We start from the raw sequence: 57,671 nt of genomic DNA, 5'->3' as shown, positions 1-57,671 counted from the left end.
ATTTGAATCATACAGTGTCAAATCTCCCATCTTCATACCGAATCGAGTATCAACCGTATAATGAGGAGCTTGTGACATGCTTTCAACACCACCCGCTAAAACTACGTCCGCTTGACCAGTTAAAATGGACATTGCCCCGTTAATGACGGCCTGCAAACCCGAACCGCACTGACGATGGACTGTATAAGCAGGAATCGTTTCTGGAAAATGAGCTTGTAATGCCGCGACTCTTGCTATATTCGGAGCATGCGCACTCTGTTTTGTTTGGCCGACGATGACTTCATCGACAATATTGGAACCGTAACCAGAAGCCGAAAGGTTATTTTTCATAATAAGAGATACGAGCTCTTCCGGGCGCGTATCCGCCAGTGATCCACCGAGGTTTCCGAGAGGAGTTCGAAAGGCATTTACAATTACAGCCACGGTGCAGTCACCTCTTTGCCATGATAGAAAGATTGAGCAATACGGAATGGGGCATCCGTTTTTTGTTGAATTTCTTCAAGGGAAACTTCAGGTGAAAGCTCCAAAAGATAAAGTCCATCTGCCTTTACTTCGAACACCGCCAAATCGGTAATGATTAAATCTACTTTTCGTTCCGATGTGATTGGATAGGTTAATTCCTTTACAATTTTTGCCTCTCCTTTATTAGACGTATGCAGCGTTGTTACGATAATCTTTTTGGAGCCTTCCAATAAATCCATCGCTCCGCCTACACCAAGAACATTTTTTCCTGGTACGGCCCAATTGGCGATCCGCCCCATCGCATCAATTTGCAGCACACCAAGAATCGAAACACTTACATGTCCTCCACGAATCATTGCAAAAGATGATGCGCTATCAAAAAAGGATGACCCTTCCAAAACTGTGACAGGTAGTTTCCCTGCATTAACAAGATTTTCGTCAATATCCTCTGGATCAGGGCTAGGACCTACTCCAAGGATGCCGTTTTCCGAGTGTAAAAAAACTTGAACATCTGATGGAATGTAATCAGCCACCAGCGTTGGGATCCCTATACCTAAATTGACGATATCGCCATGCTTTAATTCCTTCGCCGCTCTTGCAGCAATGTATTGTTTCACGTTCAAGCTATTTCCCGCCCTTCACAACGATAAAATCAACGTATAAATGAGGGGTGACAATTTCTTCAGGAGAAATTTCACCTACCTCCACCATCTCGTCTACCTCTGCAATCACCACATCGGCAGCTGTTGCCATCATCGGATTGAAGTTTCTTGCCGATTGGTTGTATATGAGATTTCCTAATGGATCCGCTTTTTTCGCTTTAATGAAAGCAACATTCGCTTTAAGAGGCTCTTGGAACACATATTTTTTACCGTTAAGGGTACGCTCTTCTTTGTTTTCGGCGATTTTTGTTCCTACGCCGACCGGTGTATAAAATCCTCCTAGTCCCGCACCACCCGCTCGAATAGCTTCAGACATCGTTCCTTGAGGGAGAAGATCCACTTCCATTTCCTTATCCTGGTAGGCTTTAACCACCTCCGGGTTGCTTGTAAAATAAGAACCTATCGCTTTTTTTACTTGTTTTTGCCGTACTAAAACTCCAAGACCTTTACCTGGTTCACCAAGATTATTACTTATAATCTCTAAGTCTTTCACTTCCGACTGAGCCAAAGCGGCAATTAAACAAAGTGGACTTCCTACAAGTCCAAATCCACCTACCATAATTCGTGAGCCGCTTTTAACCTTTTTTACAGCTTCTTCGCATGTAATCAGCTTGCTCATCATTTTCCCTTCCTCTCTTCGACTTTTGTGGGGTTAACATTTGGAAAAATAAAAAACCGAGCCAAACATAAATCCTCGATCAAGAATGTCGTTACAACGAACATTCCTTACAAAGAGTTCATGTCAGCCCGGTTTTAATAAGACCATGGGAAGAGGTCATCTTCCCACTTTATTATAACCAAACGTTATGTATTCATTTGCTTCACGTTATCCCAATAACGTTGAACTGCAGCTTGAAGAGCCACAATGATCGCTTGCTGGGATGGAGCAAAATAAAAGCCTTGAATTCGTTTAATCAGGTGCTCAACACCGTCTTGAAGACAGTAGCCTATAAGCAGTTTTTGAAAATAATTTTTCGTTAGTTCTGTTACGAATGTGAATTCAGCTCCGACAATCTTATGATCTTTCAGATCGACTTCTAGTACAATTCCTGCATGCTTATACATTTCATACATGGAAGTTCCCTGTGGAGCTTTTGCATATCCTGTAACAATCACTGTTTCCAGTGTTTGCATGCCCTAAACCACCTTTCAAAACCAACGGATCATTTTCTTTTTCTAACACGAGTATATAGGTCAGAAAAATGAATGTCAATGCAAATATTCTAAATTTTCTAAAATGTAAAAGCGTTTTCATTAACAAGTAATCGGCGCATTGTTTGTCATGTGAGTATCAACCTAAGGCATATATAATTCCCTTACCAACCACGATCTTGCATACGTGCTCCAGGGGATAGAGATGAAATTTCAATACCTTTCATTGCGATTCCAAGATTTTTTGAAATCTCTGCAATTAGTTTATAATCCTGGTAGTGGGTAGTTGCTTCAACGATTGCTCTAGCGAATTTTGCTGGGTTATCAGATTTGAAGATTCCTGAACCAACAAATACTCCATCAGCACCTAATTGCATCATAAGTGCAGCATCAGCAGGCGTTGCTACTCCACCAGCTGCGAAGTTTACTACAGGTAGACGTCCAAGACGCTTAATCTCTAGAAGAAGTTCATATGGAGCTCCAAGTAGCTTTGCCTCTGTCATTAATTCATCTTCACTCATTGTAGCGACTTTACGAACTTGTCCATTTACCTTACGTATATGACGAACAGCTTCTACAATATTACCAGTTCCCGGCTCTCCTTTTGTACGAAGCATGGATGCACCCTCACCTATACGACGTGCTGCTTCACCAAGATCACGGCAACCACAAACAAAAGGAACCGTGTAAGCATTTTTATTTAGATGATATTCTTCATCTGCTGGTGTTAACACTTCACTCTCATCAATATAATCAACGCCCATTGCTTCAAGAACTCGAGCTTCTACGATGTGTCCGATACGTGCTTTTGCCATAACAGGAATGGAAACCGCATTCATAACTTCCTCAACAATACGTGGATCTGCCATTCTTGCTACTCCGCCAGCTGCACGAATATCAGAAGGAACGCGCTCTAATGCCATTACGGCTACCGCCCCTGCTTCCTCAGCTATTTTTGCTTGTTCAGCATTCACAACATCCATAATGACGCCGCCCTTTTGCATTTCAGCCATCCCTCTTTTTACACGATCCGTACCTGTTTTCATTGTAAAGCCCCTCCTTAAAAGTATACGCTTTCATTTTACCTCGAAAATAGTATAAAATTTACAGAACAAAAGCCTTCACATTTGGAAGATAATTAAAGACATTTTGAAATTTTTACTATTTTAACATATAGACTTGCAATTTCTGTGCCAATAATAAAAACGCTTATTTGTGAACATTTTGCGAACACTTTATGCCAAATTTCTTGGCACTAACCCTATTTTTATTTGCACCTTAACTGCAAAAAAATCTTTCCGATTTGGTGGACACATTTGCTAGCAGAAGATTGATATGGACATTCACAAAGATAGATTTATCAAAAAAAGCGAACACCCTTATAAAGGTGTTCGCTTCAAACTTATCTCCAAATCTCTTTAGAAATATCTACAATGTATTTCAACTTCGCCCATTGCTCTTCTTCTGTTAAAATATTTCCGTGATGCGTGGAAGCAAAGCCGCATTGAGGACTGATACATATTTGCTCAAGTGGCACATATTTGGTTGCCTCTTCCACACGCGCTATAATATTTTCCTTATCTTCTAATTCCCCATGTTTCGATGTGAATACCCCTAGCACGACTAGTGGTCCCCCGTTTGGTATGTATTCCAATGGACCGAAGTCACCAGAACGATCGTCATCATATTCTAAGAAGAATCCATTCACTTTTTCTTTTGCAAATAAGGTTGGGGCAATTTTCGCGTAACTACCTTCAAATGCCCATTTCGAACGGTAGTTCCCACGGCAAAGGTGTGTGGTTACAATCAGATCTTCCGGTTTATCTTCTAATACCCCATTCACCACTCGAAGAGCTAAATCGATTAATTCTTCACGAGAGTACCCGCTATCATTAAATGGAATGTTCGGTGCATTAAGACCAGCAATGTATACATCATCTAGTTGTAAGTAACGGCAACCAGCCTCATAAAACGCTTTGATGGCATCACGGTAGGTTTGAATAATGTCATTTGTGTACTCTTCAAGGTCTGGATAAATGTCTATGTTTCGTATACCTGCATTGAATAATTGGTTCGGACTTGGGATCGTTTGTTTGGCAACGGCACGGTCCCCAACAATTTCTTTGAACTCGATAAATTCTTTTATATGAGGGTGATCTTGGTTAAACGAGATTTTCCCAGTCACACGCACATCGTATCTTTCCGTTTCCTCCCCTTTAAATGCAAAACCATGATCTGGAACGTAGCCTTCTACCCCATGTAAATGTTCAAGAAAATCAGTATGCCAAAATCTACGACGAAATTCTCCATCGGTCACAGCTTGTAGCCCAACCTCGATTTGCTTGTCTACGATGTTTTTAATTTCTTCCGTTTCAATAGAATGTAGCTCTTGTGCGGTAAGATTACCTGCTTGGAAATCCCTTCTGGCCTGATGAATTCTCTCTGATCGTAATAAACTTCCGACATGATCGGCTCGAAATGGTGCTTTAACTAGTGTTTTTGTCATCAATAATCTCCCACTTTCTTTTTAAATACTCTTAATCTTCTGATCTAAAGTAAGTGTAGCACAGGAAAATGATTATAACGTAACACTAGATTTCTATCTCTTGCTATAGCTTTTAGCTATAACCGAAGGGGTTTTTTAGTGTGGTTTGTGGTAAATGGTCAATTAGTTCATTGATTCTACTAGTTTTTGGAAAATATATGTTCTAAATGAGGATATAGTTAACCAGATCCACTAAATACTGGAAATAATATGTTCTATGTGAGGATTTAGTTCACCGATTTCACTAATTACTGGAAATTACATATTCTAAACGAGGGTTTAGTTCAACATTTCCACTAAATACTGGAAATCACATGTTCTAAATGAGGGTTTAGTTCACCGATCCCACTAAATACTGGAAAACTCACGTTCTAAATTTCCATTAGACTCTATCACATCGTTAAAAAAGATAAAGAGCATCCCTTATTAAAAGGAACTGCTCTTTAATTCTAAATCATGTAATCCTCCGGAATAAATACCTTGAGTTGCTTTGGTTTAACGAAAACTTTTTCGCCGACTTTTAGATTTAGCTTTGTGTAATGTTCTTTAGGAAGTTCTGCTTCCAAATACTCCTTTGTGTCTTCTCGTATTAGTTCAATTTGTACGGATGGTCCTACGATATGCAAGTGGGCTATGGATACTTTGACCTCTTCTTCATCTGATTTTACTCGACTAATATTTATATCATGTGGTCTGGCATATCCAATGGCTTCTCGAGTTTCTGAAGGGTCCCCATCTGGAACATTGGTTACTGTGTTTCCATGTAGAAGCTTTCCATTATTTAGTCTTCCTTTAAAGAGATTTACATTTCCTAAGAAGTCATATACAAATGGGGTCTGAGGATTTTCGTACACTTCATTCGGCGTTCCGATTTGTTCAATTTTCCCCTGATTCATCACGACAATTTTATCAGCAACATCTAATGCCTCTTCCTGATCGTGTGTCACAAATATACTGGAAATATGGAACTCATCATGAAGTCTTCTTAGCCAGCGGCGGAGCTCTTTTCTCACCTTTGCATCTAGTGCTCCAAAGGGTTCATCTAGTAACAGGACCTTCGGCTCAACGGCTAGTGCTCTTGCCAAAGCGACACGTTGCCTTTGTCCCCCTGATAGTTGAGAGGGGTACCGCTTCGCAAGATCTTTTAGTTTGACGAGTTCTAACAACTCATAAACTTTAGCTTCTATATCCTTTTTCTTAGGTCTCTCATTCCTAGGTCTGACCTTTAGCCCATAGGCAATATTCTCAAACACCGTCATATGTCGAAACAACGCGTAGTGCTGAAAGACAAATCCTACCTTTCTTTCCTTAGCTGTAATCGTAGTGATATTTTCTTTATCAAAATATATAAAACCTTGATTAGCAGATTCTAAGCCAGCAATAATCCGTAAGAGGGATGTTTTACCTGAGCCTGAGGGACCTAATAAGGCAACCAGTTCTCCTGTTTGAATTTCTAGGTTAATATCTTTCAATGCCTGAAAGGAGCCAAAAGATTTTGAAACATTTTCAATAACAATACTCATGTATGATCTCCTCTAGTTCAATTAAATTTCAGTACTTATCTGTTTTTTTGCCTTCCACTCTAGGAAACTCTTAATAATAAGCGTAAAGATAGCCATTAATGACATCAATGAGGCTACTGCAAAGGCCGCAGCAAATTGATACTCTCCGTACAAAATCTCAATATGAAGAGGCATCGTATTTGTCAGTCCTCTTATATGTCCAGAAACGACAGATACGGCTCCAAACTCGCCAATGGCACGTGCATTACAAAGAATCATTCCATATAATAATGCCCATTTAATATTAGGTAAGGTGACATACCAAAATGTTTTCCAACCACTCGCCCCAAGAGTAATAGAAGCTTCTTCTTCCGCTGTTCCTTGCGCTTGCATGAGTGGAATGAGTTCCCTTGACACGAACGGAAAGGTGACGAAAATCGTGGCTAACACAATCCCTGGGACTGCAAATACAATTTTAATGTCGTTATCAAAGAGCCACTCCCCAAATAACCCCCTTGAACCAAATAAAAGAATAAATACTAGTCCGGCAATCACAGGGGAAACAGCGAATGGCAGATCAATGAGAGTAATTAAGATATTTTTCCCCCTAAATTGAAACTTGGTAATCGCCCAAGCTGATGCAATACCAAAGATCGCATTAAGTGGGATAGCAATGAGTGCCACTAAAATCGTTAACTTAATAGCAGATAATGCTTCCGGATTGGTGATTGCTTCTATATATACATTGACTCCTTTAGCAAAGGCTTGGATAAAAACAGTAATTAAAGGCAGAAATAGAAATAGTCCTAAAAAGGCTAAAGCAATGGTAATCAGTAACCATTGTACCCACTTGGGATCTGATGTTCCTGCAGGCTGTTTTTGTGGAACAGTAGAAAATTGAATAGGTACGTTACCAGCCATAGAAACCCCACTTTCTTTCTAGTGAATGAACTTCCTGTTCGTCCACCATTGAATAAGATTAATAAGAAACAATAAAATAAAGGACGTGACAAGCATAACCGTTGCAATGGCTGTTGCTCCCGTGTAATCGTATTGCTCGAGCTTCGTCATAATCAGCAAAGGAGTGATTTCTGTTTTCATTGGCATGTTTCCTGCGATAAAAACGACGGAACCGTACTCTCCCAGAGACCGAGCAAACGCCAGGGTAAAACCACTTAAAGCGGCCGGTAACAATTCCGGAAAAATAATTTTCCGGAATGTTTGGAACCGACTAGCACCTAAGGAGGAGGACGCTTCTTCTACTTCCTTTTCGAGATTTTGCAACACTGGCTGAACCATTCGTACCACAAAAGGCAGTCCGATAAAAGTTAAGGCAATGACCACTCCAATGGGTGTAAAGGCAACCTTAAAATCAAGTAATCTCCCGATCCATCCATTAGGTGCATAAACTGTGGTTAATGCTATTCCGGCAACAGCGGTGGGAAGAGCAAAGGGCAAATCTACTAAACCATCAATTATTTTCTTCCCTGGAAATGAATACCTCACTAGCACCCATGCTAACAAGACACCAAATATCGCATTAATGAGACCTGCTGCCAAGGATGCCCCAAAGCTTAATTTATAGGATGCAACTACCCGTGGGTCTAGGACCGTATCCCAAAAATCTTCCCATCCCATTTGTGCTGTATAGAGAAGAATCATGGATAACGGCAATAATACTAAAATACTAAGATAGAGTGTCGTGTATCCCATCGTTAACCCAAATCCGGGTAACACTTGATTCTTCTTAAAGATTGCTTTCCTCATACAATCACCTAAAACCTTTCTCTATGGAAGATAAATCTCGTCAAAGGTCCCCCCATCGTTAAAATGAGTTTCTTGTGCTTTTTGCCATCCTCCAAAATCTTCATCTACCGTTACAAATTCAATTTCTGGGAACTGATCGGCATATTTTTTTAACACTTCTTGATTACGTGGACGGTAATAGTTCTTTGCCGCAATTTCCTGACCTTTTTCAGTATATAAGTACTTCAAGTATGCTTCAGCCACTTCCGTAGTCCCTTTTTTCTCCGCATTTTTATCAACCACAGCCACTGGTGGTTCTGCAAGAATACTAATGGAAGGATTTACTATTTCGAATTTGTCTTCTCCTAGCTCATTAATAGAAAGAAATGCTTCATTTTCCCAAGCAATTAGTACATCTCCGATTTCTCTTTGAACAAATGTATTAGTCGAATCACGTGCACCAGAATCTAATACTTCTACGTTTTTGTATAAACTTTTCATAAAGTCTTTAATTTTGTCTTCTTCACCATTAAATTGCTTGCTTGCGTAAGCCCATGCCGCTAAATAATTCCATCTAGCTCCTCCCGATGTTTTCGGGTTTGGTGTAATGACCGATACATCTTCTCTAATTAAGTCATCCCAATCTTGAATATTCTTCGGATTTCCTTTTCTCACTAAAAATACAATCGTAGATGTATAAGGAGTTGAGTTATCCTCTAATCTCTTTTGCCAATCCGTTGAGAGGATACCAGCTTTATTAGCAATTTCATCGATATCGTAAGCTAATGCTAAGGTAACAACGTCGGCTTCTAGTCCGTCAATTACGGCTCTTCCTTGTTTTCCTGATCCACCATGAGATTGTTGAATCGTTACTTCCTGTCCGGTTTCCTCTTTCCAATACGAAGCAAATTCCTTATTGAACTCTTGATATAATTCACGTGTTGGGTCGTAGGATACATTCAATAACTCTACAGGTTCTTTAGATGATGCTGCATTTTCTTTGTTTTCTTTCTCATCCTTACTTGAACTTTCTTGTTGGGAGCATCCTACTACTGCAAATAAAACCATAAAAATAGCAATAAATAGACCAACAACTTTCTTTGTTTTCATGTAAATTTCCCCTTTATATTTGTTTTTACTATTAATCCCAATTGTAATTATCTAAATATTCCGATTTATATTTCAAAATAAAAAGCTCCTATAAGCAACCCCAAATTTAAAGAATAAGAGGTTACTAACAGGAGCCTTCGGTGGTCCGATCGGCAATATTATTTTGAAGTAATAGGAATATTTTTAAATCCGACAATTTACATAGGATTACATAGATTTATAATAATATGAAATTTTTATAAAAGCAATCATTATTTTTAATAGTTAGCAAAATAAAAAAGATCTCGTTGTTGAGATCTTTTTAAGGACTAATAGGACTACTCGACAGAAGTTGCTCAATGAAACCTATTCCACTTGATACAATAACATCCTTATCGTAGTCCATAGAAGCTACGTGGTAGGAGTTCTGTAACACGACTCTTTCCTTAATAGATGAACCTATATTACGAAGAATATAGTCTGTATTGGCTGGTGGGACGACATGGTCCACCGCTGAATGAATTCCTAAAACAGGAGACTGAATATCTGGTAAAATAGATGGAGTTTTCTCCATTAACTTTTGCAATTCATGAATGGCTTTGATCGGTACTTTCGGATAAGCAATTTCAACAACATCCTTTGCATGTAGATCCGGAGCCGATTCATTTAGAAATCGTGGTTCGATTTTTCCTTTTAGATACTCATAGGACGGAACTTCCAAAGCAGCATTTACAGTAATAATTCCCTTAATATCCGGATAACGCTTAGCCAGCCAAAGTGTTAATGTCCCACCCATAGACTGACCAATAACAAATATACTATGGCAGTGTAGTCTTAATTGCTGATATCCTTTTTCTAAAGATTGGAACCAATCATGATTCGTGCATTCCTCTAGATCCTTATAATGCGTTCCATGACCATGTAATCTTGGACCTAAAACAGTAAATCCTTGTTTGGCAAACCCTTCTCCGAGGTAACGTACACTTTGAGGGGTACCAATAAACCCGTGTGAAATTAGGATTCCAATGTCATTTCCTTTGAAAAAAAACGCTTCTGCACCGTCTAAAACAGGGTATTTTTCAGCCATTCATCTCACCTCTATTATTCATTACAATTTGGATGAACTAATATTATACTAACGATTAATTTTTCTTCGGATTATGATTTATCCGTATCGATCCTAGATCCGAATGCGGGTGGTTTTCGATAATAAATCGTCTATATTCATATTCTAGTTCGGTTAATGACAGCTCAAAAAGGTGCTTATCTTCTTTTTTATAAACATCGAAGGCTATTAATTTATCTATTAATTTCTTTCGTCTTTTTTCTAAACTGTTTCGAAAAATCTCACCCATCTCTGTTCACTCCAATACTTGATATTATCCCCAAAATTGGATGGTCACTAACTGGCAGTTTTTTTAATTGCTCCCCATTTGTCATAGGGAGCAATTAACAATCCTTATAATTCTCATCAACTTAGTAAGAATTAACTCGAAAAAAAATGGTTAATTACCAGCTTTTATAATATGTTTCTCTTTCTGGCTGGCCTTTAAGGCAGAGTCTAGATCCTCAAGAATATCTTCAATGGCCTCTGTTCCAATAGATAGGCGAATTAATTCCGGTGTCACACCAGCTTCTCTTTGTTCTTCATCGGTTAATTGTTGATGTGTGGTGCTAGCTGGATGGATAATAAGTGACTTGGAATCGCCTATATTGGCCAAGTGTGAGAACAGCTCTACGGAATCTATTAATCTCTTGGCAGCCGCCTTTCCACCTTTGACTCCGAATGTTAATATAGCCCCTTGCCCATTAGGTAAATATTTTTGCGCTCTCAGATAAGACGGATGGCTCTTTAAACCTGGGTAACTCACCCATTCGACTAATTCATGTTTCTCTAAAAACTCCGCTGTTTTCAGTGCATTTTCACTATGTCGTTGTAATCGAAGATGCAACGTCTCTAACCCTTGTAGTAACAGAAAAGAATTAAACGGGGAAAGCGCAGAGCCTAAATCTCTTAATAATTGAACCCTCGCTTTCGTAATATACGCAGCCTCCCCTGCAGCATCAGTGTACACTAGCCCATGATAACTTGGATCTGGTTTGCTTAACTCAGGGAACTTCCCACTCTTCTTCCAATCGAATTTCCCACTATCAACAATCACGCCTCCGATAGTCGTACCATGCCCTCCAATAAATTTGGTTGCAGAATGAACGACGATGTCTGCACCAAATTCAATGGGTCTTAGTAAATAAGGACTAGGAACGGTATTATCAACGATGAGAGGAATTTGATTATCATGAGCAATCTTAGCTACTGATTCAATATCGAGTACATCACCTTTTGGATTACCTACGGATTCTGCATATATGGCTTTTGTTTTTGATGTTATCGCTTTTCTAAAATTTTCTGGATCATCCGGACTGACGAACTTTACCTTAATTCCTAATTTGGCAAGAGTAGCTGAAAACAAATTATATGTTCCACCGTATAAACTACTTGAAGAAACAATTTCGTCTCCTGCGGATGCAATATTGATAATGGCAAAGGCGGTAGCAGACTGGCCAGATGAAACCCCTAGAGCCCCCACTCCACCTTCAAGTGCAGCCACTCTTTGTTCAAACACATCTGTCGTAGGGTTAATAATACGTGTGTAAACATATCCAGCTTCCGTTAAATTAAATAAATTTGCGGCGTGATCACTGTCATTAAATACAAAGGATGATGTTTGATAAATGGGCACGGCTCGAGATAATGTAGTTGGATCTGGTTTTTGTCCTCCATGAATGGCCTTTGTTGCTAAACGTTGTTCTTTATTGATAGACATTTAAATTCCTCCTTGTTTTGTTGAAAGCTTTTCTTTTACAAAACGATTGCCAGGCTTTTTTAGACCCAAATGCTCACGAAGAGTTTCCCCTTCATACTCCAATCGGAACAATCCTCTCTCTTGCAAAATAGGAACAACTTGCTCCACGAAATCATTCAAGTCATTAGGATATAGAGGAAACTGGATCATAAAACCATCGGCTGCTTTTTCGGTAAACCACTCTTCCATTTCATCTGCAATTTGTTTGGGAGTCCCAACAAAAGCATCCTTCCTCCCTGGACCAAAGAAGCGATTATATAAATCACCCACCTTTAAATCCTCTTCGTCAATAATCTTCTTCATTTCGAAAAATTGACTTTGAATACTATTTACAGTTGGAAATTCCACATCCTTTGCTGGGGTCGTTAAATCATACTTAGAAAAATCTACATTTCCCATATATCCTGAAACAAACTTTAAACTTTCATAGGGATCCATCAAGCCTTGAAGATAAAGAAATTTTTGGAAAGCCATTTCTTCTGTTTCCCCAATAATGGGTGAAATCCCATGAAGGATATGAAGTTCATCTTCCTCTCTACCAAAGTCCTTTAGTTGTGATTTAAGTCTGCTGTAGTGTTGCTTTGCTTTCTCCTTACTATCCCAATGCACGAACACTACTTCAGCCACTCGTGCTGCGAGTCTTTGACCAGGTTCCGAAGCTCCTGCTTGAATGATGACTGGTTGCCCCTGGTTGGATCTAGCTATATTTAATGGTCCTTTAACAGAGAAATACTTTCCTTTAAAGTTCACTTCATGAACCTTTTCTTTTTGAAAGAAATCACCTGTTTTCTTGTTATAGATAAAAGCATCATCTTCCCAGGAATCCCATAATCCTTGAACCACATCTACGAATTCCTCTGCTCGCTCATACCGTTGATCATGTTCCCAATGCTTATCACGACTAAAGTTTAAAGCCGTCTCACCTGTAGCATCAGCTGTTGTTACAAGATTCCATGCCGCTCTGCCATTGCTAATATGATCTACAGAGGCAAACTGCCGAGCAAGCACATATGGTTCACTGTAGGTAGTAGAAGCTGTAGCTCCAATACCAATCTTTTTAGTTGCGGTGGCTAATGCTGTAATTAATACGACGGGATCAAAACGATTCAGTATTTGAGGATGAGATTCAAGATTAATTGCTAGACTATCTGCTACAAATGCGAGGTCAAATTTCCCTTTTTCTGCAATTTGAGCTAATGTTTGTAATGCTTTTACATCAATGCTCGCATCTGGCTGAGCATCATGATGTCTCCAAGAAGCCACATGCATCCCACTTCCTACTAAATAGGCTGCCAGTTTCATCTGCCGTTTGTGTTCCATTTTCCTCTCCCTTCCTTTTTCCATACTCCCTTATATGGCATCACCTCCATACGGAATAAAAATGAACATTAGCCCTGAGCTCCTTTAAGCTCTCCTTATTTTCCTTTCAAGAACATTACCAACACTCTGAACTCCTTGCACAACCACCACTAGAATAACCACAGTGACAAAAATAGTAATCGTACTAAATCGTTGATAGCCATAAGATATAGCAACGTCTCCTAGTCCACCACCCCCGATGGCTCCTGCCATCGCAGTTGCACCGATTAATCCAATGGTTGCCGTCGTAATACTGAGTACTAAAGAAGGAAAGGCTTCAGGAAGTAGAAATTTACCGATAATTTGCAATGGGGTTGCTCCCATTGATTGAGCAGCTTCCACAATGCCTTCATCTACTTCTAACAAGGAATTCTCAACAAGCCTTGAGATATATGGTCCGATATGAAGGACCAGAGGCACGATTGCCGCAGTCGTCCCAATGGATGTACCGACAATTAATCTAGTAAACGGGATGATCGCAACTAGTAAAATAATAAAAGGAATGGACCGTAGTATATTGACGATGGGATTTAGTAAAGAAAAAATCCATCGATTTTCAAGTATATGTCCTTTCCTTGTCACGACTAGAATAATTCCTAAAACCATTCCGAGAATTCCTCCAAAGAGGAGGGAGATACTAACCATGTAAAGTGTTTCCCACAAGGCTTCGAGTATAAGTTCTGTACTTACTTCCATCTTCCATCACCTCCTGAACGATAACATCTTGTGCATAAAGGAACTGAATGGCTCTTTCTAACTCATTCTCTTTGCCCACTAGCTCCACAATGAAGTGACCATACGGGTTACCCTGAAGTTCCGTAATAGTAGCAAATAAAATGTTTATATCTACGTTAAAATTCTTTGCGGTCCTTGAAACGAGGGGTTGACCGGAACTTACACCAAGAAAATCGATTTTTAATATTTTTCTTTCTTTCATATTTTGTTTAAGTAAACTCTTAACACTTGCAGGGATATCATCTCGAACAACAGACTTTACGAAATTACGTGCCGTATCTGTTTTTGGTTGGGCAAAAATATCAAACACACTTCCTATCTCTATGACACGGCCTTCTTCCATAACTGCCACTCGATTGCATACTTCTTTAATGACCTCCATCTCATGCGTGATCAGGAGAATCGTGATATTAAATTCTTCATTAATCCTCTTTAATAAATTTAAAATGGATGTGGTTGTTTGTGGATCTAATGCAGACGTCGCCTCATCACATAGCAGGATGGTTGGATTTGTTACTAATGCTCTTGCAATCCCTAGACGCTGCTTCTGCCCACCGGAAAGTTCATTCGGATAATGATGTGCTTTCTCCTCTAATCCAACAAAACGAAGAATTTCATAAACCCGCTCCTCCATCTCTTTTTTCTTCTTTTTACTTAGTACTAGAGGCATCGCGACATTATCAAAAACGGATTTGGAGTTTAACAAATTGAAATGCTGAAAAATCATGCCTATGTTTTTTTGGGCCAAACGCAGCTCTCTCCTTGTTAATTCCGTTAACTTCCTCCCATTAACCAAAATGTCTCCAGAGGTTGGATATTCCAATAAATTTACGGTGCGAATAAGCGTACTTTTTCCAGCACCACTATAGCCAATGACTCCGAAAATATCTCCCTTTTTAACGGTTAATTGAATATCTTTTAATGCTTCAATTGTTCCCTCTTTACTTTCAAACACTTTTGAGACGTGACGAAATTCAATCAAAGCTGTATATCCTCCTCTCTATTTCTAAAATGCAGGCACTACTGCACCCTCGTACTTTTCTTCAATAAATGTTCTTACTTTTTCTGTTGTAAGTGCTTTTGCGAGCTTTTGGATGGCTTCATCATTTTTGTTATCCGGTCTTGAAACGAGAATGTTGACGTACGGAGAATCGCTTCCTTCAATAATTAAGGTATCATCTAAAGGCTTTAAATTTCCTTCTAGCGCGTAGTTTGTATTGATGGCGGATGCATCCACGTCGTCTAGTGATCTAACCAGAACCGGACCATCTACAGGAATAAAATCTAGATTTTTTTCATTTTCAGTAATATCCTCTAACGTGTAATTTCCTTTTTTACTACTATCTAACTTGATAAGGTCGTTCTCTGCAAACAACAGCAAGCCACGGGAGAAATTAACTGGATCCTTGGGTAGCGCTACTTTCGCACCATCTTCTAACTCTTCAATCGACTTTAACTTTTTTGAATACACTCCAAATGGTTCGATATGTACCCCAACCACTTTAACCAAATCCAAGCCACTATCTTTGTTTACTTGCTCTAAATAGGGTGTGTGCTGGAAGAAGTTTGCATCTAATTCTTTATCTGCTGTCTGTTGGTTTGTCTGAATCCCATCTTGAGTAATCACTATATCTAACTTCACACCCTCTTTCTCTAGATCATCTGAAATATACTCCAGTATTTCAGCATGAGGGGTTGAGGAGGCACTTATTTTCAAGACTACTTCTTTACTTTCCGTTTCTTTCCCTTCGGATGAAGTGGATGCTTTCTCTTCATTCCCACAAGCTGCTAAAACAACCAATAACCATACACTTAATAGGATGGGTACCCATTTTACATTTTTCATTTTAATTTCTCCTTTTCTATTTACTTAAGTTTGTTAATTTATAATTCTTTATAAATCCAATCGGTAGCATTTTACTAAAATATCATGATTAAAGAATTCCTTTGATAGATCCCGTTTAAACCCAAGCCATTCATACAATTGAATGGCTTTATACATTTTGTCGCTGGAATGAAGATACAAATGATGGAACCTTTGTTCCTTTGCGTATTTGATGCTTGATTGTAGTAATGCTCGTGCTACTCCACGCCCTCTAGCCTTCGGATGAACACCTAATAAACGTATAATTGGTGAAAAAATCTCTAACTCTGGTTTCCCATACGCTTTTTCCGAGGATTGAAAAAGTTGCAATGTGCCAAGAACTTCCTTTCTACTTTTAGCAACTAATATTTTATCGACGTGAGGGTTATCAAAAGAGGTTTCGATGTTTGCTAAATACTCCTGCCATATAAGTGGATCCGAATACTCCTTTTCATATTGCTGATAGCTTTCTATTAAGACACGGCACGCAATTTCTTTGTCTTCTTCCTGAAGCTCTGACACGATGATCCAATCATTTTCTTGGTTTTTAGCAAGTGTAGACATGCTCCCCCTCCTCTTCTTGCTTATACATTTGATATGGAAACATCTAGTGGGCTTAGCAATTCAAAGGATTGAACACGCTCTTTTTCTTTTAGAATCGGTGTGTGTAAAATAAACTCATCGACATCATATTTTTGGTATAAATCATTTAACGCTTCTTTTACAAAAGAAGGAGTTCCTGCTATGATATCAGTCTCCTGCTCTTCAATTTCAAACAACTCCCCGGATTGATTACCAAATAACTCTGCTTGTTCTCTAGTACCCACCTTTACCGTTCGACCACTTTTTAAATGTACCAACACTAATTTCTTAAAGTTTTCAGCCAGTTGTTCTGCAATTTCTTTGGAAGGATGGGCAATGACAGCAACCCCTAGAATAAATCTTCCCGTCGGAAAAACACTTCGATATAATCTTGCGGCTTCTTCTAAGTCACTTGGATTACTATTAAAAAAGTTCCCATATACGAAGGAAGTTTCATAGGTAGCGGCTAGTTTTGCACTTTCTTTGCTTGCCCCTAGTAAGTACGTTTCTGGTGGTATACTCGGTAATGGCGTAGCTTTAATACCAGCTAATGAATGAGAATCTTCTACTATATTAGCAATCAACTTTTTCAATAAGGAAAACCGCTCATCAAAATCTTTTCCGTCGTTCAATGTTCCATACTGAAGAGCTCTTGTAGATAAAGGAAGACCACCAGGTGACTTTCCAATCCCTAAATCGACCCTTCCAGGTGCTAGATTAGAAAGTACATGAAAATTTTCTACCACCTTATATGGGCTATAATGCTGAAGCAATACTCCACCTGATCCAATACGTATGGTTTTTGTCTGGGCGAGTAAATGGGAGATTAGTACTTCTGGTGATGCACCCGCCAACTGATCTGTATGGTGATGTTCCGACACCCAGAATCGTTCGTACCCCCATTCTTCTGCGAGTTTTGCTAGCTTAATGGTTTCCTGTAATGCCTCAGAAGCTGTGGTATTTGGATAAATGGGACTTTGATCTAATATTCCAAGTTTATAACTCATATTTACCTCCTACTTTTCCGATTTGAATAGTCGGTTTATTTGTAAAATTATCCTACCATCGGTTATGGTCCAAATACAATACTCCTACTGATAGAAAGATTTATTGCATTCATTAGGAAATTTAATCAATTGAAGGAATGGGATTCTTTTGCTTTTCCTCGAAAATACTTGCGGAGTGAAGAATCTCCTCAAAGAGTAAAGGTGGAGTCACTTTATCATTACCATGCACTAAAAAGATGGATTGCTTCATATTCGAGAAATTCGCCACCTCAACCTCGATCAATTGACCTTGTTCAAGCTCCTTTTTTACACATAAATATGGTAAAAAACCAATGCCATCCCCGCTTAGAATTAAGGATTTCGCAGCTTCTAGATGATCCGCTTGAAATACAATATTGGGCTCTAATTGACTAACTTCAAAAATTTTACGGACTCGGTTCCAGTCAAAAGCCCCACACTCAAAAAATATTAAAGGTTCTAAAGCTACCTGTTGTACAGTTACTATTTTTTCAGATTCGAAGGAATGTCCTGGATAAGCAACCAAACGGACAGAATTATCTAATAATTCGTGCTTCTCTAGCCGGTTATGCTCTACTTCCTTCATCAAAACGAGATCCACCTGTTTTTGAAGCAGTTTTTCAGTTAGAGTATCATTTGAAGCAGAAATAAATTTAAAACGTAAATCAGGGTAGGCTTTTTTCCATAGAGGTAACGCAAATGGGATAAAGTATTGTGAGGTTATAATGTTTGCTCCTATGGTAATTTCCTCATAAGTGGAACCTTTATTTAACTGTTTTTTTGCCTGTTGAAAGGTACGAATCAAATGCTCCGCAAAAGGGAGAAACTCCTTTCCTTTATCCGTTAAAATTAGTCCTCTTCCTTGTCTTTCAAATAAGTCAACTTCAAGTTCCCGTTCGAGAGTCTTTATTCTTGCCGTCACCGTTGGTTGCGATAAGAATAATATATCTGCTGCTTTATGGATACTGCTAAAATGAACAACATAAATGAATGCCTCAATATGATCGATATTCACTTTTCCCACCTCCTTGAATGATAGTAAATAGAAAAGCTCCCCAACGACAAAACGTTCAGGAGCTTTTGGTTGACCAATCAGCTATATGATTACATTTATTATTTTCTCGTGGTTGTGAAATGAGTATTGGCAATAATCTCTCCATGAATAGGCTTTTGTTTTGCTTTATAGTTTTCAGTAGTAATCGGTAACAGAGGAAAAAGTAAATCGGCCACTTGATAGGCTTCCTCTAAATGCGGATATCCAGATAATATAAAGGTTTCAATGCCTAGATCAGCATATTCCTGTATGCGATCGGCTACCTGTTGTGGATTACCAACTAACGCAGTTCCTGCTCCTCCTCTAACTAATCCAATTCCAGCCCATAAATTCGGACTAATTTCAAGTTCTTTTCTTCCTTTTGTTCGTAACTGGACCATGCGTTTTTGACCAACTGAATCCATTTTCGAAAATGCTTGTTGTGCGGCTTCAATGGTTTCTTCATCCACATACTGAATCAAACGCTCAGCTGCGTCCCATGCCTCACTTTCGGTTTCTCTAACAATGACATGCAATCGAATTCCAAAACGAACACTTCTTCCTTGTTGTTCAGCTAAAGCACGGACTTCTTTAATTTTCTCAGCTACCTGCGCAGGAGGTTCCCCCCAAGTTAAATATACATCTGTATGTTCTGCAGCCACGGCCTGCCCAGCAGGAGAAGAACCACCAAAATAAATAGGAGGAGAAGGTTGTTGTACGGGTGGGAATAATAATTCTCCACCTTTTATTTTTTGGTATTTCCCATTGTAATCTACCTTTTCTCCGTTCATTAATGATCGATAAATGTCTAAGAACTCACTTGTTTCTTCATATCTTTCATCATGATTTAGAAACACTCCATCCCCAGCCAATTCAGTGGGGTTGCCCCCTGCTACCACGTTTATTAATACTCGACCATTGGACACACGGTCTAGGGTTGATGTCATCCTTGCCGCTACTGCAGGTGTCATCAGTCCAGGTCTCACTGCCACAAGGTACTTTAAATGGACCGTTTCAGGCACTAAGGAAGCGGCAAGTATCCATGGATCTTCGCATGTTTTACCAGTGGGAATTAAAACTCCTGAATACCCAAGATTGTCAGCTGCCTGTGCTATTTGTTTAAAATACGAATAGTCGGTTACACGAGCTCCTGTTTTTGTTCCTAAATATCTTCCATCACCTTGTGTGGGAATAAACCAAAATATCTCCATTTTATAGTCCTCCAATTTTAAAAAATCACTTATTTGAAAACATTAATTGTTGTATACTTATTTGATTACTCGGATTTAAAACAATTTATTTTTCTTCTCCTGTGAAATGATCACGCCATTTTAACAGTCTCGCCTCTAGTTGACGAACGAATGAGTCCGTTAATTTACCAACTATCGCAAATATGATAATTCCGACAAACACCACTTCTGTTTGTGAAAACTGTCTCGCATCCATAATCATATAACCAATGCCTTCACTCGATCCCATGATTTCTGCTACGACTAACCCTAGCCAAGCTACCCCAAGGGATAATCGAATCCCAAGTAAAATATTAGGCATGGCTGCTGGAAGAATCAATTTCCTTACCAGATTAAACCTATTAAACTCTAATATTCGAGCGACCTCATAAAGCTTTGAATCGACACCACGGATTCCTAGAAAGGCATTTACATAGATTGGGAAAAACGCTCCTTTAGCAATTAGTAGAATTTTGGAGAGTTCTCCAAACCCAAACCATAATATAAATAATGGAGCTACTGCTAAATGGGGAACCGTACGTAACATTTGTAGTGTCGGATCAACCACTTCTTCCGTTCTACTTGAAAAGCCAGTTATAATTCCAAATAGTAACCCTAACCCTGCACCTAAAAGAAATCCTATTCCTGCACGCCAAACACTAATTTCTAAGTGTCCCCCTAACTCCCCCGATGCAATTAACTCTACAAATGAATAAAAAATAGTCATTGGGGTCGGTAAAATGGTGCTTGAGACTATACCTAAAGTGCCAATTATTTGCCAAACTGTTAGAATAACAGCAGGTAATATCATACCTTTTACGATTATAGATCCATGCTTCCAAAGCACATTAAAATGTTTCTTATTGTCCTTCTTACGATTGTTTATAAAGACATTACTAAGACCAGCAATTGTTTTATTCATAAAATCCCAATTCCTCCTTCCGTAGTGGTATCAGATTCCGGAACCACCAACAAAATGCAGCTCTTCTGTTTTTTCAAATTCAGCAAGAACTAATTGTCTGACCTGCTGGAAAGATACACTTGCTTTTTTTCGAGGAAAGGGCAAGTTCACAGGAATCACTTTGCTCACTTTCCCAGGCCTTGGTGTCATGATTACCACGCGATTAGCAAGATAGACGGATTCATCTATATCATGAGTAACCAAAATCATGGTTGTTCCTTTTTCCTTCCAAATATCTAGTAACACATCTTGAAGATGAGTTCTTGTGAAGGCGTCCAATGCACCAAAAGGTTCATCAAGAAGCAGCACGTCGGGGTCTCTCAATAAAGCTCTAGCAATCGCGGCCCTTTGTAGCATTCCACCCGACAATTCACGTGGATATGCTTTTTCAAAACCCTTTAATCGGACAATCTCTATTAACTCCCTTACTTTGTTCTGTACATCAGGGTCTTTTAATGACAAATTGGCTGCAATATTTTTTTCAACGGTTAACCACGGAAACAATCGATGTTCTTGAAAAATAAAGCCTTGTTTAATACTCGGACCGGTTAACACTTGTTCTTCAATGCTTACTCTGCCTTTAAATTGAAGGTCGAGGCCAGCAATAATTTTTAGAAGTGTACTTTTCCCACAACCACTTGGACCGATAATCGTTACAAATTCACCTTTATCAATCTTTAAATTCACATCACTTAACGCGACAATTTCTTGATTTGTTTTATAAAACGATTTATTAACAGATTCAATTAAAACGCTCAATTTTTCCACCTACCTATGATTTATGTCAATGTTCACTGGGTTCAAGAATGGTTAGAGGTTCTTCGGAAATTAAGTCTGCATATTTTATTCCTAAGCCTGTATTCAGACAAATCACCTTCTCATCTCCTCCAATCCAACCTTCTTCCCTTAGTTTTTTAGCAGCAACAAACGTGGCTGCACCTTCTGGGCAGATAAATGCCCCTTCAAGGGTAGCTATTTCTCTTTGTAAGGACTGAATATTCTCCTCTGAGACCGATATAGCACACCCATTAGATTCATAGATCGCCTCCAAAACAAGAAAATCACCAATCGCTTTCGGAACATTGATTCCAAACGCATTTGTTTTAGAATCTTCCCAAAAAGTCGACTCCATTTTATTTTCCTGCCAGGCTTTTACAATTGGTGAACAACCTTCTGCTTGAACGGCGACTAGTCTAGGCATGGAGCCTTCAATCCAGCCTAACTCATATAATTCCTGCAATGCTTTATAGATACCTATCAATCCTACTCCTCCACCTGTCGGATATAGAATGACGTCGGGAGTTTGCCAGTTTAATTGTTCTAACAGCTCCAATCCCATTGTTTTTTTACCTTCTATTCGATACGGCTCTTTCAGGGTAGAAGCATCATAATATCCTTTTTCTTCGACAAGGTTCTTTACAATCTTTCCAGCATCGCTGATTAATCCATTTACTAAAATCACGTCGGCACCTGCAAAAACACTTTCCTTTCTGGTGACAAGTGGTGCATCTAACGGCATGACGATGGTTGTTTCTATTCCTGCCTTTGTGGCATACATGGCCCATGCAGCTCCTGCATTCCCATTCGTCGGCATCGCTAGCTTTTGGATTCCCAATTCTTTTGCCTTTGAGATTCCGACCGCTGCCCCTCTAGCCTTAAAAGAACCTGTAGGGATGATTCCCTCGTCTTTCATATAAAGATGAGATAAGTCCAATCGTTCACCTAATTTTTCTAGGTGGAGGAGAGGGGTCATTCCCTCTCCTTGTGTGACGATATTTTTTTCTTCTTTAATCGGTAACAACTCATGGTATCTCCATAAACTGTTGGTTCGACTTCCTAACTTGTCTCGATCCCAGTTCTTTTTTAATTTGTGTAAATCGTATTTAATTAAAAGAGGTGATCCGCAAGAGCATAATTGCTGGATTTCTTCTATAGAATAGGTAGTCTTACACTTCGGACAACTTGCATGGGTTGCGTAACTATATGTCATAACTTCCTCCAACTGTTCTACAAGTAAGTTTTTTATTTATAATCTTTTAGTACGTTTTCAATATAAGAGTTGTCTACCACCTCTGATGCATCAAAGGTCTTTTTAATTCCACCTAAATCGTAAAGAAGTTTGGTTGTTTTCTGCTGCTCTTCTACAACTTCCTCAGTGATTGGTGTATTGCTAGGTTGTGAGTTTTCCAACACTTGACGAATGACCTCTTGATCCGTATCTTTAAGCTCCGCGTATAATTCAATGGCTTCTTCAAGATTTTCATTTTGCCATCTTGTTGCTTTCTCTGTTACCTTCAAGTAAAGCTCAACTAACTCTGGATGCTCTTCTGCAAATTTGGTACGAACAATTTGAAAGCCAGGACTTGATGTATTTACATCTACCCCATTAGCAAGCACCTTTGCTCCATTTTTCACGACTTGAATTGATTGGAACGGTTCCCAAATGACCCATGCATCGACAGATCCTGTTTCAAAAGCCGGCTGTGCCTCATCTGGTTGTAGTTGAATGATTTCTACATCTTCCGGATTAATTTCATTTGCTTCAAGCGCTCGGTATAGAAGTCCATAGGAGCTGCTTCCTTTTGCTACTGCCACCTTTTTACCTTTTAAATCCTTTACACTTTTTATTGGGCTGTCTTTTGGAATAAGAATGGCATCCCCTTTTTCACCTGAACTCGCTAGTGCGATTTCTTTAAAAGGAATATCCGCTGCTTGACCTACTAAAACAGGGATATTTCCCACTCGACCAAAATCCAATCGATCTGTCGCTATGGCTTCAAAATAAGCTGGACCACTTTGAAATTCTACCCAATTTACTTTTGCCCCTGCTTTTTCAAACTCCTCTTCAAACCAACCTTTTTCTTTTGCTGCTAAAATAGGCCAAATACTTTGTTGGATTCCAATGTTTACTTCAATGGGCTGTTTTTCTTCCTTTTCTGAAGAAGCTTCTTTAGATGCATTGGTTGAGCTTTCGCTAGAGCAAGCGACTAAAAAAGCACCTACGAAAGCAATTAGACTTAGAACGAAAAACCATTTTATTTTTTTCATTTTTCATTTCCTCCTGAGAATATTTATCGTGTTAAGTATGTAAAAAATACAGAAAGGCCCCGTTTATCCGATTCGTATCGGTTTAAACAGGGCCTTCAGTGGTCTGATCGGCAGTATATTTTCAATCTATTGCTCCCTTAATGTGGTTTGTTGTTTTTTCACTAATGGAAGTCGATGTTTTTCTACCTTTTCGATTTGAGTAACTTGCGAATCATGAACCGATATTTGAACGGTTCCATATTCCAAACTTTCTAAGATCGTTTTGATTTTCTCAATAACATGCTGATCAATTCGTCTTGTTGAAGCCATTTTAATCCTCCTTTCCCATTGTTGAGTAACCGAGTCAACATTCAAACACATTCACTCCAATAGAATACTAGGTTACTGAATTTTTTATTTCCCCCCTTTTTATTAATTAGGAACTTATTTCCTTATTCTTTTCTGTTTCTTTACTATAATCCAATTATACCTACCTGTAAACTAGGAATTTAAAAAAATTAAAAAAAATTTTTGGATTAGTTAAAAATGACTGCAAAAACAGTTCCTCCTGAAAGTGCTCAGGAGGAATGGGGAGAAGCATTTTTTTAACTAGCTACTGTAGTTCTGTTTCTCTAAGTGAAGTTTCTAATCGATTTTTTGCTTCAGTATCCAATTCGTACTGATTATTTTCCAATTTCTTTATTTGATGGTCTAAAATATATACTCCTTTTAGAAAATGGGTTGCCCCTAAGGCACTTAGCACCGGCTTAAGAGAATAATCAATCGCCAATAAATGTCCGAACGTTCCACCTAGTGTTATGGGTAAAATCGTTTTTCCCTCTAACCCATTTTGCGGTAGAAGATCCAGATAGGTTTTTAAAACACCTGAGAAGGATGCTTTATAGATGGGAGTAAGAACGACCACAATCTTTGATTGTTCCACTTTTTTATTTGCGTTTATTATTTCTTCACTGCTAAAATTCGCATAAATTAAATCTTCTGGTGGTAGGTTGCGAACATGAATGAGTTCTGGAGTAAAGCCACCTTGTTGAAAATAGTCTAACACCTCTTGTAATACTCCATTTAGTCTTGTATATTCTGAGGGACTTCCCGAAATAATTGTTACTTTGCTCATTTTCTTACTCCTTTCATTTTTAACTACTTATTCTTCACTTTACCTTATGCTCGTATTATATTTCTCTAGTACCCTTTCTAAATGTTCAATTCCTACTTTTGTTACCCCCTCATATACTTCGTTTTGGCCAACTTCAACTACTGGTACATGACGAACACCATATTTTACTTCTAAAATAGCACGGCGCTCATCATGATGTGTGACATCAATCGTTTCGTACTTAATTCCTTTACCTTCTAAAAAATTCTTAACTTCTCCACAATAGTGGCAACCTTCTTTAGACCAAACCACAACCGAAAGTTCTTTTGACATTTTTAATTCCTCCTAATATATTTTGACTTTATTAAAGTTAATTTTTTATAGAACCATGGATTGTTCTGTTTTTCCCCAAATCGTACTAGGAATTTCTTGTCGTAGCACGGGAATAACTTCAGAGGCAAATCTCTCAAGCTGTTCTTTCTGTTCTTCTTTGCTTAACCCTTCCACACTAATACTTTGTACTTGATGGCCGAATGCCTGATGGTACTTTATGATTTTCTCTATTACTTGATCCGCACTTCCTACTAAAGCAGAACCATTTTGGATATGATCTTCTAGATCTTTAAAAGGTGATAGATTAAATTTAGATGCATCCGTGCCCATAGAAACATCATAATAAGGGCGAAAGCGTTTAATGGCTTCCTCAGTTGTATTGGCCAAGTATAATCCCCTTGCACCCGCACCAACCAAAGCATGGGTTGAATCATAGCCATAATACTCTAGTCGTTCTCGGTAATGATCGATTAATTCTTTATACTTAGCCATAGGGTGAAACGTATTAGAAGAAAATATCGGTTCTCCATTCCTTGCTGCAAGTTCAGTTGATAAGGGACTTGATGCACTTCCATGCCATATTGGAATTTGTTTTTGATATGGCCTTGGATGGGTAGTAACATTCGTTAATAATGAACGATATTTTCCCTCCCAAGAGACATTTTCATCTCTCCACAATCTTTTTAAAAGATCATATCGCTCAGCTAGCGACTCCCACTGTTCTTCTTCTTTTATTCCAAATAACGGATAATGACGAGGATCGTTCCCTTTTCCAATCATCATCTCTAATCTTCCATTAGAAAGATGATCTAGCAAAGCATAGTCTTCCGCGACACGCACAGGATCAAGTACACTTAAAACAGAAACTGTTGGCATTAACCGAATACTGGTTGTTCTAGCAGCGATTGCTGTTAGTATTACAGCTGGTGAAGATGACAAAAACGGGGCCCCATGCCGCTCACCAACCCCAAATCCATCATAGCCTAGTGATTCTGCAAGTAAAGCCTGATCAATTACTTGTTGAATTCTTTGCTGTTCCGTTAAAACCTCTCCTGTCACACCGTTTGGGTGATTTGAGATTAAATCAAATAGGACAAATTTCAATATAAAGTACCTCCATTCCCTTTTTGTTACCTACTCATTTGGTTCATGACAGGCAACCCAATGCCCCTTATAAATCTCTCTAAAAATGGGCTGTTCCTCTCGACAACGCGCCGTTGCTGCTGGACAGCGGGTATGAAATCTACACCCAGTTGGCGGGTTGGCCGGAGAAGGGATTTCCCCGTGAATCGTTATTCTTTCTCTTGAACGAGTTGGTTCAGCAATGGGAATCGATGAAATTAACCCCTTTGTATAATGATGGGCGGGGTGAAGGAATAATTCTTCACTTTCTGCTAGTTCTACTAGCTGCCCTAAATACATAACACCAATTCGATTGGATATATGCCGAACGATATTTAACCCATGGGCAATAAATAGATAAGTTAATTCCTTCTGTCTCTGTAATTCTTGTAGTAAATTTACAATTTGTGCCTGTACAGAAACATCTAATGCAGAAACGGCTTCATCAGCTAGGACAAACTGAGGATTCAAGGCAATGGCCCTTGCAATGGCAATTCGCTGTCGTTGTCCTCCTGAAAATTCATGTGGAAAGCGATGATAATCACTTGTATTTAAACCCACCACATGTAAGAGCTCCTGTATTCTTTCTTGCATTTCTTTCTTTCCTAAGGCTGATTCATGAACGTTAAGAGGTTCAGCGATAATGTCTCCAACCTTCCAACGTGGATTAACAGAACCATACGGATCTTGATAGATCACTTGCATGTCTTTCCGTTTTTCCCTTAAATCTTTTGGATGAAGCTGTGACAAATCTTGTCCCTGAAAAATCACTTTTCCCCCACTTAACTTTTCTAACTGTAAAAGAACCCTACCCAATGTGGATTTCCCACTTCCCGATTCACCCACCAGCCCAAATGTTTCCCCTTTTTTAATCGTAAATGAAACCTGATCTACTGCTTTTATATAGTTCTGATTTCTCGAAAAGCCTCGTTTACCAATTGGATAATGCTTACTTAACTCTTCAATCGTAAATAGAGTGTCACGAGATTGGATGGAATCGATTAGATCTAGTTGTCTTTGAACAGGTAATTCTTCTTTCACTAGCACTGCTGCTTCTTTTTGAAGATGTTTCCCTACTATTTCCTCTGCATACCAGCATGCGGTCTGTCGGTTATTGATCGTTAATAGTGGAGGTGCTTCATGAACGCAGCGTTCCGATGCGTATGGACAGCGTGGATGAAACTCACATCCTGATGGTAAATCAGATAAAGACGGAATGGATCCCTTAATGGAATAGAGTGGTTGATTCCTATCACTATCCAATGTGGTTATTGATTGCAATAATCCATAAGTGTAGGGATGATAGGGCAATTGAAATAATTCCTCAACACTCGAATTTTCTACAATTCTCCCCGCATACATCACGATGATTCGATCAGCCATTTCTGCAGCAACACCCATGTCATGAGTGATAAGTAGAATGGACATTCCCATTTCTTCTTTTAATTCCTGAAGTAATTGCAATATTTGTGCTTGAATAGTAACATCAAGGGCTGTTGTCGGTTCATCGGCAATCAGGAGATCTGGGTCACAAGCAAGGGCCATGGCAATCATCGCACGCTGCAACATCCCCCCGGATAATTCATTTGGATATTGTTTTAAACGGAGCTCCGCATCAGATATACCTACTCTTTTTAGTAAATAAAATGCTTTCTCTTTTGCTTCTGCTCTACTTGATTGTGTATGCTGATGTATGGTTTCAATAATCTGACTTCCAACGGTAAAAACAGGATCAAAAGCAGACATAGGCTCTTGAAAGATCATGGCTATTTTTTTCCCTCTAATCGACCGCAGAGTTTTATTTGTCAGCTTGGTTAGGTCCATCCCTTCCAGTTCAATGCTTCCATTCGTTATTTTGCCGTTTTCATAGTCTATAAGTCTCATAATTGCTTTAGAGGTTACCGTTTTTCCACTACCAGATTCACCAACAATACAAATCGTTTCACCAGCTTGAATATCCAAGGTGATATCCCTAAGTGCAATTAGATCGCCTTCTTTTCTAGTAAAATCAACTTTTAATTGCTTGATTTCAAGTAATTTCCCCATACACTCCCTCCTTTACCTCATTCGACTTGTTTTTGGATCAAAGGTATCTCGAAGCTTATCACCAATAATATTTATTGATAGAACAAAAAGCGTGATTGCCAAACCAGGGAAAGTGGACATCCACCAACCAACGACTAGATACCCTCTTCCTTGAGAGAGGAGTGCACCCCAATCTGGAACTTCTTTAATAACCCCAAGACCTAAGAAGCTCAATCCCGAACCAATTAGGATTGAAGTTCCAAGCCCAATCGTACCCATTACTAAAAGAGGAGACCAAGAATTCGGGAGGATATGCCAAACAAATACCTTCCAGCTATGTGTCCCAATGGATCTGGAGGCATCCACAAATTGTCGTTTCTTTATGCTTAATATTTGTCCTCGCATCACACGTGCGTATCCTGGGATGGATGAGGCAGCAACGGCCAATACAATATTCATTAAACTAGGACCAAGGGCAGCAGCTATGGCTAGTGCCAGAAGTATGCCGGGGATGGTCATCAAAATTTCGATCACCCTCATAAGGAAATGATCAATGTAACCTCCAATATAACCAGAGACAGCACCAATACCGCCACCTATCAAACTTCCGATTAGAACGGAAGTGATACCAATAATAAGAGAATCACGACTTCCGTAAATAACTAAACTAAACACATCTCTTCCAAAATAATCGGTCCCAAACCAATGCTTACTGCTTGGTTCACTTAAAATGGATTCTGTATTCATATAGGTTGGAGAATATGGCGCAATCCATTTGGGGATTAGCGCACTTGCGATAATAAACAGAACAAGAACAATAGCCACCAATAAAAAAATGTTAGAAAAAGAGATATTTTTTTTCCGTTTTGACAAAGTCCATTTTGGAACCCGCAGCACAGTTTCTTCATTTACTATTTCCTTCATGTTATCTCCCTCCTTTAATGAGATCTCCGTACCCTCGGATCAATGATGGAATAGGACAGGTCAACTAAAAGATTGACTATGACATATACAACAGCACTAAAGAACACAACCCCCTGTATCACCGGCAAGTCTTTAGCCATAATGGCATCTGCCACAATCCTCCCGATCCCCTGTCTAGAAAAAACGGTCTCAATTACAACAGTACCGGCCATTAGTTCGCCAATGTTCAGTCCGATGATAGTAATAGCAGGAATCATTGCATTTCGAAGGGCATGTCGATACATTACCATCCTTTCTGTAAGTCCCTTTGCACGAAGAGTAACAATAAATGGTTCATTAATCACTTCTAGCATGCTGGTCCGTACCATTCGAATAATTAATCCTGCACCTACAAATCCAAGAGAAAGAGTGGGTAGCACAAGTGTTTGCCACCCTTCCGACCCCATAGCAGGAAACCAATTAAAATAGACTGAGAAAATAAGGATTAATAATATACCTGACCAAAAGGTTGGCATGGATATACCAAATAAACCAATGAATCTTGATAAAACATCTATCCACCGATTTTGAAATATGGCAGATAATACTCCCAACGTTACTCCTATCACTACAGCTAACGCCGAGCTGGTAAGGGTTAATGCTAGCGTCGCAGGCAAGTGTTCTAAGATTTTGGGTAGAACTTGCTCACTATTGACAATCGATTGACCAAAATTACCTTTAAGAACATTCGTAAAATACTCGACAAATTGGACATAAACGGGTTGATCAAGCCCCAATTCCTTGCGTAAATTTGCAACCATTTCAGGAGTAGCAGTAGAGGGATCTAGCATAGAAAGAACCGGATCCCCTGGAAGCAAATAAATAATGAAAAAAACAAGGACGAGGGAGCCAAAAATGGATACAACTGCATTTGAGATTTTTACAATCATCTTGTTTACAAGCGTCACATGATCAGCTCCATTTTACTAATTAATATTTACGTCATTAAACAGTGGGTACCCTAGGGCATCAAACTTAATTCCATTAACGGTTTTAGAAGCTGCAACCGTATATGGGAAAACATAAATCGGGATAATCCATGCTTCATCAATGATTTTCTGCTGAACTTTTTTGTAAATTTCGATTCGTTTTGCTGGATCCAGTTCTACAGTTCCTTCCTCTAACCATTGATCAATTTCAGGATCAGAGCCGCCACCCAGCCTTTTAACCAATGCTTCTTCCTCAGGAGTAGTCGTATGGTAGAAAGCACGTAATGCATTTGGATCCGAATTTACTTGGCTGTTCCCATATAAATCGTAATCAGCTTTCTGTTGAACCACTGAAGCAATATCTTTTGTAATATTGATCTCTACTTTAATTCCGACCTTCTTTAATTGTTGTTGAATAATTACCGCAATATCGTTTCTCTTTTCTCGGTTTGGCGTTCCATCTACATAATTCAGGATCAGTTTCTTTCCGTCTTTTTCACGAATTCCGTCTTCCCCTTTTACATAACCAAGCTCATCAAGAAACTGATTTGCTTTCTCTAAATCAGGTTTGTTCTTATTCTCAAGAGATTCATCGTAACCTAATATCCCTGGAGTCAGTGGAGACCACGCTCGAGAGTATGTTTCTAAGTAAAGAGTTTTTACTATTGCATCCACATCAACAGCCAATTGTACGGCTTTTCGGGCTTTTACATCATTCCATGGCTCTTTTCTTTGGTTAAAAAAGAGCGTATAAGGTAAACCAATGGTGTTCACTTGTAGCAATTGTTGGTTGGGATCATTATTTAACGAAACAATATTCTGTGGTGGTACGGTCTCAGCAGCAAGTACCTGACCACTTTGTACACTACCAATCCGAGTGGCTTCCTCTGGGATGATTTTAAATGTGATTTTATCAAGATATGGCACTACCTTGTTTTCTACATTGGATGGGCCCCAATGATACTCTTCATTCTTTTCCACAACAATATCTGCGTTCTCGGTCCAACTAACAAATTTAAATGGTCCAGTACCTACAGGATTTTTTACAAATTGATCTCCATATTTTTCTGCAGCCGTAGGTGAGACAATCCCAAGCATCGCTTGGCTTAAATTACTTAAAAAGGCTGATGACGGGGTTGCTAGGTTGATTTTGATAGTAAATTCATCAATCACTTCAGAAGATTCATAGGGTTTTAGAAGTGCCACCGCATTTTTCGCTTGCGTTTTTGGATCAATGATTCGATCAAAGCTATACTTTACCGCTTCTGCATTAAAAGGGGTTCCATCATGAAACGTAACGTCTTCTCGAAGTTTAAATGTATAGCTTTTTGCATCTTCAGAAACAGTCCACTCTGTAGCAAGCCATGGTTGGATGGAATTATCTGATCCCTGAACGACTAAACTATCAAATATGGTTCGGAAGGCTCGAACAGCAACTGCTAAACCGCTTCGATGCGGATCAAGAGAATCGGGAGATGTGGCAAGGGCATACGTAAGCTCTCCACCTTCCTTAGGTTGTACCTCTTCCTTTTTGGTGGTTCCTTCTGAAGACGGTTTTGTCGTCGTACTACTTGCGCAACCAGATAGTAAAAGTGCTGACGCTAATGTGATAGTAAGTAGTTTTTTCCATTTTATTAGTTTCAAATGAATCGCCCCCATTATTGAATGACCGTTTTTTTCACATATCGATTTTCTGGGTATGGAAGTCCAAGATTACCTCTTAATGTTTCAGCTTCATACTCTGTTCTAAAAAGGCCACGTTCTTGAAGAATTGGAACAACATTCTCAATAAAGTCTGTTAGATTACTTGGAAGATTTGCATGTAGAATAAATCCATCCGCTGCTCCTCCTTCAAACCATGCTTGAATCAAATCCGCTACCTTCTCCGGTGTACCAATAAATGGTGTACGTGGGGTTGCCGATCTAAGCGCCACTTGTCTCAAGGTAAGATTTTGTTCTCTCGCTTCTTTTTTAATACGATCTGTACCACTTTTGAAGCTGTTCGATCCTAAGTCTCCAAGTTCTGGAAATGGTTCATCGAGCGGGTATTGTGAAAAGTCATGATGTTCAAAAAAGCGACCCAAATAATTTAGTGCCTGTTCAATACTTACTAAATTAGCAATCTCTTGGTACTTCTGTTCCGCTTCTTCTTCTGTCTTTCCAACGATTGGCTCAATCCCAGGAAGAATGAGAATTTCATTTGGATTTCTACCAAAGGCAGCCGCTCGATCTTTAACATCTCTATAGAAATTCTGAGCTTCCCCAAGATTTGGATGACCCGTAAATACAGCATCTGCTTCTCTCGCTGCTAAATCTTTTCCAGCATCAGATGAACCCGCTTGGAAAATAATCGGTCGCCCTTGCTTGGATCGCTCAATATTAAGTGGTCCTTGGACGGAGAAAAATTCTCCTCTATGGTTTAATGTGTGTAATTTTTCAGGATCAAAGAAAACCCCCGTTTCCTTATCACGAATAAATGCATCATCTTCCCATGAGTCCCACAATCCTTTAGCTACCTTTAAATACTCAGAAGCAATTCGGTATCTTTTGGCATGATCCGGATGTTCTTCTATCTTTTTGCTATAGTTTAAGGCGGTTTTCTCCAATGGGGAGGTAACCACATTCCAGCCGGCGCGACCATTACTAATATGGTCCAACGACGAGAATTGTCTGGCGATGGTGAACGGTTCACTATACGAAGTAGACACAGTTCCTGCCAACCCTATTTTCGAAGTAACAGCTGCAAGGGCAGAAAGTATGGTGAGTGGTTCAAATCGATTTAAAAAATGCGGCAGTGATTTTTCGTTAATATGCAAGCCATCTGCAATAAACACAAAGTCAAATTTTGCTTTTTCTGACTCTTGAGCTTGCTTTTTATAAAAATCAACATTCACGCTCGCATTTGTTAAAACCTCTGGATGCCTCCAAGCAGCAATGTTTCCACCAACACCATGAATAATTGTTCCCAACTTTAATTGTCTATTTTTAGACATTTTAATTCCTCCCTTTTCCCTATCTATATTTTATTAATTACATTGGAATACTCGGAATTATAATTCGCCAACTTCACCTCCAATCTTTTTTCTGAGTAAATGGATTAGAATGCAATGTTTTAACTATGTTGAAATCATCCTATCACTGAGCATGTGGTTCCACAATACGGTAGCTGATTGAAATAAATTCGTTATTCATTATAAAAATCTATCAAACAAAATCATTTTTCAAGGGAATGACCTTGCTTTTTCCACTGTCACGAATAAATTCATTCAGTTTTTTTATCAGTCCCCCATGACCAAATCGAATATATGGAATTGACTCTTGTTTTTGTGACTCTTCTTTAACAAATTCTAAAAAGGCCAAAATCTGTATTCTGCGATTCTGTATATTGATGATTCCATAGTCGTAGAACCATTGATCAATCGCATTATACACGCCTCTGTTTATGCGATATTGTCGATTACACCAATGAAAAAACGGTAAATCTGGTAAATTAAGATAAGTACTTGTTTCAAAGGAATATGGCTTATGGGATTCCGGGAATTGACCTACAGAAACCGTATTTTTTGTTTGCATTTTTTCATCCTCCATAACCAAGAATACACACCTGAATAATCGGAATTAAAGCACTACTTTACCCTGTTAACACTGTACGATGATTACTTGTTATTTGTTGAGGTTAATCCTACCATTGAGAAGAACCCCGAGGCAATACGTTTACTGATAGAAAAATTTATTGTATACATTAAGAATTTTTATTAATGGCGTTTTTTAATTACTTATCCAAAAATGAAACCTTTTTAGAAACGTAGCGTACTACAATTACCAGCTTTTTAGGAGAGATGCAAAATGAGGAACACTTTACAGGATAAAGTTAATGAGTATGCTAACATCTATGAGCAACTCTATAAGTCCCTTAAATGGAAGGTATCGGATACACGGACGTTAATGTTGGTAGCTTCTATGTATGTAGTGAACCAAAAGCCGTTTGATCTTCAAAGATTTGAAGAGATTAGCAATGGAATTAAGAAGGATGTGGGGATGTTTTCTACCTTAAATTCACCTCACCGCTTTACATATGCAGCTATGCTGGATATACGGTTTGAGAATCCAATGGATAATTTTATTGAATTATTGAAGATTTATGATCAGTTAATAGACTCAAAGTTTAGCCGGGAAACATTTACTTATCTTTGTGCTTATCTTTTTTTAGCAGATGATACAATCGGTGACTTACAGGCGCGAATCAAACGGAGTATGACCTTCTACAAAGGAATGAAATCGAATCACTTTTTCCTTACCTCTTCTAGTGACTATCCGTTAGCTGTTTTATTAGCAAAAGAAGAAGGATCCGTTGATGAGTTGTTGGAAAAGATGGAGTATTTTTACGAAAATTTAGCTCAGAATGGGTTTTCAAAAGGCAATGATCTTCAATTTTTAAGTCATATCCTATCTCTCCATTCAAGTGATAAGACCATAGTAACTGAGCGTTGCACCATCCTTTTGGATGAATTCAAGAGACGTGGAGACATCAAGCTGAGAAAAATGCATTACCCAGTATTGGGGTTACTTTCTTTTCTTGAAAACGGAGTTCAAGAGCTCGACCGAATAAAGGAAATCAATACTCTACTAAATCAGAATAAGCGATTCAAATGGAACAAAGATATTAATTTAATCTTAGCCATCAATTTTCTGATGAGTGAAAAGATAGACAATTCTAGCCTAATTGGTACAAATATGTATACCATTATAGAATCGATTATTCAGGCACAGCAAGCAGTCATGGTTGCTACGGTGACTAGTACAGCAGTTGCTTCAAGCTCAAGTGGCGGTGAATGATGGTGTCAAAAGCATGGCCACAGAACCTATATTTTTAAATAAAAGAGCGTGATTTCGTATGAGGAATCACGCTCTTTTGACATATGTCTCACACTAAGTAAACAACAACACTTCTTCCTTATACGTTAATTTCTTTCGTTCTTTTACCTACCAAAAAATATCCTACATAACCAACCCAATTGAAAAAGGCAAATACCAGAATCCAACCGATAGTTAATCTTTTGTTATGATATGCATTGACCGTTGCCCAAATGGTAAACAAAGTCCAATAAATGGCCATTCCGGCAAACAATATAATAGTCATCAAACTACCAATATGCCTGGTTTCCATATTGACATACCATTCCGAATCTCCGTTACCATAAGGGAAAAAATCAGCTTGAAGCCATGTAGGATTCCACACTTTTTGTTCATATCGGTAATCGGGCTTCGCATCTCTTACATAATCAAATACCAAATTGGGGTTATCAACATTTCTTACATTATACAATTCAACCTTCGAGATCTGGTCAGTACCTTTAATCAATCGATTGATTTCTAGTTTCATATCTTCAGTAATTTGATTTGTATTATGTAACATATCAAAGATTTGTGTGGCTACAATAGAGTTCTCATTAGCATTTTCTTCTTCAATGGACCATATAATCCCAACCGCAGTTGCCGTAAATATTAGCACAGCTACTGCAAGATAAAGGACCCATTTAGCAAATGTTTTTTGTGCCTGAAATAATTGAGATACAACTGAACGCATCTCTTGTTCTCCACCGAAACGCTGAATGGCAAGTTCAATCGCATATTGTTCTGATTTTCCTTGTGATTTCAATTCGTGTACGGCTTCCAAAAGGTGACTTTTCATTTCTGCTTTTAATTCTTGAATTTCATTTCTGTTCCCAACAACATGTTGATAAACCGAGTTTACAAAGACATCGATTTGTTTCATTTTACTCTCCCCCTTCTACAAATGAATCAATGATTTTTTTAACAAAACGCCATTCGGAACGCTTTTCTTCAAAGCCTTCTTTTCCTAAAGGCAATAATTTATAGTATTTTCTTCTCCCCCCTGGTCCCTGTTCATCACCCCAGTATGAAGAAATCCACTCGTTTTTTTCTAATCGTTTTAACGATAAGTACAGTGTACCTTCTTTTAATTCAAATTGATCTTCACTCTTCTCACGAACACATTTTGCTAATTCGTAGCCGTACATATCTCTCTTATCTAAAAGGGACAAGATCAACGTATCAATATGCCCTTTTAGCACTTCTTTATTTATTTCCAATTTTGTCCACCTCCCCTAAGATATTTATATAACACATTACTCTATAATGCAAGGTATTAATTTATTTAAATACTAAATATCCCCTTGGACTGTACTTTGATTTTTTTACCAACTCAAACAAGCCCTTTCCAGAAAGAAAAGGGAAAAAATTGTGGGATTAATAGAATTTGTTATTTTTTGCGATCATTTTGCTAAAGCCCACCAGACATAGTGCTCCGACCCCTTTTAGGATGCAATTCATGATGATTGAGTGATCAACTGTTGTACCTATTAGTAAGCCACCAAATAATAATAGGAAAAAACCAATTATGATTTTCATAATTTCTCCTTAATAATAAGAGATAAATTAGATTCATATTATGTATTTTTTTGCCATTATCGAACCTACCAAGGATATTATTACAGCTAACATGGGAATGTAAAAGCTTCTCCCCGTAAAGGTAACTGTGATGTATCCCAAGATAGGGAGAAAGATTAGTATTAATAACAAAACAAAAATAGATTGACGGACATTTAATTTCGTTAAATTCAGAATGACCACCACCATTGACTTTTGTTCAAGTAGAAACCGTATTGTTAACTTAATGAATTTAGTAGAACTTTTCCCCAATATAGAAAGCTCATAATTAAGAACACAATGACAAATATGGTAAGTAATTTTGGGAGTTTCCCAAAAAAATAAATTAGACCAATGCCAATGACGATAAGTACGATTGAAAAAAGGAAGATGCTCATTTTCTCACCTCTTACCAGTTATAATATTCTGTAGTTGATTGATTAAGGTTTCTTATTGTAGCAATCTTCACAAATTAATTGTCCTTCATAATTTAAAAATGCCGTTATCTCGGTCATCCCTTTTCTCTCTGGATACCGCATTTTTACATAAACCACTTCATTTCCTTTTATATCCTTACTACATTGTGAGCATTGAGGTTTTACTTTGAACATACCTTCCCCTCCTAAAATTTTGCTATATTGAATTTTACGAACTACTATGTAAAAAGTTCCATATTTCGATTAGAAGACTGATAACTTTTTGGGTATCCTCTTATCAATTTTCTCATTTTTTCTCTATTTTAAAGGAAAAAAACTGATCTAAATAGACCAGTTCCAGATTAAACTATAATATTAGATAAACTTATCCCCAATGGGTGTAACTATTCCGTCCATACTTATAGAATTTTTCTCTTTTCGATATTCGTCTAATTCTTGCTCGCTTTTATTGGCAGCCCACTGTTGAAGTGTATTCCTTTCTCCATTGTATGAATAAAATGGTACACTAAAACCACATGACGTTTTTACCGTTTCAATCTTTGCTTGAATGATTTGCCGAGAACCAGGAAGGATGTCAAAGTGCTTAGCCATGTCATTCCATTCTGGTGAGTCTGGTAATATTACCCTTCCTCTTCCATAAAGACGTAAAATCATCGGGGCACCTTCAAAAGCTACGAACATTATTGTTATTCTACCGTTATCTATTAAATGGGCACTTGTTTCGTTTCCACTACCAGTTAAATCTAAATAGGCGACCTCATTCGGAGAAATTATTCTTAGTACATCATGACCTTTTGGGGAAATGTTAACATGTCCGTCTGCTGATAATGGAGCTGATCCAACAAAGAAAATCCTCTGTTTCCTTATAAATTCTTTATGTTTTGGAAGTATTGAAGAATAAACTGTTGCCATAATAAACTCCTCCTCTCCTCACAAAATCCAAAATATGTTTTCCTTAAAGTTATTGCACGGATTCCTCATCAGATGGATTTCGTTTATGTTTTTCGTTAATTATTTTTTTGTTAAGTATCTTTACTTGACCAACCATCAGCAACCTCATATCCTCGACGATATACTTAGCTAACTCTTCGTCAGAAATGTTATCTCCTTTAATATCTAGACGAAATTCCTGGCCTTGTATTCCACCGCCATTTGTAAACTCGATTTCAAAGTCGAATTGAACTCTTTTATCCATTTCGAATCCACCTTAAATTCGTTTTAGTTGTTCATAAAATATATATTCTAGGTGAATGAAATAATCCACTAAAAAAAACCATCTCAAGCAATGATCCCCATAGGTTGAAATAGTTTATTTTAAAAAGAACCATTTATCCTTAAAATTTCGTTGAAATCTAATGGTTTGCTAAATAGATATCCTTGAATTTGATAACATCCAAGTTCTTTTAGAAAACACAGTTGTCTTTCTTCTTCAACGCCTTCCGCAATAACTTTTATCCCCAAAGTTTTAGTTAACGCGATAATAGCCTTTATAACGGCTTCTTTCTCCTTCTTTCTTCCTATATCTTTAATAAAAGACTGATCTATTTTTAATACTTGGATATTGGTTCTAGTTAGGTAGCTAAGTGATGAATATCCTGTTCCAAAGTCATCCAGAAAAAAACTAATGCCTAACTTATTAATATCATTTAATTTTTCTAACGATGTTTCTATGTCTTTCATCGCTACACTTTCAGTGATTTCAAGTTTTAAATAACGAGGTTCAATACGGGTTTCTTCTAATATCTCTTTAAGGTAAGGGATAAAATGCTCATGCTCAAATTGTTTTGCTGATACATTAACAGAAATATAGTGGGATGTATAACCCTTTGCTTGAAGTTCCTTAAGTTGAATGCATGCCGTTTTAAGAACCCATTTTCCAATGTCAATAATAAAACCTGACTCTTCTGCTATAGATATAAATTCAGTAGGTGAAACTTTTCCTAATATTTCACTTTCCCAACGAAGTAGTGCCTCAAAACCTATAGATCTTCCCAAACGTACATCTATAATTGGTTGATATTTTAAACTTAGTTCTTGTTTTTTAATTGCTCTTCGAAGGGATTGCTCAATTAAGACTTTTCTTTCTAGGACTTGATTCATTCTATCATGAAAAAATTGAATACCACTTCTGCCATTCTCTTTAGCTGCATACATGGCCTGATCCGCTTTCTTCATTAATTCATTGGGATATTTAGCGTGGTCTGGGTAAACAGAAATACCTATGCTTGTCGATACATGGTATTCATTCCCTTTTAATATAAGAGGTGCAACTATTTTTGTTTGTATTTCTTGAGCGATTGCTTGAGCATTATTAATACTGTCATCATTAACAAGTAAAATCGCAAACTCATCGCCCCCATGACGCGAAACAATATCATCATCACTTATGCATGCTTTGATACGTTTTGCAATTGTTTTTAGAAGTTTATCACCTTCGCCATGCCCCAATGTATCATTTATCCACTTAAAACGATCCAGATCTAGATACAAAAGATATAACTTTTTCCTTTCTTTCTTTGCTTTTTTCAAGCAAGCTATAAAACATTTATGAAACATTCTTCTATTAGGTAGACCCGTAAGATTATCATGGTAGGCCATATATTCTAATTGTTGTTCGGCGATTTTATGTTGGGAGATATCACTAACAATGCCATCATAACGGACTAGATTGCCTAAGCTGTCATATACGGGGAACACTTTACTTGCTACCCATTTAATTTTTTTATCCTTTGTAATAATTCGATACTCATATTCAACAATATTTGTATTTGTCAGGCTATCCTTTTCTATTTTTCTTATAAGGGCTCGATCCTCAGGATGTATCATAGTTTTCCATATTCCCGGATCTTTAGTGAATTCCTCTATACTATAGCCATATATATCATAACAAGCAGGTGAAATTTGTAGCATATTATTGTTTTTAACATCAATTGACCAAAAACAGACATCCATTCGTTCAAAAATGTTTTGCAGCTGCTCCCTTAAATTCTTTTCCACCTCAAGAATTCTCTTATTTTCTGTGATGTCTTGTGCTACTCCTATAACACCCCAAATCTTGTTGGCTACTATAATAGGTGCAGATGTAACATGTAATGCGACCGTATCTCTATTTTTTTTCACTAATGTAACCTCAAATTGACATTCCTTAATACGCCCCTTCAAGATTCCTTGAAAAATTTTATTTGTTTCGGCTATATCTTCTTCAATTAAAATATCAGCAAACTGTTTTTGATACAGTTCAGTTTCGGTATACCCTGATAATTTTGCAGCATGTTTATTTACAAGGATAAAATTCCCTTTAGTGTCAATAACATAACTTGTCTCAGGATTGTTTTCAAATAGAGATTGATAAACCTCAAATAACGGAAAAGGTGTTAAACCTAAATATGGAGAACCCATTGTATTCACCTCGCTTTAAATCCCCAGTTGTTTTTATTTATCTCTCTTATTATTTTTCTATCTAATTTATATTTCGACAATTTTCGCTAATTTTTGAGTCGATTTATTAACACTAACCAATATAGATGTTAAAAAATATATTTATTCTCTATCTCCTTGTAAACACTAAAAGAGACTAACCAAATAAAGGAGGAAGTTTGATGCAACAGAATCAACAAAACAAATCTATCATGAAACCCGAATTCGCTGGAACGGATGCTCAAAAGGTTAAAAAAGAAATCCAAAAAGATGTAAGCCAAGGAAAAGGGGCAATGACTTCCCGAGAGGCAGGATCCATGCAAGATTAAATAGAAAGAGCAGAGGTTCATCCTCTGCTCTAATGTAAGAGTGGTTTAAAAGTTCAACCCTTTCATACCATATCCATTCTTTACTTTCCTATGATAAAAAGTATTTTTCTTCGAATCATACATATAATCCTTTGCCCAATCCTCTATATTCGCTACGGTTTGCTCGATTGCATAAATGATGGCATACATTTCCTCATTTGTCATAATTGGATGTACGGAAAGTCTTACCCAACCTGGTTTAGAAGACAGATCACCATTGGCAATCGTATCTCCCATTTGCTTGGAAGTCTCCTTATCAATATTCAATAAATAATGGCCATACGTTCCCGCACAAGAACATCCGCCACGAACTTGAATACCAAACCGATCGTTTAATAGTTTGGTAAAAAGATTATAGTGAACCCCTTCGACATAAAAAGAAATGATACCTAGTCGATCCACTTGCTGAGATTCAAATACATGTAGATGACTTACTTTATCTAACGCAGGTAACAGGATATCTAGCTGTTCCTTTTCTCGAGCTAAGATTTGTTGCGTTCCCATCTTTTCTTTCAGTCTAATAGCTAGTGCCGCGCGAATGGTCTGTAAAAATCCAGGGGTTCCCCCATCTTCTCTCTCTTCCACGTCTTTCAAATAAAGGCGACCTCCCCAAGGATTTGTGTAAGTAACCGTTCCTCCACCTGGATGGTCTGGTATCGTATTTTGGTAAAGATCCGAATCAAACACTAATATACCAGACGAACCTGGTCCACCTAAAAACTTATGCGGAGAAAAGAAGATCGCATCCAGTCTTTCCTCTTGATTCGCTGGATGCATATTAATTGGGACATAAGGAGCGGATGCGGCAAAATCAACAAAGCATAGACCTCCATGTTGATGCATGATGGCTGCTAGTTTGTGATAGGGCGTCTGAATACCAGTAACGTTCGAGCAGGCTGTAAAGGACCCAATTTTCAGCTTACGGTTCTCATATTTCTTAAGCATCGCTTTTAAGTCATCCACATCAATCATCCCGTCTTTTGTGGACTTCAATACGACCACATCGGCAATGGTTTCCTCCCATGAAATATGATTCGAATGATGCTCCATATGGGTGATAAAAATAACTGGACGATCTTTTTCTTCCATCGTAAGACCCTTTTTAACCTTCTCAGGAACTCGTAATCCCAACATCCTTTGTAGCTTATTGACGACATCTGTCATTCCGGTTCCACTTGAGAGTAGGACGTCCTTTGGTCCTGCGTTTACATGCTTTTTAATGATTTTTTTAGCTTCCTTATAGCTTTCTGTGATAAACAAACCACTATAATTCACATCGGTATGAGTATTAGCCACATTCGGCCCAAGCTCAATCGTAATCTTTTCTTCAATGGGGCGATAGAGCCGGCCACTTGCTGTCCAATCTGCATATATCATTCGTTTCAGACCAAAAGGGGTAGTAATCATATGATTTGTTCCTATCGTTTCCGTTCGAAATTGGGTAAAATAGGACTCGAGTTTTCCGTTAAAAGACCTTTCGTAGCTCCCAATCTTTACATACAACATGTGGTACTCCTCCTTAAAACAAAGGGCTTTTATAACGTATGTAAAGTGGTGGGAATTGGGCAATTGTCTAAAAAAACTGTCACAGGATTGGCAAACTTATTAGATATCCGATTGCAATACGTCCTCCACCACAATTTGGATTAAATCGAAGTAGAATTTTAGAGTATCATCTCTAGATTATTTTCAATATTTCTTCTGGAGAATACACCTGAAAGTCGGGTTTCATTTCTTCCACCACCTCAATTGAATCATAGCCCCAACCCACCCATATAATTTTAACTCCTGTTTTTTTACAGGCGATGATATCTCTTTGTTCATCTCCTACATAAATTACTTCAGTTGATTCCAAGTTATTATCTTTTAGAAACCTATTTATTAGCTTATCTTTTCCAAAGATACTACCTGAACAAAGAATATTTTTTATGCTCGTTAACTTTTTACGCTTTAAAAAAGTTAAAATATTCTCTTTAGAATTAGAGGAAATGATAGCAATCTTATAACCTCTTCCCTCTAGTTCGTGCAACATATCTTCAATTCCATCAAATAATTCAACTTGATTTATGGAGGATCGATATAACTTATAAAATTTAGGTATTACTATAGGCATTTTATACATCGGAAAATTTAATAGTGCACTTCTTTCTCTTATTGATAGTTTTTTCATTGACTCTAATTCTTTAATTGTTAATTCTTTAAAATTAAATTTCTTTGCAAGTGTATTCCAACTCGACAAAAATGCTTGTTTAGAATCTACAAGAGTTCCATCAAAATCAAATATCACGTATTTTTTCATCACATTTCCTCCAGGGCATGAAATACGTTTTAATACATTTATTTAAAATGATATTACAACCATATTAAGTTTCATATCTATAACTCATCTGTAACTATACTATTAATAATGTACTTACAATTCTTTTCTACTTTAACATAAATATCCAATTAGTATTTAGTTAATTTTTATCATTTAGACCTTTGACGGAACACAATTACTTTCCTCAAAAGTACGTATATTGTTCCAAAAAATATAAAAGTACCCCTTTAGATGACTAATCAAAAGGGGTACAACTTTAAAAGCTCGATTTTAACAATATTTCAGGCAGGATTGAACAATTTTAAAACCTCTAAACAGAGCTGTTATATTTCCTTTATTGAGAACTAAACACCTCATAACGAACTTCTTTTAGTTGGGCACCTTTTCCTGAAAGGACAATACTTGTTCCTTTTTCTTTCTCATATGCCGTAAATGTTACGACTTTTTCTCCCTTATTTACAAAGATTTCAACTGAATGAAGATCCAAATAAATTTCTAGTGTGTTTTCTTCCTTGTCAAAACAGTCTCGTATGGTAATTGGTTCACTCTCTCCATAATCAGAAGTAATCACAAGAGAATTGGATGATGGATCTACACTCACGCGTGTTGCTGTTTGATCTTCCTTGTTTAATTCAACAACAAACGATTCAGTGTTAGATAATAGTGATAACGATAAATATCCTGCTCTTCCGCTTTCAATGTGCAAGTCCTCATTTAATGAGACCTGTTCATGAACCGCAACGGGGGTGAAATAGTCGTCATGGTTCATAAAAGCTTGTTGAATCAATGTGTTGTTTTTGATGGATAACTTTCTTGGCAAACTCATCATGCCGTTATAGCCGTACTCTTTTGGTGGTGTTGCTTTTGTCCAACGATGCATCCATCCAATTAAAAGTCTCTCACCGTTTTGACCGTCGGTAGTTTGAGGTGCGTAAAATGTTGCATAATCTAGTAAACCCTTTGCCTCAGGAGAGAATGCGCCGGTTTCAAAATCCATGTGGCCAATCACATAAGACGTCTTTTTCTCTACTTCTCCGTCAAATTCAGGGTCGCATGGCATTTCTGAGAGTATTAGCACATCTTTTCCGTCTAAGTGGAAGAGATCCGGACATTCTAGTAACGTATTTTCTTCAAATGACATTTGAAATATTGAAGAATGAAAGCTCCACTGAAATAAATCGTTTGATTGGAACATGATGATTTCACCACGCCGTTTCGCGTTTCTTACCGCTAATACACAGTAATATACCCCGTCACGCTCTAACACTTTGGGATCTCTGAAATCACAAATGAGATACCCTTCTGGCAATTCTTTTTCCCCAATCACGGGATTTAATTTGGATTTCTCGAAAAGAATACCATCGTCTGATACTGCCACACACTGCCGTTCGGCAATTTGTGATTCATCTTTATCAAACCCTAAGTTAGGGTCAATATGACCTGTATAAATGAGATAGAGCTTCCCATCCTTTTCAATCGCACTTCCAGAAAAACATCCGTTTGCATCGTACGCTTTGTCATTGGCCATCGCAACGGGAAGGTACTCCCAATTGACAAAATCATTTGTTGTTGCATGACCCCAATGCATGTCATTCCATACAATATCATACGGGTAATACTGATAAAAGAGCTGGTATTTTCCTTTGTAAAAGGAAAAACCATTTGGGTCATTGATCCATCCGATTTCTGGTGAAAAGTGAAAAAGGGGGCGGGTATTTGTTTTATGCTTATTTTCTCTGATATAGTCGTTTGCTTTTTGTAGTCTATTCATAGGGCACCTCTTCTATTTAGGCTGTTTTCGCAAAGCTTGTTGTTAAAATCTAAAAGCCGATTTTAACGTGGAAATAGCTATTTGCGCTTAAGAATAGAGTTTGCAGGCTCTTTTCTTATTAAATTCATGCTATTTTCTGCTGATATTTAGCACAATTATTAAAATTAGGTTCCAAAAAGCAACAAAGTTTAAGAAAAAAGCCTTTATTTAATTCCACTTTGCATGGAACCTTCTACAATGTATTTTTGGAAAATGATATAAAGAATAACAATTGGAATCGTTACGATTGTTAGTGCTGCCATCATGTGACTTGTGAAAATGTTATACGTGTCTGCAAAAACCGCATTAAGCGCAACTTGAATTGGCATCAAATCTGCATTTGATAACGCCATAACTGGCCATAAAAAATCATTCCATGATGCTAAGAACGTTAGAATTCCAACTGTAATATACATATTTAAGCTTGACGGCATGACGATTCGGAAGAAACATCCTACTTCGCTTAGTCCATCGATTTTCCCTGATTCAATCAATTCACCAGGGAAGGATAAGAAATGTTGTCTGAATAAGAATATGTTCATTACATTGATGATAAATGGCAGCAAATATCCTGGAATCGTGTTGATTAATCCCATTTCATTTACCACTAAAAACAATGGAAGAATGGTCGCTTCAATTGGCACAATCATAAGTGCGATAATAAAAATTAAAATCCAATCTTTAAATGGAAATTTAAATCTGGCTAAAGCATACCCTGCCAATGAATTGATAGTTAATCCTACAACCACTGTAATGGATGCATAAATCAGACTATTTCCAACGTTCTTAAAAATGTTATAAAAACCTAATAACTCCACATAGGAATCAAGCGAAAGATCAGAAAATCTTGGAACAAAGGCAAAAATTGTATCCATATCTTTGTAAATCACTTCATCAATTTTAAATGAAGAAAGAATCATCCAAATAAGAGGAAGTAAAAATTGTAAGGCCACAATAGAAGCCAAGAGATAAAACAAAGTTTTCTTTACAATTTTCATGCTACTTTCTCCTCTCTAAATAGCTTTTTAATAATGATTGAGATCACGACTAAGAAAATCGTGAATACTAACGTAATCGCACTGGCATATCCAATGTTTCGGTGACGGAATCCGTACTCATAAATATATTGCAGAATGGTAATCGTGGAGTAATCTGGACCTCCACCTGTCATAACCATCGGTTGAACAATGAGTTTAAACGCTTGAATCGTGGTGGTAATCACTAAGAACATCAGAATGGGTTTTAATGAAGGAATGGTAATAAATAAAAACTTTTGAAACGCATTGGCTCCATCAATATCCGCTGCTTCATAAAGGCTTCCATCAATATTTTTTAGTCCTGCTAAAAAGATCATCATTTGATACCCACACCCTGACCATGCAGAGATCCCAATAATCGTATACATTGCTTGAGATGCACTGGAGAGGAAAGGCTGCTTTGAAATTCCCACATTCGTAAGGAGTTCATTAATTAAACCAGATGTAGGGTTTAACATGACCGTCCATAGGATTGAGATCACAACAAGAGATAAAACAGCTGGAGAAAAATAAGCAGTACGGAAGAAACCTACACCTCTGATTTTTTTGTTAACAATGAGAGCAAGTCCAAGTGCCATTGACAGTTGCAGAGGAACAACAAACACCACAAACTTTAACGTGTTTTTAAAACTTTGGATCAACACTTCATCTGTCAGCATTCGATTAAAGTTCTCAAGTCCAATAAATTCCTTGTCGTTTGGTTTTAATAAATAGTAATCTGTAAATCCGTACGTAAACGCTAGAATTATTGGTAATACAATAAAGAGAATCGCTAAAATTAAAGCAGGTGTTAAAAATCCATAAGCGGACACGATATCTCTTGTTTTGTAATGTTCACTTTGTCTGAGGTGTTCAGTTGTATTTCTCACTTTTACAATACGTTTGATCAATTTCTTCATGGTTCACACCCCTTTTTAAAAAGAGTAAGAGGTGAGGTCATTGCCTCACCTCTTACTTTTTACAAACGATTATTTTTTGTACTTTGCAAATTCTAATTCAATTTTCTTCGATGCATCGTCTACATATTTCTTGATTGTTGCTTCATCTGTCGCTTTGTTTTGAGCGATTTTTAGAATAACATCTTTTGCAAAGGTTTCAGAAAGATAAGGATATCCAGGTGATACCGGACGAGATTTGTTTGTGTTTTCCACTTGATACTTTAATACGGTCCACGCATCGTTGTGATATGGGTTGTCAGTATTTGTATCAATCGCATCAACAGAATTGATTCTTGTTGGAATAGATCCGTTTTTAGCGAAGTATTCTTTTGATGCTTCGTCGTTCGTTAACCATTCCATGACTTCAACGATTTGCTTGACGCGTTCTTCGTCTTCTTCTTGTCCGTTACGAACAAATGCCCAAGAGCCAGATGGTGTGTATAACCCGTCGAAGTCTTCACTCATTTTCGGATAACGAACGGTCTTGAATTTTAAGTCAGGATAATTATTGATTAGTTCATTTACATACCAGAATCCGCTAACAGACAGTGCTGATTTTCCTGTATGGAATGTTTTTTCAGATTCTGTCGCACTAGCAAGTGCTGGCTCAGCAAATAATTGCGCATATTTTGTTAATGCTTCTACACTTTTCTTACTGTTTAAGACGCCATCAACTGTGACACCATCTTCAGCAACGATGTTTGCATCATTTCCCCAAAGAAGTGGTGTGAAGTAGTATGTTCCTAATTCATACGCACCTGCAGTAATGTCTGTTAACAATAGACTTACAGCCGTTTCATAATTTGCAAACACTGGATCATTTGACGTTTTAGCAAACTCGTCTACTTTTCTTGATAACTCAATAAATTGATCCCATGTCCAATTTTGATCAAGTGAAGGTACTAATGCTTTTATATCTTCAGGTAGTGCATTGATCATGTCTTCGTTATACATGATGGCTACGCCTGAGTCAGAATAACCCATTCCGTAGAATTTCCCGTCCACTGTTCCTTGGTCGATGATTGCTTGCGTGAATCCATCTTTGAATCCTTCGCTCATGTATCCATCAAGTTCTCCAAGTAATCCTGAATCTACATAAGCCCCAATATCAGGTCCGTCTAATGTAAAAATATCAGGCATGTCGTTTGCTGTAATGGCTGCATTCAGCTTATCGATGTAGCCTGAACCAGCTCCTGCACGTGTGATGTTTTGTATTTCAACTTTAGGTCCATCTGGATGAGCCTCATTGTAGCTCTTTACTCGGTCAGCAAACATCTTTCCTTCTGGATGATCTGCTGCGGCTTGTGTCCAAACGACAATTTTGTCACTGCCGCTAGTTTTGTCTGAACTACAAGCTACTAACGAAAAGACTAATGACAGTATTGATACAAACAATATTAACTTCTTCATACTTCTCCCCCTATTTCTCTTAATATATTTTCAAGCGCTTTCATTATTGAAGTACGAGTTAGCTTGGCGCTTTCATAAGTTAATGATAAGATATATAAAGCGCTTTCAAAATGCGACATTTCTCTAAAAAATGTTTAAATTCTTATTATTAAAAAAGAATAGCGCAAGGAAAGAAAAAAACCTCATCACCTAGTTGGGAGAGGCTTCCTTATTTTTTACTAGTTTACGATATTCGCTTGGTGTTTTTTTCATTTTCTTTTTAAATACTTGGCTGAAGTAACGCTGATCGGTATAGCCTACTTTTTCGGCAATTTCATAAGTTTTGAGATCTGAATTTTGCAGGAAAAGGCATGCATATTCCATTCTGACATTTGTTAAATAATCGAGAAATGTAAGACCGGTTTTTTGTTTAAAAAGCATGCAGAAATAACTAACACTTAAACCGACTTGTTCGGCTGTCTGCTCCATGCCTATATCGGTTTGAAAATTTTTTCGGATATAGTTGAGTGCCTCTTCCATCATATCTGCAGCTGATTGGCTGGGTTTATATTCTTTCTTTAACCGCTCCTCTGTCAGAACATTGCCACTTATATAGTTTTCATATTTTAGTAATTCCTTGGCAGCATCAACGGAATGCTTTATTTCAAATAACTGCTCAACGACTTTACCAACTGAGATGATGCAAGAGTCAGCCCCTGCAGAAAAAAGTTGCTTTGAAAATGCATCAGTAATATGAGCTGCTTGATTGATAAAGTGCTTTGGCATTTCAACGACTACTATCACTTCTCTATCTGACAGCTTGTAAACAAATAGATCGGCATGCCACTTAGAAACAAAGTCTTCAATTTTTGTAATAATTAATTCGATATCTTCCTTAAAGTTTTTTATTATTACTGAGAAATAAAGAGCTTGCTTGTTGTTGATTTGTGCGTCCACTTTCCCGGATGTAATCAACTCATAAATCGCATATTTCTCATGCTCATACACAGTTATTTTTTGAGCTTTTATCTTGTTAAGTGCTCTTTTAACACAATCTTCCAATTCATCATAATCAATGGGCTTTAAAATATAGTCGAACGCGTTATTTTTAATAGCTTCTTTTGCATATTCAAAATCATCATAGCCGCTTATTAAAATCACAAGTGGCTTATGTTCGATCTGATTTAATGTTTTTAACAGTTCAATCCCGCTCATTTCGGGCATTGAAATATCCGTTAATAGAAGATCTGCTTGTTGATCTTTGATGATCTCCATAACTTCTTGTCCATTTTCAGCTGTCCCAATGATTTCACAGTCTAATCCCTGCCAATCGATGATTTGTGTAAGATTATTTAAAATTAACTTTTCGTCATCCGCAATTACTACTTTATATCGCATCTAATCACCTTTAATCGGAAATGAAATTTTAATTACCGTACCTTTATTTTTCATTGAACAAATGATGAGACCATATTTCTCTCCATAAAAAAGTCTCATTCGTTCATCAACATTGCGTACACCGTGACCATTATTTGCCTGACTATGCAGATTTTCTAGTCTCCAATTATTTAGTTTCATCAGTACACGTTCATCAATCCCCTTACCATTGTCTTCAATCCAAAATTCGCCTTGGCCGTTTGATATCGTACCCCTAATCTTAATCAGCCCTTTGTCATCATCTCTTTTTGAAAACTCATGGATTAAAATATTTTCTACAAGCGGCTGTAGAATTAATTTAAGGACCGGATAATGATTCAGGTCTTCCACTACATCTACTTCAAACGAAAATCGATTATTAAATCTTATTTTCTGAATTTCCAGATAACTGATCACATGACGGATCTCATCTTTTACTTTCACTTCATACCCTCCATTAATGCTAATTCGCAACAGCTTACCAAGGTTAATCGTCATTTTACTAATTTCCCTTTGCCCGTTTAAAGCGGCGAGTGCATTTATGGATTCAAGTGTATTGTATAAAAAATGAGGATTGATTTGCTGCTGTAGCACTTTAAACTGAGCCTCACGCTTGCGTTCCTGTTCTGTCTCAATATCTCTCATTAATTGTTGAAGTCTTCCGGTCATGTTATTAAAGCCCTGTGAAATATTTTGTAATTCTTGAAATTTAAATCTTCCCATTCGTTTGCTCAGCGTGCCTCTTTCAACTTGCTTCATGCCATTTAATAGTTCATGAATAAAGCGAGAAATTCTTTTTAAATACAAAAAATTAAATAAGCCGGCGGTTAACACCGTAAACCCTACAACGAGTAACATGGTGTTTCGAATATTGACAATATCACTCGCAATAGATTTCAAAGGCTTTATTGACACTAGAATGAGCTGTGTGTTCCCTCCGGTTTCAAAACTAGACGGCATATAGGTAATTAAACTTTTTTCACCGTCCCATTCATCAGTGAGGTAACCACTTTTATTTGTTGGAAATTCAGAAAAACTTTCAATGTCCAGAGTTTTACCAATGAAATTTCGATTTAATGAATAAAGCACGGTCCCCTCTTTATTTACAATCAATTCATGGCTGGGACCTCCATAAATATCTTTGAAAATAGGATCAAATAAATCTAGTTTTACATGTAGGATTAAATACCCTAAATTATCAAGTGTGTTAATATCCTTTACGACTCTAGATTGAGTTAGAACATAATCCTGGCTAAAAATAAGATTTTGATTTTCATATGGTGTTAACCAAACCGGACGACCTTTCTCCTGTAAAAGCTTATCCAAAAACAAATTTGAGCGAAGATCATCTAAGCTCGTAACCATATCATCGGTATAAGTAATCACATACCCATCATGCCTATAAAGAACAAGATTATCAATCTGTGAATTTCCATACATCTTTCCGGCGATTTCCTGCTGATCGCTGTAAAATTCATAGATTGAGGACGTATTTTGTGTATTTAAGTAGTCCTGAATGGCACTTGATGAAACAACATAATCAGAAAAGGAATTCACTTCAGTAACAGCGGCTAATAAATTTCGATCAACCGCCTTTAAAGTTTGAATCATTTGTTCACTAATATTTTTTTGTAAGGTGGTAGATGAAATTTTGTATGAAACAATCCCTAGTATAATAATAGGAATTAATACAAAACAGATAAAAGCTATAATTAACTTATGCTGAAATTTTAACATATCGGCACCTAATTCTTTTATTTAGCATTCGAATAACGGTTAAACATCTCTTCAAGATTCTTAAGATAAACATCCATATTTTGATCATAGTAAAACTGTGCTGTATATTTTCGAAAATCGGATTCTGCAGCTGTTCCACCTGCCCAGTAATGATTGGGCCAATTTACTATTTGCCCATTTGCAATTTTTTCTCTTATTAGATGACTTTCTTGATGGGTGTTTGTGACTCCTATAACCGCACTGATCGAACCATCAAAATCGGATATCCTTTGAGCGTTTTCTTTTTTTATTAAAAACGCTAAAAACGATTTCGCTATTTTAGGATGTTGCGTATCAGCTGAAATGGCAAATCCAATATCCACTCCTCCCAACACATGATGATCCTTTTGATTCGATGCTGGAAACGGAAAAATACCATAATTTAAATAAGGATTTGACTTTTCGATCGTCTTTAACGCCCAAGTCCCCATAATGTACATAGATCCTTCACCGTTTGCAAACTTTTTATTTACCTCATAATAGCTGTCTTCAAAAGAATGGGGCTGCACATATGAAAGCACAGTAAGGGTTTTTTCTGATATTTCTTTCCACCTCGGATCAGATTTAATTGAAAACTCATTCTTTTCCCAATAACCTGTTTCGAATTCATTGGCTACTAGGTTTAGATTAAAAATACTCGCCTGGTTAGCATCCTTGTTAGGCATGAGTAAAGCCGTTTTTCCATTAGACTGTAACTCTTCCAAAACTTGCACAAACGAATTCCAACTATTAGGAACCGATAAATTTAATTCTTCGAAATCATTCTTATTATAAAGAACACCTACTGCATTTTGCGTTAAGGCAACACCGTACATCTTTCCGTTTATTAGATAACGATTTTGGATAGTGGGTTGGATATTATTAATGAAGGGTTCATTAGATAAATCAAGTAGATATCCTTTTTCAGCTCTTACTTTATAATCTTGTTCAATCGGATACGTAATAAATAGATCTGGAATATCACCTCTAGCAATCCTTGCCTTTAGCACGGTCATCGGTTCAGGGACAATGACCTGCCTAATCGTAACATTAGGATGCAGTTTTTCAAACTCTTGTATGAGTTCATTAAAGATCACTTCTGTTTCAGGTTTCGGTGAAAAAAATTCAAGTTCAATCTTATCTTCTTTTTGGAGAGATTGATCTAATTCTTTTCCTGTACACCCCGCTAACAAGAGCATGATAAGAATGGAACTGATAGAAAGAAATCGCTTCATATACCCTCCTACTATCTAACTAATACTTTATTATCTATTATGTATACTATAAATCTCTCTTTTTTATTAAGCAATCTCCTTTCTCGCTATTTGTTTGGATACCCCCACAAAATCAGGTGAATGTAGGATTTAATAAATTGTTACATACTATTTATTCTCTGAGAAAATAATAAATAGACTAAATAATATCGTAATTCGGAGGATGAACCTTGGAGACAAATAGCCCCATTCGATTAACTGCTCCGGAGATTGCAAGTCTTTGGACTCAATACATTTTTGATACCATGTCCGTTTGTTTCTTTCGTTATGCACTTGAACATATAGAAGATTACGAAGTCAAATTGATTTACCAAACTTCCCTCGAAATATCCAAAAAGCATGTCGAAGAAATTACAGCATTTCTGCTAAAAGAAAATCACCCAATTCCACGTGGTTTTACAGAAAATGACGTAAACATTCACGCACCACGTCTTTTTCAAGACCCATTTTACCTAAATTATATTTATATTATGACTTTGCAAGGTATGACTGGGTATGCTTTATCTGTTGGTAATTCCATTCGTTCGGACTTACGGAACTATTACATAACCTGTATGTCCGAAACGATGAAGCTTTTTGAACAATCCATTGACTTAATGCTTTCAAAAGGTCTTTTTACTCGACCTCCTATTATTACTCCACCTCAATCAATTGATTTTGTAAAGGACCAAAGTTTTTTGTCTGGATGGTTTGGAGATCGACGGCCACTGAATGCTATCGAAATTGGAGATATTTCTTTTAACATGTTGAAGATGCATTTACATGCTGCTTTGAAAGTCGGATTCATCCAAGTAGCTCAATCAAAAGAGGTTCGACAACATTTCAAGAGGGGACTTGACATTGCCAATAAACATATAAAAATATTTGAATCAGTATTTAATGAAGATCATTTAAATTCACCCATATCCTGGCAATCAATGATTACGAACTCTACATCTAACACCTTTACAGATAAATATATGATGTACCAAATTCAACTGTCTGCACAACTGAGCCTTTCATATTATGGTTCTGCTTTGAGTGTCAATGCAAGAAGAGACCTAGGTTCTAAATATTTACGATTAATGTTAGAACTTTTACACTTTGCTGACGATGGAGCAAATATAATGATAAAAAATGGATGGTTAGAGCAGCCTCCAACAGCAAGTGACCGAAAATCACTTGCGAAGGAAAATAAATAATATATTTTAGAGACTGAAAGCTAGGAACAATTCCTAGCTTTTTTCTATCTTTAACTTTTAACTCCCGGAACTACTCTTCTATGTCTGAAATAACAATTTGTTTCACAATAGATTTTTTTGCAAATAAATTTCCCACTGCTTTAACTGTATCTTGCATAAAAAGTTGCTGCTTGGCTAATTTAATAACATGCGATAGATGAAAAAAATTGTTAATGAAGGAAAGGCTTCCAATAAACTCGGATATTGGTTACTTTTCGGCTTGGATAGAGGTGTTAGTGTGCCAGTTAAGCAATATTGGAAGGAAATAAACGAGTCGAGTAAGAGAGTGACCTCTCTTATGCATTCTTATTGGCATGAGCATTCTGACTGGGGAAACTGGCAGTTCTGGTTCTTACTTCTTTGCTTACTTGTTCCCCTGATTGTACTTCTAATTAAGCTTGACCGAAATAGAATCTTTGAAATTCTTTTCTTTGGTTATACCGTACATATGATATGGACATATACAGATCTAGCACTTATTAGACAGGGATATATAGACCATTATTATTTCCTAATGCCCTTCTTGCCACAAGCATTTGGAACCACAGCATCCATTTTACCAGTTTCTTTTATGCTTCTTTATCAATATTGCACAAACCAAGAAAAACCTTTCATACTATGGACGACAGGACTTAGCGCTTTATTCGCATTTGTTCTTGCACCAATTGAGATTTTCACAGGTCTCGTCTCCATCACTAAGGGCCTTACCATTGTTCATCTATTCTTTTTGGATTTTACGATTTCAATGGTTGCTTATGGGATGGCGAAGTTTATTAAAAATCATTATGAGGCAAGACAATCGGCGTAAGGGAACCAAAGAACCCAATTTTAAAAAGAGCACCATGAGGAAAGGTGCTCCTGCAATAAAAAATGATACTCTAATCAGTAAATAAATTTACATCTTCCTCGGACAAAAGAAGCATACTTTCGTATAGAAAAAAATGCAACTCTTAAAGATTCCCCCAAATATCGCTAGTCATTCTCCATAATTTCTGCAAATTTGTATAGTAGTATGACTGTAAATAACATAAGGAGGTTGCAATAGTGAGTATTAAACGTACTACTTTACTTCTATTAACCTTGATTATTGCGATTTTTTTAACCGCATGTTCCACTAATCAGGAGAATGAACAGGATACTAGCAGTGAAGGTCATGGAGGTCATGAAGGAATGGATCATTCTGGATCAGGCGAAATTCCTGAAGGCCTGCAAGATGCTGAAAATCCAAATTTTGCTGTGGGTAGTCAAGCGATTATACATGCTGATCATATGGAAGGGATGGACGGAGCTGAAGCAACCATTGTTGGTGCTTATGATACAACCGTCTATACGATTACTTATACCCCTACCACTGGCGGAGAAAAAGTGACGAACCACGAGTGGATTATTCACGAAGAAATTAAAGATGCTCATGACCAACCTTATCAACCTGGAGATGAGGTTACCGTAGACGCTGATCATATGGAAGGCATGGAAGGTGCAACAGCTGTAATTGATTCAGCAGTACAAACAACGGTATACATGGTGGATTACACTTCCACGAAAGGTGGAGACAAAGTAACCAATCATCAATGGGTAACAGAAAGTGAGCTTTCTGCAAAATAAAAAACCATTCAAAAAAGGATCGATGAGCAAAAAACGTTTGCTCGTTCGATCCTTTTTGTATTACCTTCGTCCTGTAAGATGAGTTTCAAATAAATCGATAATTTCTAAAAATCTTTCTGCTTCTCTAAAGGTATGATCAGCCAGAAGAGGATGAATATTACTCTTAATACGGCAGGCCTCAATTAAATCTCTTGCTGTTTTCTTAAAATCTCTTAAAGAAGTGACGGAAACTTTGTTTTGATCTAAGAATTGGTCCAAAATAGGAACGGTTTCAGATTGAGGGCGCATAGAGTCCAAATCCACTGCCTGAAAAACCAGTTGATCAAAATCATGGCTAAATTCTCTCGCTTGTTCCACTAGCTTTCTTTCAGAAGGATCTAATAGATGGCCAATAAATTTCGCATGGTCAGCCATAATTTTTAAAAAAAATAAGTTTTCTTGGATAATTGAGTCAGGTTTGGGGGCCAGTTTTCCTTCATTTAATTCTTTTAGTCGGTTTGCAAAATATGCAGCTTCTCGGCTTACATGGTCTACTAACAACGGAAAGTTATTTGTTCGAATTTCGCAACGTAAAGTTAACCCTAATACCTTTCTTTTGTAACTCCAAATCGCAACAGCTGCTTGATAAACCTCTGAGTTAAAAGCTTGAATTTGGCGTATATCCGTATTAACAGTAAACCTTGCCAACTTTTCCTCAATTCGTTCGAAAAGAGTGATGAACTGTTGAGCTTCTGCAATCAACTGTTGCTGTTCATGGGTAAATCCCAAGCTTAGGAATAAAGCATGCTCCTTCATAATTCTCGACCAAAATTGAATTTCGTCCAAGGACCTCGTAACAATTGGATTTGCCATCTTTCCCCCTCCTTCTTACATCTTCCCTCCCATATATATGTAGGATTATTTGTCCTTTTTCTGAATTATTGTACTTTCAGGAGAACCATTCCTTTGTTATGAACAACACCATCCATGATTTAATTAACTTATTAGTAAATTCGTATCTATTCGTTTAATAAATTTAGAGAATGGTTGTCGTTTCTTCCCCAATTGCGCATATACATCAATAATCTTTCCTGCATGATGGTAAAGTTCTTCTGGTGTTAGATTGTCCTATAACAAGAATCCTGCTTCAGCATCCATTCCTTTTGCTTTTCCACCAATTCGACGATTTAACTCTTTGGAAGTACATTCCAATTGTATGAACATGAAAAAGAAAGGTAATAGAATTTGCCCCAACACCCTTTGCAGACTTTATTGAACTAAACTGCATCTATTGTCCAATAATGGTTTTCAACACAAAGAAGTCTCAATACCTCTAAGAGCAAGGACCAGAATAACAAATATCATTTTTTTATGCTTGAAGGGACAATATAACCCGCAATAATACCATTGATTGTTCCGAATGAAGTAGATGCATCTCCGCCAAAATATCCCCCCATAGCATAAGAAGAGAAGGGTAAGTTAAGAGCTATTACCTCAGAAAAATACAAGATTGGAACAATTGATAAATATATAAATGGCAACCCAACCACAATCAATTTAACCCAGTCTACTTTCCACTTTCCAGCCTTTGTGAAGGTTTTATATAAGTGAGGAGCTGCTAAGTAAACTCCAATAATAAGTGGAAAAATTGCTTTAAATAGGAAGTAAGGAAAAATCTTATAGGTCTCTTGGCTGTTTAAATATAAACTAGCTTGGAATTTCAGTCCGAAAAATACCATTATTAGCAACAAAAACACATAACCTAAATAAACCAAAGTTGAACTCCTATTATTCTCCATACTTACACTCCCTCTATAAATGTTGATTTATCAACGGTTTGACCCGTTCGTGGGGTGTCAAAAAAATTTTTTTCGACACGATCCCTAACAATATTTTTATTTTATGTGAATCTATTCCAACACATGGGTACGCT

General features: G+C 37.5%; 58 protein-coding genes (1 of these 58 running past the window's edge). 5 read left to right on the top strand and 53 right to left on the bottom strand.

The window, feature by feature from the left end; translation table 11 throughout:
• The 35 genes from M3175_RS10705 to M3175_RS10535 form a co-directional block, all read right to left on the bottom strand.
• Nucleotides 1-423, bottom strand: the beginning of a protein-coding gene (locus tag M3175_RS10705) for a thiolase family protein (protein ID WP_251518754.1). The gene continues 768 nt to the left of window position 1, outside the view; the window shows 423 of its 1,191 coding nt (coding positions 1-423); the start codon lies at nt 421-423; its stop codon lies beyond the left edge, outside the window.
• Nucleotides 414-1,085 carry a 3-oxoacid CoA-transferase subunit B gene (locus tag M3175_RS10700; RefSeq protein WP_251518753.1) on the bottom strand — a complete coding sequence of 224 codons (672 nt, stop codon included), beginning with the start codon at nt 1,083-1,085 and terminating at the stop codon, nt 414-416. The genes M3175_RS10705 and M3175_RS10700 overlap by 10 nt, the downstream gene beginning before the upstream one ends.
• 1 nt (nt 1,086) lies before the next feature.
• Nucleotides 1,087-1,743, bottom strand: coding sequence for a CoA transferase subunit A (locus tag M3175_RS10695; RefSeq protein ID WP_251518752.1), 657 nt, complete (start codon nt 1,741-1,743; stop codon nt 1,087-1,089).
• A 185-nt stretch (nt 1,744-1,928) separates the two neighbouring features.
• Nucleotides 1,929-2,258, bottom strand: a complete 330-nt coding sequence (locus tag M3175_RS10690; RefSeq protein ID WP_251518751.1) for a DUF3870 domain-containing protein — start codon at nt 2,256-2,258, stop codon at nt 1,929-1,931.
• 182 nt (nt 2,259-2,440) lie between these two features.
• Nucleotides 2,441-3,322, bottom strand: coding sequence for a pyridoxal 5'-phosphate synthase lyase subunit PdxS (gene pdxS, locus M3175_RS10685; RefSeq protein WP_251518750.1), 882 nt, complete (start codon nt 3,320-3,322; stop codon nt 2,441-2,443).
• 356 nt (nt 3,323-3,678) lie between these two features.
• Nucleotides 3,679-4,782 carry a 5-methyltetrahydropteroyltriglutamate--homocysteine S-methyltransferase gene (locus M3175_RS10680; RefSeq protein WP_251518749.1) on the bottom strand — a complete coding sequence of 368 codons (1,104 nt, stop codon included), beginning with the start codon at nt 4,780-4,782 and terminating at the stop codon, nt 3,679-3,681.
• A 488-nt stretch (nt 4,783-5,270) separates the two neighbouring features.
• On the bottom strand, nt 5,271-6,344 hold the full coding sequence (locus M3175_RS10675; RefSeq protein WP_251518748.1) for a sulfate/molybdate ABC transporter ATP-binding protein: 1,074 nt from the start codon (nt 6,342-6,344) through the stop codon (nt 5,271-5,273).
• A gap of 21 nt (nt 6,345-6,365) precedes the next feature.
• On the bottom strand, nt 6,366-7,244 hold the full coding sequence (gene cysW, locus M3175_RS10670) for a sulfate ABC transporter permease subunit CysW (protein ID WP_251518747.1): 879 nt from the start codon (nt 7,242-7,244) through the stop codon (nt 6,366-6,368).
• Nucleotides 7,245-7,262: 18 nt separating this feature from the next.
• Nucleotides 7,263-8,090: a sulfate ABC transporter permease subunit CysT gene (gene cysT / locus M3175_RS10665; RefSeq protein ID WP_251518745.1), complete on the bottom strand. Its 828-nt coding sequence runs from the start codon at nt 8,088-8,090 to the stop codon at nt 7,263-7,265.
• Nucleotides 8,091-8,111: 21 nt separating this feature from the next.
• Entirely contained in the window at nt 8,112-9,179 is a 1,068-nt protein-coding gene (locus M3175_RS10660) for a sulfate ABC transporter substrate-binding protein (protein ID WP_251518744.1), read from the bottom strand.
• 301 nt (nt 9,180-9,480) lie between these two features.
• A complete protein-coding gene (locus M3175_RS10655) occupies nt 9,481-10,245 on the bottom strand; it encodes an alpha/beta hydrolase (protein ID WP_251518743.1) in 765 nt (254 codons plus the stop codon).
• A gap of 55 nt (nt 10,246-10,300) precedes the next feature.
• A complete protein-coding gene (locus M3175_RS10650) occupies nt 10,301-10,513 on the bottom strand; it encodes a Fur-regulated basic protein FbpA (protein WP_251518742.1) in 213 nt (70 codons plus the stop codon).
• Nucleotides 10,514-10,663: 150 nt separating this feature from the next.
• Nucleotides 10,664-11,983 (bottom strand): homocysteine synthase, encoded by a 1,320-nt coding sequence (locus M3175_RS10645; RefSeq protein WP_251518741.1) that lies wholly within the window; start codon nt 11,981-11,983, stop codon nt 10,664-10,666.
• On the bottom strand, nt 11,984-13,342 hold the full coding sequence (locus M3175_RS10640; RefSeq protein WP_251518740.1) for an LLM class flavin-dependent oxidoreductase: 1,359 nt from the start codon (nt 13,340-13,342) through the stop codon (nt 11,984-11,986).
• 84 nt (nt 13,343-13,426) lie between these two features.
• Nucleotides 13,427-14,077, bottom strand: coding sequence for a methionine ABC transporter permease (locus M3175_RS10635; protein WP_251518739.1), 651 nt, complete (start codon nt 14,075-14,077; stop codon nt 13,427-13,429).
• Nucleotides 14,019-15,098 carry a methionine ABC transporter ATP-binding protein gene (locus M3175_RS10630; protein ID WP_251518738.1) on the bottom strand — a complete coding sequence of 360 codons (1,080 nt, stop codon included), beginning with the start codon at nt 15,096-15,098 and terminating at the stop codon, nt 14,019-14,021. The genes M3175_RS10635 and M3175_RS10630 overlap by 59 nt, the downstream gene beginning before the upstream one ends.
• Before the next feature lie 24 nt (nt 15,099-15,122).
• Nucleotides 15,123-15,962 (bottom strand): MetQ/NlpA family ABC transporter substrate-binding protein, encoded by an 840-nt coding sequence (locus M3175_RS10625; protein WP_251518736.1) that lies wholly within the window; start codon nt 15,960-15,962, stop codon nt 15,123-15,125.
• Between the two features lie 48 nt (nt 15,963-16,010).
• The gene (locus tag M3175_RS10620; RefSeq protein WP_251518734.1) at nt 16,011-16,544 is read right to left on the bottom strand and encodes a GNAT family N-acetyltransferase; all 534 of its coding nucleotides are present in this window, start codon (nt 16,542-16,544) and stop codon (nt 16,011-16,013) included.
• Between the two features lie 20 nt (nt 16,545-16,564).
• On the bottom strand, nt 16,565-17,569 hold the full coding sequence (locus M3175_RS10615; protein WP_251518732.1) for an LLM class flavin-dependent oxidoreductase: 1,005 nt from the start codon (nt 17,567-17,569) through the stop codon (nt 16,565-16,567).
• A gap of 121 nt (nt 17,570-17,690) precedes the next feature.
• A complete protein-coding gene (locus tag M3175_RS10610) occupies nt 17,691-18,602 on the bottom strand; it encodes a LysR family transcriptional regulator (RefSeq protein ID WP_251518730.1) in 912 nt (303 codons plus the stop codon).
• 98 nt (nt 18,603-18,700) lie between these two features.
• Entirely contained in the window at nt 18,701-19,831 is a 1,131-nt protein-coding gene (gene ssuD, locus M3175_RS10605; protein WP_251518728.1) for an FMNH2-dependent alkanesulfonate monooxygenase, read from the bottom strand.
• Between the two features lie 85 nt (nt 19,832-19,916).
• Complete coding sequence (locus M3175_RS10600; protein ID WP_371321682.1) at nt 19,917-20,771, bottom strand: ABC transporter permease; 855 nt, start codon at nt 20,769-20,771, stop codon at nt 19,917-19,919.
• A gap of 30 nt (nt 20,772-20,801) precedes the next feature.
• Nucleotides 20,802-21,569, bottom strand: a complete 768-nt coding sequence (locus M3175_RS10595; RefSeq protein ID WP_251518726.1) for an ABC transporter ATP-binding protein — start codon at nt 21,567-21,569, stop codon at nt 20,802-20,804.
• Nucleotides 21,570-21,594: 25 nt separating this feature from the next.
• Nucleotides 21,595-22,800, bottom strand: coding sequence for a threonine synthase (locus M3175_RS10590; protein WP_251518724.1), 1,206 nt, complete (start codon nt 22,798-22,800; stop codon nt 21,595-21,597).
• A 32-nt stretch (nt 22,801-22,832) separates the two neighbouring features.
• Nucleotides 22,833-23,858, bottom strand: coding sequence for an aliphatic sulfonate ABC transporter substrate-binding protein (locus M3175_RS10585; RefSeq protein ID WP_251518722.1), 1,026 nt, complete (start codon nt 23,856-23,858; stop codon nt 22,833-22,835).
• Nucleotides 23,859-23,984: 126 nt separating this feature from the next.
• A complete protein-coding gene (locus M3175_RS10580) occupies nt 23,985-24,167 on the bottom strand; it encodes a YezD family protein (RefSeq protein ID WP_251518720.1) in 183 nt (60 codons plus the stop codon).
• Between the two features lie 283 nt (nt 24,168-24,450).
• Nucleotides 24,451-24,972 (bottom strand): NADPH-dependent FMN reductase, encoded by a 522-nt coding sequence (ssuE, locus tag M3175_RS10575; protein WP_251518718.1) that lies wholly within the window; start codon nt 24,970-24,972, stop codon nt 24,451-24,453.
• A 39-nt stretch (nt 24,973-25,011) separates the two neighbouring features.
• A complete protein-coding gene (locus tag M3175_RS10570) occupies nt 25,012-25,284 on the bottom strand; it encodes a glutaredoxin family protein (protein WP_251518716.1) in 273 nt (90 codons plus the stop codon).
• Nucleotides 25,285-25,329: 45 nt separating this feature from the next.
• Nucleotides 25,330-26,388, bottom strand: coding sequence for an LLM class flavin-dependent oxidoreductase (locus tag M3175_RS10565; protein WP_251518714.1), 1,059 nt, complete (start codon nt 26,386-26,388; stop codon nt 25,330-25,332).
• 30 nt (nt 26,389-26,418) lie between these two features.
• Nucleotides 26,419-28,452, bottom strand: coding sequence for an ABC transporter ATP-binding protein (locus M3175_RS10560; RefSeq protein ID WP_251518712.1), 2,034 nt, complete (start codon nt 28,450-28,452; stop codon nt 26,419-26,421).
• Between the two features lie 12 nt (nt 28,453-28,464).
• Complete coding sequence (locus M3175_RS10555) at nt 28,465-29,355, bottom strand: ABC transporter permease (RefSeq protein ID WP_251518710.1); 891 nt, start codon at nt 29,353-29,355, stop codon at nt 28,465-28,467.
• 14 nt (nt 29,356-29,369) lie between these two features.
• Nucleotides 29,370-30,284 (bottom strand): ABC transporter permease, encoded by a 915-nt coding sequence (locus M3175_RS10550; protein ID WP_251519202.1) that lies wholly within the window; start codon nt 30,282-30,284, stop codon nt 29,370-29,372.
• Between the two features lie 36 nt (nt 30,285-30,320).
• On the bottom strand, nt 30,321-31,967 hold the full coding sequence (locus M3175_RS10545) for an ABC transporter substrate-binding protein (RefSeq protein WP_251518708.1): 1,647 nt from the start codon (nt 31,965-31,967) through the stop codon (nt 30,321-30,323).
• Nucleotides 31,968-31,981: 14 nt separating this feature from the next.
• Complete coding sequence (locus M3175_RS10540) at nt 31,982-33,316, bottom strand: LLM class flavin-dependent oxidoreductase (protein ID WP_251518706.1); 1,335 nt, start codon at nt 33,314-33,316, stop codon at nt 31,982-31,984.
• 211 nt (nt 33,317-33,527) lie between these two features.
• Nucleotides 33,528-33,896 carry a hypothetical protein gene (locus M3175_RS10535; RefSeq protein WP_251518704.1) on the bottom strand — a complete coding sequence of 123 codons (369 nt, stop codon included), beginning with the start codon at nt 33,894-33,896 and terminating at the stop codon, nt 33,528-33,530.
• A gap of 273 nt (nt 33,897-34,169) precedes the next feature.
• On the opposite strand from M3175_RS10535, the gene M3175_RS10530 reads away from it, so the two are divergent.
• The gene (locus M3175_RS10530; protein ID WP_251518702.1) at nt 34,170-35,159 is read left to right on the top strand and encodes a DUF4003 family protein; all 990 of its coding nucleotides are present in this window, start codon (nt 34,170-34,172) and stop codon (nt 35,157-35,159) included.
• 118 nt (nt 35,160-35,277) lie between these two features.
• On the opposite strand, the gene M3175_RS10525 is transcribed toward M3175_RS10530, so the two are convergent.
• The 7 genes from M3175_RS10525 to M3175_RS10495 form a co-directional block, all read right to left on the bottom strand.
• On the bottom strand, nt 35,278-36,099 hold the full coding sequence (locus M3175_RS10525) for a permease prefix domain 1-containing protein (RefSeq protein WP_251518700.1): 822 nt from the start codon (nt 36,097-36,099) through the stop codon (nt 35,278-35,280).
• Nucleotide 36,100: 1 nt separating this feature from the next.
• Complete coding sequence (locus tag M3175_RS10520; protein ID WP_251518698.1) at nt 36,101-36,436, bottom strand: PadR family transcriptional regulator; 336 nt, start codon at nt 36,434-36,436, stop codon at nt 36,101-36,103.
• Between the two features lie 157 nt (nt 36,437-36,593).
• On the bottom strand, nt 36,594-36,755 hold the full coding sequence (locus M3175_RS10515; protein WP_251518696.1) for a hypothetical protein: 162 nt from the start codon (nt 36,753-36,755) through the stop codon (nt 36,594-36,596).
• Nucleotides 36,756-37,213: 458 nt separating this feature from the next.
• On the bottom strand, nt 37,214-37,384 hold the full coding sequence (locus tag M3175_RS10510) for a Fe3+ hydroxamate ABC transporter substrate-binding protein (RefSeq protein ID WP_251518695.1): 171 nt from the start codon (nt 37,382-37,384) through the stop codon (nt 37,214-37,216).
• Between the two features lie 180 nt (nt 37,385-37,564).
• A complete protein-coding gene (locus M3175_RS10505) occupies nt 37,565-38,122 on the bottom strand; it encodes a pyridoxamine 5'-phosphate oxidase family protein (RefSeq protein WP_251518693.1) in 558 nt (185 codons plus the stop codon).
• 49 nt (nt 38,123-38,171) lie between these two features.
• Nucleotides 38,172-38,405: a cyclase gene (locus M3175_RS10500; protein WP_251518691.1), complete on the bottom strand. Its 234-nt coding sequence runs from the start codon at nt 38,403-38,405 to the stop codon at nt 38,172-38,174.
• 119 nt (nt 38,406-38,524) lie between these two features.
• Nucleotides 38,525-40,609, bottom strand: a complete 2,085-nt coding sequence (locus M3175_RS10495) for a sensor domain-containing protein (RefSeq protein WP_251518689.1) — start codon at nt 40,607-40,609, stop codon at nt 38,525-38,527.
• Nucleotides 40,610-40,809: 200 nt separating this feature from the next.
• On the opposite strand from M3175_RS10495, the gene M3175_RS10490 reads away from it, so the two are divergent.
• Nucleotides 40,810-40,956, top strand: a complete 147-nt coding sequence (locus tag M3175_RS10490; RefSeq protein ID WP_251518687.1) for a hypothetical protein — start codon at nt 40,810-40,812, stop codon at nt 40,954-40,956.
• Between the two features lie 45 nt (nt 40,957-41,001).
• Here M3175_RS10490 and M3175_RS10485 read toward each other — a convergent pair whose 3' ends face one another.
• The 9 genes from M3175_RS10485 to M3175_RS10445 all read right to left on the bottom strand — a co-directional run bounded on the left by M3175_RS10485 (nt 41,002) and on the right by M3175_RS10445 (nt 52,895).
• Complete coding sequence (locus M3175_RS10485; protein ID WP_251518685.1) at nt 41,002-42,501, bottom strand: aminotransferase class V-fold PLP-dependent enzyme; 1,500 nt, start codon at nt 42,499-42,501, stop codon at nt 41,002-41,004.
• Between the two features lie 172 nt (nt 42,502-42,673).
• Nucleotides 42,674-43,294 carry an HAD-IA family hydrolase gene (locus M3175_RS10480; RefSeq protein ID WP_251518683.1) on the bottom strand — a complete coding sequence of 207 codons (621 nt, stop codon included), beginning with the start codon at nt 43,292-43,294 and terminating at the stop codon, nt 42,674-42,676.
• Between the two features lie 355 nt (nt 43,295-43,649).
• On the bottom strand, nt 43,650-45,086 hold the full coding sequence (locus M3175_RS10475; RefSeq protein WP_251518681.1) for a glycoside hydrolase family 32 protein: 1,437 nt from the start codon (nt 45,084-45,086) through the stop codon (nt 43,650-43,652).
• A gap of 203 nt (nt 45,087-45,289) precedes the next feature.
• A complete protein-coding gene (locus M3175_RS10470; protein ID WP_251518679.1) occupies nt 45,290-46,123 on the bottom strand; it encodes a carbohydrate ABC transporter permease in 834 nt (277 codons plus the stop codon).
• Nucleotides 46,120-47,061 (bottom strand): carbohydrate ABC transporter permease, encoded by a 942-nt coding sequence (locus M3175_RS10465; RefSeq protein WP_251518677.1) that lies wholly within the window; start codon nt 47,059-47,061, stop codon nt 46,120-46,122. The genes M3175_RS10470 and M3175_RS10465 overlap by 4 nt, the downstream gene beginning before the upstream one ends.
• A 69-nt stretch (nt 47,062-47,130) precedes the next feature.
• Nucleotides 47,131-48,510, bottom strand: a complete 1,380-nt coding sequence (locus M3175_RS10460; RefSeq protein ID WP_251518675.1) for an ABC transporter substrate-binding protein — start codon at nt 48,508-48,510, stop codon at nt 47,131-47,133.
• Between the two features lie 189 nt (nt 48,511-48,699).
• On the bottom strand, nt 48,700-49,887 hold the full coding sequence (locus tag M3175_RS10455; RefSeq protein ID WP_251518673.1) for a response regulator transcription factor: 1,188 nt from the start codon (nt 49,885-49,887) through the stop codon (nt 48,700-48,702).
• On the bottom strand, nt 49,888-51,642 hold the full coding sequence (locus M3175_RS10450) for a sensor histidine kinase (RefSeq protein WP_251518671.1): 1,755 nt from the start codon (nt 51,640-51,642) through the stop codon (nt 49,888-49,890).
• 17 nt (nt 51,643-51,659) lie between these two features.
• A complete protein-coding gene (locus M3175_RS10445; RefSeq protein WP_251518669.1) occupies nt 51,660-52,895 on the bottom strand; it encodes an ABC transporter substrate-binding protein in 1,236 nt (411 codons plus the stop codon).
• 209 nt (nt 52,896-53,104) lie between these two features.
• On the opposite strand from M3175_RS10445, the gene M3175_RS10440 reads away from it, so the two are divergent.
• The 3 genes from M3175_RS10440 (at nt 53,105) to M3175_RS10430 (ending at nt 55,759) form a co-directional block, all read left to right on the top strand.
• On the top strand, nt 53,105-54,115 hold the full coding sequence (locus tag M3175_RS10440) for a DUF3231 family protein (RefSeq protein WP_251518667.1): 1,011 nt from the start codon (nt 53,105-53,107) through the stop codon (nt 54,113-54,115).
• A 196-nt stretch (nt 54,116-54,311) separates the two neighbouring features.
• Nucleotides 54,312-54,962, top strand: a complete 651-nt coding sequence (locus M3175_RS10435) for a hypothetical protein (RefSeq protein WP_251518665.1) — start codon at nt 54,312-54,314, stop codon at nt 54,960-54,962.
• Between the two features lie 284 nt (nt 54,963-55,246).
• On the top strand, nt 55,247-55,759 hold the full coding sequence (locus tag M3175_RS10430) for a YdhK family protein (RefSeq protein WP_371321685.1): 513 nt from the start codon (nt 55,247-55,249) through the stop codon (nt 55,757-55,759).
• Nucleotides 55,760-55,819: 60 nt separating this feature from the next.
• On the opposite strand, the gene M3175_RS10425 is transcribed toward M3175_RS10430, so the two are convergent.
• On the bottom strand, nt 55,820-56,611 hold the full coding sequence (locus M3175_RS10425) for a DUF2935 domain-containing protein (protein ID WP_251518663.1): 792 nt from the start codon (nt 56,609-56,611) through the stop codon (nt 55,820-55,822).
• Nucleotides 56,612-57,099: 488 nt separating this feature from the next.
• Entirely contained in the window at nt 57,100-57,537 is a 438-nt protein-coding gene (locus M3175_RS10420) for a hypothetical protein (RefSeq protein WP_251518661.1), read from the bottom strand.
• Nucleotides 57,538-57,671 lie beyond the last annotated feature (134 nt).

The organism is Robertmurraya korlensis, from assembly GCF_023715225.1.
Taxonomy (GTDB): Bacteria; Bacillota; Bacilli; order Bacillales; family Cytobacillaceae; genus Robertmurraya_A.
Note: the sequence above shows the minus strand (reverse complement) of the source record. Positions and strands in the feature narration are given on the sequence as shown.

What these genes read in the sequence shown, in the direction of transcription:
- M3175_RS10560 (WP_251518712.1), bottom strand. Translation starts at nt 28,452, where the DNA reads ATGGGGAAATTACTTGAAATCAAGCAATTAAAAGTTGATTTTACTAGA.
- M3175_RS10505 (WP_251518693.1), bottom strand. Translation starts at nt 38,122, where the DNA reads ATGGCAACAGTTTATTCTTCAATACTTCCAAAACATAAAGAATTTATA.
- M3175_RS10555 (WP_251518710.1), bottom strand. Translation starts at nt 29,355, where the DNA reads ATGAAGGAAATAGTAAATGAAGAAACTGTGCTGCGGGTTCCAAAATGG.
- M3175_RS10435 (WP_251518665.1), top strand. Translation starts at nt 54,312, where the DNA reads ATGAAAAAAATTGTTAATGAAGGAAAGGCTTCCAATAAACTCGGATAT.
- M3175_RS10510 (WP_251518695.1), bottom strand. Translation starts at nt 37,384, where the DNA reads ATGTTCAAAGTAAAACCTCAATGCTCACAATGTAGTAAGGATATAAAA.
- M3175_RS10515 (WP_251518696.1), bottom strand. Translation starts at nt 36,755, where the DNA reads ATGAAAATCATAATTGGTTTTTTCCTATTATTATTTGGTGGCTTACTA.
- M3175_RS10450 (WP_251518671.1), bottom strand. Translation starts at nt 51,642, where the DNA reads ATGTTAAAATTTCAGCATAAGTTAATTATAGCTTTTATCTGTTTTGTA.
- M3175_RS10535 (WP_251518704.1), bottom strand. Translation starts at nt 33,896, where the DNA reads ATGCAAACAAAAAATACGGTTTCTGTAGGTCAATTCCCGGAATCCCAT.
- M3175_RS10475 (WP_251518681.1), bottom strand. Translation starts at nt 45,086, where the DNA reads ATGAATAGACTACAAAAAGCAAACGACTATATCAGAGAAAATAAGCAT.
- M3175_RS10600 (WP_371321682.1), bottom strand. Translation starts at nt 20,771, where the DNA reads ATGAATAAAACAATTGCTGGTCTTAGTAATGTCTTTATAAACAATCGT.
- M3175_RS10485 (WP_251518685.1), bottom strand. Translation starts at nt 42,501, where the DNA reads ATGTTGTATGTAAAGATTGGGAGCTACGAAAGGTCTTTTAACGGAAAA.
- M3175_RS10695 (WP_251518752.1), bottom strand. Translation starts at nt 1,743, where the DNA reads ATGAGCAAGCTGATTACATGCGAAGAAGCTGTAAAAAAGGTTAAAAGC.
- M3175_RS10465 (WP_251518677.1), bottom strand. Translation starts at nt 47,061, where the DNA reads ATGAAGAAATTGATCAAACGTATTGTAAAAGTGAGAAATACAACTGAA.
- M3175_RS10490 (WP_251518687.1), top strand. Translation starts at nt 40,810, where the DNA reads ATGCAACAGAATCAACAAAACAAATCTATCATGAAACCCGAATTCGCT.
- ssuE (WP_251518718.1), bottom strand. Translation starts at nt 24,972, where the DNA reads ATGAGCAAAGTAACAATTATTTCGGGAAGTCCCTCAGAATATACAAGA.
- M3175_RS10655 (WP_251518743.1), bottom strand. Translation starts at nt 10,245, where the DNA reads ATGGCTGAAAAATACCCTGTTTTAGACGGTGCAGAAGCGTTTTTTTTC.
- pdxS (WP_251518750.1), bottom strand. Translation starts at nt 3,322, where the DNA reads ATGAAAACAGGTACGGATCGTGTAAAAAGAGGGATGGCTGAAATGCAA.
- M3175_RS10540 (WP_251518706.1), bottom strand. Translation starts at nt 33,316, where the DNA reads ATGTCTAAAAATAGACAATTAAAGTTGGGAACAATTATTCATGGTGTT.
- M3175_RS10590 (WP_251518724.1), bottom strand. Translation starts at nt 22,800, where the DNA reads ATGACATATAGTTACGCAACCCATGCAAGTTGTCCGAAGTGTAAGACT.
- M3175_RS10500 (WP_251518691.1), bottom strand. Translation starts at nt 38,405, where the DNA reads ATGGATAAAAGAGTTCAATTCGACTTTGAAATCGAGTTTACAAATGGC.
- M3175_RS10550 (WP_251519202.1), bottom strand. Translation starts at nt 30,284, where the DNA reads ATGATTGTAAAAATCTCAAATGCAGTTGTATCCATTTTTGGCTCCCTC.
- M3175_RS10525 (WP_251518700.1), bottom strand. Translation starts at nt 36,099, where the DNA reads ATGAAACAAATCGATGTCTTTGTAAACTCGGTTTATCAACATGTTGTT.
- M3175_RS10625 (WP_251518736.1), bottom strand. Translation starts at nt 15,962, where the DNA reads ATGAAAAATGTAAAATGGGTACCCATCCTATTAAGTGTATGGTTATTG.
- M3175_RS10570 (WP_251518716.1), bottom strand. Translation starts at nt 25,284, where the DNA reads ATGTCAAAAGAACTTTCGGTTGTGGTTTGGTCTAAAGAAGGTTGCCAC.
- M3175_RS10675 (WP_251518748.1), bottom strand. Translation starts at nt 6,344, where the DNA reads ATGAGTATTGTTATTGAAAATGTTTCAAAATCTTTTGGCTCCTTTCAG.
- M3175_RS10645 (WP_251518741.1), bottom strand. Translation starts at nt 11,983, where the DNA reads ATGTCTATCAATAAAGAACAACGTTTAGCAACAAAGGCCATTCATGGA.
- cysT (WP_251518745.1), bottom strand. Translation starts at nt 8,090, where the DNA reads ATGAGGAAAGCAATCTTTAAGAAGAATCAAGTGTTACCCGGATTTGGG.
- M3175_RS10580 (WP_251518720.1), bottom strand. Translation starts at nt 24,167, where the DNA reads ATGGCTTCAACAAGACGAATTGATCAGCATGTTATTGAGAAAATCAAA.
- M3175_RS10660 (WP_251518744.1), bottom strand. Translation starts at nt 9,179, where the DNA reads ATGAAAACAAAGAAAGTTGTTGGTCTATTTATTGCTATTTTTATGGTT.
- M3175_RS10635 (WP_251518739.1), bottom strand. Translation starts at nt 14,077, where the DNA reads ATGGAAGTAAGTACAGAACTTATACTCGAAGCCTTGTGGGAAACACTT.
- M3175_RS10445 (WP_251518669.1), bottom strand. Translation starts at nt 52,895, where the DNA reads ATGAAGCGATTTCTTTCTATCAGTTCCATTCTTATCATGCTCTTGTTA.
- M3175_RS10615 (WP_251518732.1), bottom strand. Translation starts at nt 17,569, where the DNA reads ATGAGTTATAAACTTGGAATATTAGATCAAAGTCCCATTTATCCAAAT.
- ssuD (WP_251518728.1), bottom strand. Translation starts at nt 19,831, where the DNA reads ATGGAGATATTTTGGTTTATTCCCACACAAGGTGATGGAAGATATTTA.
- M3175_RS10470 (WP_251518679.1), bottom strand. Translation starts at nt 46,123, where the DNA reads ATGAAAATTGTAAAGAAAACTTTGTTTTATCTCTTGGCTTCTATTGTG.
- M3175_RS10680 (WP_251518749.1), bottom strand. Translation starts at nt 4,782, where the DNA reads ATGACAAAAACACTAGTTAAAGCACCATTTCGAGCCGATCATGTCGGA.
- cysW (WP_251518747.1), bottom strand. Translation starts at nt 7,244, where the DNA reads ATGGCTGGTAACGTACCTATTCAATTTTCTACTGTTCCACAAAAACAG.
- M3175_RS10480 (WP_251518683.1), bottom strand. Translation starts at nt 43,294, where the DNA reads ATGAAAAAATACGTGATATTTGATTTTGATGGAACTCTTGTAGATTCT.
- M3175_RS10690 (WP_251518751.1), bottom strand. Translation starts at nt 2,258, where the DNA reads ATGCAAACACTGGAAACAGTGATTGTTACAGGATATGCAAAAGCTCCA.
- M3175_RS10650 (WP_251518742.1), bottom strand. Translation starts at nt 10,513, where the DNA reads ATGGGTGAGATTTTTCGAAACAGTTTAGAAAAAAGACGAAAGAAATTA.
- M3175_RS10585 (WP_251518722.1), bottom strand. Translation starts at nt 23,858, where the DNA reads ATGAAAAAAATAAAATGGTTTTTCGTTCTAAGTCTAATTGCTTTCGTA.
- M3175_RS10620 (WP_251518734.1), bottom strand. Translation starts at nt 16,544, where the DNA reads ATGTCTACACTTGCTAAAAACCAAGAAAATGATTGGATCATCGTGTCA.
- M3175_RS10420 (WP_251518661.1), bottom strand. Translation starts at nt 57,537, where the DNA reads ATGGAGAATAATAGGAGTTCAACTTTGGTTTATTTAGGTTATGTGTTT.
- M3175_RS10455 (WP_251518673.1), bottom strand. Translation starts at nt 49,887, where the DNA reads ATGCGATATAAAGTAGTAATTGCGGATGACGAAAAGTTAATTTTAAAT.
- M3175_RS10495 (WP_251518689.1), bottom strand. Translation starts at nt 40,609, where the DNA reads ATGGGTTCTCCATATTTAGGTTTAACACCTTTTCCGTTATTTGAGGTT.
- M3175_RS10460 (WP_251518675.1), bottom strand. Translation starts at nt 48,510, where the DNA reads ATGAAGAAGTTAATATTGTTTGTATCAATACTGTCATTAGTCTTTTCG.
- M3175_RS10425 (WP_251518663.1), bottom strand. Translation starts at nt 56,611, where the DNA reads ATGGCAAATCCAATTGTTACGAGGTCCTTGGACGAAATTCAATTTTGG.
- M3175_RS10530 (WP_251518702.1), top strand. Translation starts at nt 34,170, where the DNA reads ATGAGGAACACTTTACAGGATAAAGTTAATGAGTATGCTAACATCTAT.
- M3175_RS10640 (WP_251518740.1), bottom strand. Translation starts at nt 13,342, where the DNA reads ATGGAACACAAACGGCAGATGAAACTGGCAGCCTATTTAGTAGGAAGT.